The organism is Pseudomonas sp. Pseusp49, assembly GCF_059491875.1.
This window is the reverse complement of sequence record NZ_CP168514.1, coordinates 2,243,903-2,299,341: the sequence shown is the minus strand read 5'-3', so window position 1 is coordinate 2,299,341 and position 55,439 is coordinate 2,243,903. Positions and strand designations below refer to the sequence as shown.

At 57.6% G+C, this 55,439-nt stretch carries 59 protein-coding genes and 1 tRNA gene (1 of these 60 cut by a window edge); 16 read left to right on the top strand and 44 right to left on the bottom strand.

Annotation, left to right across the window (positions count from 1 at the left end):
- Positions 1 to 58: 58 nt before the first annotated feature.
- Positions 59 to 1,450, top strand: coding sequence for an aldehyde dehydrogenase family protein (locus ACEN83_RS10445; RefSeq protein WP_495580208.1), 1,392 nt, complete (start codon positions 59 to 61; stop codon positions 1,448 to 1,450).
- 615 nt (positions 1,451 to 2,065) lie between these two features.
- Here ACEN83_RS10445 and ACEN83_RS10440 read toward each other — a convergent pair.
- The gene (locus ACEN83_RS10440) at positions 2,066 to 2,254 is read right to left on the bottom strand and encodes a hypothetical protein (RefSeq protein ID WP_007980882.1); all 189 of its coding nucleotides are present in this window, start codon (positions 2,252 to 2,254) and stop codon (positions 2,066 to 2,068) included.
- 326 nt (positions 2,255 to 2,580) lie between these two features.
- Positions 2,581 to 3,102, bottom strand: a complete 522-nt coding sequence (locus ACEN83_RS10435; RefSeq protein ID WP_495580207.1) for a DUF3016 domain-containing protein — start codon at positions 3,100 to 3,102, stop codon at positions 2,581 to 2,583.
- A 257-nt stretch (positions 3,103 to 3,359) separates the two neighbouring features.
- Here ACEN83_RS10435 and ACEN83_RS10430 point away from each other — a divergent pair, with 257 nt between their 5' ends.
- The 3 genes from ACEN83_RS10430 (at position 3,360) to ACEN83_RS10420 (ending at position 6,259) form a co-directional block, all read left to right on the top strand.
- Positions 3,360 to 3,701, top strand: coding sequence for a hypothetical protein (locus ACEN83_RS10430; protein ID WP_495580206.1), 342 nt, complete (start codon positions 3,360 to 3,362; stop codon positions 3,699 to 3,701).
- A 423-nt stretch (positions 3,702 to 4,124) separates the two neighbouring features.
- Positions 4,125 to 4,583, top strand: coding sequence for a DUF6130 family protein (locus ACEN83_RS10425; protein ID WP_495580205.1), 459 nt, complete (start codon positions 4,125 to 4,127; stop codon positions 4,581 to 4,583).
- A gap of 197 nt (positions 4,584 to 4,780) precedes the next feature.
- On the top strand, positions 4,781 to 6,259 hold the full coding sequence (locus tag ACEN83_RS10420; RefSeq protein ID WP_495580204.1) for a DUF1254 domain-containing protein: 1,479 nt from the start codon (positions 4,781 to 4,783) through the stop codon (positions 6,257 to 6,259).
- 978 nt (positions 6,260 to 7,237) lie between these two features.
- On the opposite strand, the gene ACEN83_RS10415 is transcribed toward ACEN83_RS10420, so the two are convergent.
- The 15 genes from ACEN83_RS10415 to thrS all read right to left on the bottom strand — a co-directional run bounded on the left by ACEN83_RS10415 (position 7,238) and on the right by thrS (position 24,377).
- Positions 7,238 to 8,230: a restriction endonuclease gene (locus ACEN83_RS10415; protein ID WP_495580203.1), complete on the bottom strand. Its 993-nt coding sequence runs from the start codon at positions 8,228 to 8,230 to the stop codon at positions 7,238 to 7,240.
- 33 nt (positions 8,231 to 8,263) lie between these two features.
- Positions 8,264 to 9,736 carry a class I SAM-dependent DNA methyltransferase gene (locus ACEN83_RS10410; protein WP_495580202.1) on the bottom strand — a complete coding sequence of 491 codons (1,473 nt, stop codon included), beginning with the start codon at positions 9,734 to 9,736 and terminating at the stop codon, positions 8,264 to 8,266.
- Positions 9,733 to 10,521, bottom strand: a complete 789-nt coding sequence (locus ACEN83_RS10405; protein ID WP_495580201.1) for a hypothetical protein — start codon at positions 10,519 to 10,521, stop codon at positions 9,733 to 9,735. Before ACEN83_RS10405 ends, ACEN83_RS10410 begins: the two co-directional genes overlap by 4 nt.
- The gene (locus tag ACEN83_RS10400) at positions 10,518 to 12,209 is read right to left on the bottom strand and encodes an AAA family ATPase (protein WP_495580200.1); all 1,692 of its coding nucleotides are present in this window, start codon (positions 12,207 to 12,209) and stop codon (positions 10,518 to 10,520) included. The genes ACEN83_RS10405 and ACEN83_RS10400 overlap by 4 nt, the downstream gene beginning before the upstream one ends.
- A 2-nt stretch (positions 12,210 to 12,211) precedes the next feature.
- A complete protein-coding gene (locus ACEN83_RS10395; protein WP_495580199.1) occupies positions 12,212 to 13,945 on the bottom strand; it encodes a restriction endonuclease subunit S in 1,734 nt (577 codons plus the stop codon).
- Entirely contained in the window at positions 13,942 to 16,722 is a 2,781-nt protein-coding gene (locus ACEN83_RS10390; protein WP_495580198.1) for a type I restriction endonuclease subunit R, read from the bottom strand. Before ACEN83_RS10390 ends, ACEN83_RS10395 begins: the two co-directional genes overlap by 4 nt.
- 201 nt (positions 16,723 to 16,923) lie before the next feature.
- Positions 16,924 to 17,000 (bottom strand) — tRNA-Pro (locus ACEN83_RS10385).
- Between the two features lie 89 nt (positions 17,001 to 17,089).
- A complete protein-coding gene (locus ACEN83_RS10380; protein ID WP_003179985.1) occupies positions 17,090 to 17,446 on the bottom strand; it encodes a MerR family transcriptional regulator in 357 nt (118 codons plus the stop codon).
- Positions 17,427 to 17,729, bottom strand: a complete 303-nt coding sequence (gene ihfA, locus ACEN83_RS10375; protein ID WP_002553164.1) for an integration host factor subunit alpha — start codon at positions 17,727 to 17,729, stop codon at positions 17,427 to 17,429. The genes ACEN83_RS10380 and ihfA overlap by 20 nt, the downstream gene beginning before the upstream one ends.
- Before the next feature lie 3 nt (positions 17,730 to 17,732).
- Positions 17,733 to 20,111 (bottom strand): phenylalanine--tRNA ligase subunit beta, encoded by a 2,379-nt coding sequence (gene pheT, locus ACEN83_RS10370; protein ID WP_493726296.1) that lies wholly within the window; start codon positions 20,109 to 20,111, stop codon positions 17,733 to 17,735.
- A 26-nt stretch (positions 20,112 to 20,137) separates the two neighbouring features.
- Complete coding sequence (pheS, locus tag ACEN83_RS10365; RefSeq protein ID WP_007975711.1) at positions 20,138 to 21,154, bottom strand: phenylalanine--tRNA ligase subunit alpha; 1,017 nt, start codon at positions 21,152 to 21,154, stop codon at positions 20,138 to 20,140.
- A gap of 109 nt (positions 21,155 to 21,263) precedes the next feature.
- Entirely contained in the window at positions 21,264 to 21,620 is a 357-nt protein-coding gene (rplT, locus tag ACEN83_RS10360) for a 50S ribosomal protein L20 (RefSeq protein ID WP_007905879.1), read from the bottom strand.
- A 28-nt stretch (positions 21,621 to 21,648) separates the two neighbouring features.
- Complete coding sequence (gene rpmI / locus ACEN83_RS10355) at positions 21,649 to 21,843, bottom strand: 50S ribosomal protein L35 (protein ID WP_002553160.1); 195 nt, start codon at positions 21,841 to 21,843, stop codon at positions 21,649 to 21,651.
- A gap of 60 nt (positions 21,844 to 21,903) precedes the next feature.
- A complete protein-coding gene (infC, locus tag ACEN83_RS10350; RefSeq protein WP_172435703.1) occupies positions 21,904 to 22,455 on the bottom strand; it encodes a translation initiation factor IF-3 in 552 nt (183 codons plus the stop codon).
- Positions 22,455 to 24,377 (bottom strand): threonine--tRNA ligase, encoded by a 1,923-nt coding sequence (gene thrS, locus ACEN83_RS10345; RefSeq protein ID WP_007975710.1) that lies wholly within the window; start codon positions 24,375 to 24,377, stop codon positions 22,455 to 22,457. Before thrS ends, infC begins: the two co-directional genes overlap by 1 nt.
- 383 nt (positions 24,378 to 24,760) lie before the next feature.
- Here thrS and ACEN83_RS10340 point away from each other — a divergent pair, with 383 nt between their 5' ends.
- Positions 24,761 to 25,060, top strand: coding sequence for a hypothetical protein (locus ACEN83_RS10340; protein ID WP_007975709.1), 300 nt, complete (start codon positions 24,761 to 24,763; stop codon positions 25,058 to 25,060).
- Between the two features lie 292 nt (positions 25,061 to 25,352).
- Entirely contained in the window at positions 25,353 to 25,565 is a 213-nt protein-coding gene (locus ACEN83_RS10335) for a cold-shock protein (RefSeq protein ID WP_003179963.1), read from the top strand.
- 70 nt (positions 25,566 to 25,635) lie between these two features.
- Here ACEN83_RS10335 and ACEN83_RS10330 read toward each other — a convergent pair whose 3' ends face one another.
- Together ACEN83_RS10330 and ACEN83_RS10325 are read right to left on the bottom strand one after the other, a co-directional pair.
- Entirely contained in the window at positions 25,636 to 25,956 is a 321-nt protein-coding gene (locus tag ACEN83_RS10330) for an I78 family peptidase inhibitor (protein WP_007975707.1), read from the bottom strand.
- A gap of 165 nt (positions 25,957 to 26,121) precedes the next feature.
- Positions 26,122 to 26,427 carry a hypothetical protein gene (locus tag ACEN83_RS10325; RefSeq protein ID WP_007975706.1) on the bottom strand — a complete coding sequence of 102 codons (306 nt, stop codon included), beginning with the start codon at positions 26,425 to 26,427 and terminating at the stop codon, positions 26,122 to 26,124.
- 134 nt (positions 26,428 to 26,561) lie between these two features.
- On the opposite strand from ACEN83_RS10325, the gene ACEN83_RS10320 reads away from it, so the two are divergent.
- Positions 26,562 to 26,774 carry a hypothetical protein gene (locus tag ACEN83_RS10320; protein WP_218481344.1) on the top strand — a complete coding sequence of 71 codons (213 nt, stop codon included), beginning with the start codon at positions 26,562 to 26,564 and terminating at the stop codon, positions 26,772 to 26,774.
- Between the two features lie 33 nt (positions 26,775 to 26,807).
- Here the strand turns inward: ACEN83_RS10320 and ACEN83_RS10315 are convergent, their stop codons facing one another.
- The 8 genes from ACEN83_RS10315 to ACEN83_RS10280 all read right to left on the bottom strand — a co-directional run bounded on the left by ACEN83_RS10315 (position 26,808) and on the right by ACEN83_RS10280 (position 34,487).
- Positions 26,808 to 27,836, bottom strand: coding sequence for a nucleoside hydrolase (locus tag ACEN83_RS10315; protein WP_495580197.1), 1,029 nt, complete (start codon positions 27,834 to 27,836; stop codon positions 26,808 to 26,810).
- Positions 27,837 to 27,879: 43 nt separating this feature from the next.
- On the bottom strand, positions 27,880 to 28,284 hold the full coding sequence (rbsD, locus tag ACEN83_RS10310) for a D-ribose pyranase (protein WP_495580196.1): 405 nt from the start codon (positions 28,282 to 28,284) through the stop codon (positions 27,880 to 27,882).
- Entirely contained in the window at positions 28,281 to 29,198 is a 918-nt protein-coding gene (rbsK, locus tag ACEN83_RS10305) for a ribokinase (protein WP_495580195.1), read from the bottom strand. The genes rbsD and rbsK overlap by 4 nt, the downstream gene beginning before the upstream one ends.
- 57 nt (positions 29,199 to 29,255) lie before the next feature.
- Positions 29,256 to 30,275: a LacI family DNA-binding transcriptional regulator gene (locus ACEN83_RS10300; RefSeq protein ID WP_495580194.1), complete on the bottom strand. Its 1,020-nt coding sequence runs from the start codon at positions 30,273 to 30,275 to the stop codon at positions 29,256 to 29,258.
- A 3-nt stretch (positions 30,276 to 30,278) separates the two neighbouring features.
- Positions 30,279 to 31,256, bottom strand: coding sequence for an ABC transporter permease (locus tag ACEN83_RS10295; RefSeq protein WP_495580193.1), 978 nt, complete (start codon positions 31,254 to 31,256; stop codon positions 30,279 to 30,281).
- Positions 31,253 to 32,806: a sugar ABC transporter ATP-binding protein gene (locus ACEN83_RS10290; protein ID WP_495580192.1), complete on the bottom strand. Its 1,554-nt coding sequence runs from the start codon at positions 32,804 to 32,806 to the stop codon at positions 31,253 to 31,255. Before ACEN83_RS10290 ends, ACEN83_RS10295 begins: the two co-directional genes overlap by 4 nt.
- A gap of 55 nt (positions 32,807 to 32,861) precedes the next feature.
- Positions 32,862 to 33,833 carry a sugar ABC transporter substrate-binding protein gene (locus tag ACEN83_RS10285; protein ID WP_495580191.1) on the bottom strand — a complete coding sequence of 324 codons (972 nt, stop codon included), beginning with the start codon at positions 33,831 to 33,833 and terminating at the stop codon, positions 32,862 to 32,864.
- A 192-nt stretch (positions 33,834 to 34,025) separates the two neighbouring features.
- Positions 34,026 to 34,487, bottom strand: a complete 462-nt coding sequence (locus ACEN83_RS10280) for a hypothetical protein (RefSeq protein ID WP_495580190.1) — start codon at positions 34,485 to 34,487, stop codon at positions 34,026 to 34,028.
- Between the two features lie 365 nt (positions 34,488 to 34,852).
- Between ACEN83_RS10280 and ACEN83_RS10275 the strand changes: the two genes are divergently transcribed.
- The 3 genes from ACEN83_RS10275 to ACEN83_RS10265 all read left to right on the top strand — a co-directional run bounded on the left by ACEN83_RS10275 (position 34,853) and on the right by ACEN83_RS10265 (position 37,084).
- The gene (locus tag ACEN83_RS10275; protein ID WP_007975695.1) at positions 34,853 to 35,941 is read left to right on the top strand and encodes an asparaginase; all 1,089 of its coding nucleotides are present in this window, start codon (positions 34,853 to 34,855) and stop codon (positions 35,939 to 35,941) included.
- 209 nt (positions 35,942 to 36,150) lie between these two features.
- A complete protein-coding gene (locus ACEN83_RS10270; RefSeq protein ID WP_495580189.1) occupies positions 36,151 to 36,390 on the top strand; it encodes a DUF1654 domain-containing protein in 240 nt (79 codons plus the stop codon).
- A 4-nt stretch (positions 36,391 to 36,394) separates the two neighbouring features.
- The gene (locus tag ACEN83_RS10265) at positions 36,395 to 37,084 is read left to right on the top strand and encodes an endonuclease (protein ID WP_495580188.1); all 690 of its coding nucleotides are present in this window, start codon (positions 36,395 to 36,397) and stop codon (positions 37,082 to 37,084) included.
- Between the two features lie 84 nt (positions 37,085 to 37,168).
- Here the strand turns inward: ACEN83_RS10265 and ACEN83_RS10260 are convergent, their stop codons facing one another.
- Complete coding sequence (locus tag ACEN83_RS10260) at positions 37,169 to 37,534, bottom strand: SPOR domain-containing protein (protein ID WP_495580187.1); 366 nt, start codon at positions 37,532 to 37,534, stop codon at positions 37,169 to 37,171.
- 250 nt (positions 37,535 to 37,784) lie between these two features.
- On the opposite strand from ACEN83_RS10260, the gene csrA reads away from it, so the two are divergent.
- Entirely contained in the window at positions 37,785 to 37,976 is a 192-nt protein-coding gene (gene csrA, locus ACEN83_RS10255) for a carbon storage regulator CsrA (RefSeq protein WP_007975691.1), read from the top strand.
- A 178-nt stretch (positions 37,977 to 38,154) separates the two neighbouring features.
- Here the strand turns inward: csrA and ACEN83_RS10250 are convergent, their stop codons facing one another.
- Positions 38,155 to 38,610: a DUF2214 family protein gene (locus ACEN83_RS10250; RefSeq protein ID WP_495580186.1), complete on the bottom strand. Its 456-nt coding sequence runs from the start codon at positions 38,608 to 38,610 to the stop codon at positions 38,155 to 38,157.
- 203 nt (positions 38,611 to 38,813) lie between these two features.
- Here ACEN83_RS10250 and ACEN83_RS10245 point away from each other — a divergent pair, with 203 nt between their 5' ends.
- Positions 38,814 to 39,566 (top strand): carbonic anhydrase, encoded by a 753-nt coding sequence (locus tag ACEN83_RS10245; protein WP_495580185.1) that lies wholly within the window; start codon positions 38,814 to 38,816, stop codon positions 39,564 to 39,566.
- A 91-nt stretch (positions 39,567 to 39,657) separates the two neighbouring features.
- On the opposite strand, the gene ACEN83_RS10240 is transcribed toward ACEN83_RS10245, so the two are convergent.
- A complete protein-coding gene (locus ACEN83_RS10240; RefSeq protein WP_007975687.1) occupies positions 39,658 to 39,852 on the bottom strand; it encodes a hypothetical protein in 195 nt (64 codons plus the stop codon).
- 251 nt (positions 39,853 to 40,103) lie between these two features.
- On the opposite strand from ACEN83_RS10240, the gene ACEN83_RS10235 reads away from it, so the two are divergent.
- From ACEN83_RS10235 to ACEN83_RS10220, 4 genes are all read left to right on the top strand, one after another.
- Positions 40,104 to 40,310 carry a hypothetical protein gene (locus ACEN83_RS10235; protein ID WP_095965321.1) on the top strand — a complete coding sequence of 69 codons (207 nt, stop codon included), beginning with the start codon at positions 40,104 to 40,106 and terminating at the stop codon, positions 40,308 to 40,310.
- Positions 40,311 to 40,597: 287 nt separating this feature from the next.
- Positions 40,598 to 41,668, top strand: coding sequence for an acyltransferase family protein (locus tag ACEN83_RS10230; RefSeq protein WP_495580184.1), 1,071 nt, complete (start codon positions 40,598 to 40,600; stop codon positions 41,666 to 41,668).
- A 371-nt stretch (positions 41,669 to 42,039) separates the two neighbouring features.
- On the top strand, positions 42,040 to 42,219 hold the full coding sequence (locus ACEN83_RS10225; protein ID WP_495580183.1) for a tyrosine-type recombinase/integrase: 180 nt from the start codon (positions 42,040 to 42,042) through the stop codon (positions 42,217 to 42,219).
- A 364-nt stretch (positions 42,220 to 42,583) separates the two neighbouring features.
- Entirely contained in the window at positions 42,584 to 42,793 is a 210-nt protein-coding gene (locus tag ACEN83_RS10220; protein WP_495580182.1) for a hypothetical protein, read from the top strand.
- Positions 42,794 to 42,803: 10 nt separating this feature from the next.
- Here ACEN83_RS10220 and ACEN83_RS10215 read toward each other — a convergent pair whose 3' ends face one another.
- The 14 genes from ACEN83_RS10215 to ACEN83_RS10150 all read right to left on the bottom strand — a co-directional run.
- Positions 42,804 to 43,103, bottom strand: a complete 300-nt coding sequence (locus ACEN83_RS10215; protein WP_495580181.1) for a hypothetical protein — start codon at positions 43,101 to 43,103, stop codon at positions 42,804 to 42,806.
- 52 nt (positions 43,104 to 43,155) lie between these two features.
- The gene (locus ACEN83_RS10210) at positions 43,156 to 43,686 is read right to left on the bottom strand and encodes a DUF2514 family protein (protein ID WP_495580180.1); all 531 of its coding nucleotides are present in this window, start codon (positions 43,684 to 43,686) and stop codon (positions 43,156 to 43,158) included.
- Entirely contained in the window at positions 43,683 to 44,108 is a 426-nt protein-coding gene (locus ACEN83_RS10205) for a cell wall hydrolase (RefSeq protein WP_495580179.1), read from the bottom strand. Before ACEN83_RS10205 ends, ACEN83_RS10210 begins: the two co-directional genes overlap by 4 nt.
- A 59-nt stretch (positions 44,109 to 44,167) precedes the next feature.
- Entirely contained in the window at positions 44,168 to 44,428 is a 261-nt protein-coding gene (locus ACEN83_RS10200) for a hypothetical protein (RefSeq protein WP_495580178.1), read from the bottom strand.
- On the bottom strand, positions 44,425 to 44,715 hold the full coding sequence (locus tag ACEN83_RS10195; protein WP_495580177.1) for a hypothetical protein: 291 nt from the start codon (positions 44,713 to 44,715) through the stop codon (positions 44,425 to 44,427). The genes ACEN83_RS10200 and ACEN83_RS10195 overlap by 4 nt, the downstream gene beginning before the upstream one ends.
- Positions 44,715 to 45,494, bottom strand: coding sequence for a phage tail protein (locus tag ACEN83_RS10190; RefSeq protein WP_495580176.1), 780 nt, complete (start codon positions 45,492 to 45,494; stop codon positions 44,715 to 44,717). Before ACEN83_RS10190 ends, ACEN83_RS10195 begins: the two co-directional genes overlap by 1 nt.
- 9 nt (positions 45,495 to 45,503) lie before the next feature.
- Positions 45,504 to 46,466, bottom strand: coding sequence for a hypothetical protein (locus ACEN83_RS10185; protein WP_495580175.1), 963 nt, complete (start codon positions 46,464 to 46,466; stop codon positions 45,504 to 45,506).
- 226 nt (positions 46,467 to 46,692) lie between these two features.
- On the bottom strand, positions 46,693 to 50,646 hold the full coding sequence (locus ACEN83_RS10180; protein ID WP_495580174.1) for a TipJ family phage tail tip protein: 3,954 nt from the start codon (positions 50,644 to 50,646) through the stop codon (positions 46,693 to 46,695).
- 57 nt (positions 50,647 to 50,703) lie between these two features.
- Entirely contained in the window at positions 50,704 to 51,264 is a 561-nt protein-coding gene (locus ACEN83_RS10175; protein ID WP_495580173.1) for a tail assembly protein, read from the bottom strand.
- A 73-nt stretch (positions 51,265 to 51,337) separates the two neighbouring features.
- On the bottom strand, positions 51,338 to 51,736 hold the full coding sequence (locus tag ACEN83_RS10170) for a hypothetical protein (RefSeq protein WP_495580172.1): 399 nt from the start codon (positions 51,734 to 51,736) through the stop codon (positions 51,338 to 51,340).
- Positions 51,737 to 51,770: 34 nt separating this feature from the next.
- A complete protein-coding gene (locus ACEN83_RS10165; RefSeq protein WP_495580171.1) occupies positions 51,771 to 52,526 on the bottom strand; it encodes a C40 family peptidase in 756 nt (251 codons plus the stop codon).
- Between the two features lie 2 nt (positions 52,527 to 52,528).
- Positions 52,529 to 53,278 (bottom strand): phage minor tail protein L, encoded by a 750-nt coding sequence (locus tag ACEN83_RS10160; RefSeq protein WP_495580170.1) that lies wholly within the window; start codon positions 53,276 to 53,278, stop codon positions 52,529 to 52,531.
- A 9-nt stretch (positions 53,279 to 53,287) separates the two neighbouring features.
- Complete coding sequence (locus ACEN83_RS10155) at positions 53,288 to 53,626, bottom strand: phage tail protein (protein ID WP_495580169.1); 339 nt, start codon at positions 53,624 to 53,626, stop codon at positions 53,288 to 53,290.
- Positions 53,616 to 55,439 carry the 3' portion of a phage tail tape measure protein gene (locus tag ACEN83_RS10150; protein WP_495580168.1) on the bottom strand. The gene runs 1,062 nt beyond the window's last position, so the window shows 1,824 of its 2,886 coding nt (coding positions 1,063-2,886); its start codon lies beyond the right edge, outside the window; the stop codon is at positions 53,616 to 53,618. Before ACEN83_RS10150 ends, ACEN83_RS10155 begins: the two co-directional genes overlap by 11 nt.

Here is a 55,439-nt window from a genome sequence, read left to right as displayed (position 1 = left end):
TTCCATAAAACATATACCCCCATAACCTGAGCACATTCCTACCTAGCAGGACGGTGCCATGACCCACGTATCCAGCCTTACCCATGCCATTTCGATCAACCCGACCACGGGCGAGCAGATCGGCCAGTACCCTTTCGAATCCGATTCGGCATTACAGGCCGCGCTGGCGCGGGCCACTACCGGGTTTCGAGCCTGGCGCAGCAAACCGGTAGAGCAACGCGCGCAGCTGTTGATCAGCCTCGGCCAGGCCTTGCGCAACAATGCAGAGGCCATGGCCAACATGATCACCCTGGAAATGGGCAAGCCGATTACCCAGGCCCGTGGCGAAATTGAAAAATGCGCGCAGCTCTGCGAGTGGTACGCCGAACAGGGGCCCGCCATGCTCAGCGCAGAACCAACCCTGGTCGAAGGCGGCAAGGCACGCATTGAATATCGCCCGCTCGGCCCGATTCTCGCCGTGATGCCGTGGAACTTCCCCATCTGGCAAGTGCTGCGCGGCGCGGTCCCTACCCTGCTCGCCGGCAACACCTACGTGCTCAAGCACGCGCCCAACGTCATGGGTAGCGCCTACCTGCTGCTGGAAGCCTTCAAGCTGGCGGATTTTCCTGAAGGTATCTTCGAGGTCATCAACGTCACCCCGGACGGTGTATCCAAGGCAATCGCCGATCCACGCATCGCGGCTGTCACCCTCACCGGCAGCGTGCGTGCGGGCATGGCCATCGGTGCCCAGGCCGGCGCCGCGCTGAAGAAATGCGTATTGGAGCTGGGCGGCTCCGACCCGTTTATCGTGCTCGACGACGCGGACCTCGATGAGGCGGTCAAAGCCGCCGTGATCGGGCGCTATCAAAACACCGGACAAGTCTGCGCCGCTGCCAAACGCCTGATTGTCGAGCAAGGCATTGCAGAGGAATTTACCCGCAAGTTCGTCGAGGCCACCCAACGACTGGTCATCGGTGATCCACTCGCCTCCACCACTTACATCGGCCCGATGGCGCGCTTCGATCTGCGCGACGAACTGGACCAACAGGTGCGCGACACGCTGGAAGAAGGCGCGACCTTGCTGCTGGGTGGAAAGAAGGTCGAAGGCACCGGCAACTACTACGAACCCACTGTACTGGGCGACGTGACCGACCAGATGACATCCTTCAGACAGGAACTGTTTGGTCCCGTGGCTTCAATCATCACGGCCCGAGACGCCGCCCATGCGCTGGAACTGGCCAATGACAGCGAGTTCGGCCTCACCGCCACTATTTTTACGCGCAATGGCGAACTCGCACGGCAGATGGCTGGCGAACTTGAAACCGGCGGCGTGTTCATCAACGGCTATAGCGCCAGCGATCCGCGTGTCAGTTTTGGTGGCGTGAAGAAGAGTGGCTTTGGCCGGGAACTCTCACACTTCGGAGTGCGCGAATTCTGCAATGCACAGACGGTTTGGCTGGATAGGCGTTAAGGGCAATGCAGTGCTTCGAGCTGGGTCAACTTGCCGCTGGAGCTCAGCCTGCTGATCATTGCCACAAATGCACTGACCACTCGATTCATGACGACAAAGCAGATGCAATGGGCGAATGCAGGAACCGGGACGCTCGATAGCCCCGTCAAGTGTCGCGTCACAACTTGCGAATCAGTAAATCGTGTTGATCCCAATATAAAACCCGGCTTGGCGGCCGGGTTCTGTTTTCACTCCTGCATGGAACAGTCAGCCCGCAGCTCCTGCATGGTGAGCAATCCCAGCTTTCTGGGATTGCCACACATCCAACAGGAGCACACCTTTCCGTGGTTTGCAAAAAGCCCGGCGTTTTTCTCGCTGGTTGACCAGCATTCATAAGCGCTCTGCTTTGAATAAAATCGAGCCTTTATGCGGCGCGTATCGTGTCGTCGTTGAGCTCTAGACATGTATTTCTCCTAAGCCGAATACGACTAAGCCCCGGCAGATTTCTCTGGCGAGGCTTGTTCGGCTGGGTCTAAAACACGTAGAAATGATACCCCATGTCTGACAATTCTCAAGTTTCAATAGTCAAGGCGGACTAACCCCTGTGGATTGAAGTGCCGGCTACAGCGCAAGCAGTCAGCCTGACATCGCGATCCTCAGCGCCACTGCTGCTTCAAGCAGCTTGTTCGCCTGGGTCGAGACAGCTGCAGCCATTTCTTCATCCCTCGCTTCTCTGAGCGTTGCAGCCAGATCGAGCAGCTTCCCCACCTCGGCCTCAATAGTGCGGACGGATTCGCCTATTTGGTATTTAAGTGAATGAGCCATCTCGATCAAACCTCGGACCAGATTAAAGACAAATCCCAGCTGGGCGAATACTCAAGTCATTCAGTGGCGCTTCACCGACCACCATTCGATTGCCCCAAAACCATTGTGGAGTACTGAGCAGAGAGTATCGAAGGTTGTGATGTGGCCCAACGGTTACGCCACGGCATTTCGTATTCAGATGTCACACTTTCGTCACACCTATCTAGCACAATACGGTCAGCCAAAGGGATTTGGCCCATCTACAGAAAGCCCGGCCGAGCGTCGGGCTTTTTACTTTCTGGCTCCGGCTCCCCCAAGCCGAACGCTGATCAAGAGCGCAGGGTGGTTCACTTCAACCCGCTCTGATGCTGCCCCGCGAAGTGTCTCTGGAACCACTCCGAGAGCATCGCCTTCTCGGAGTAGAGCCTGTCACTTCTATTCGCACGCCCCGGACGCTGGAGGTAGAACTGATCCATGACTCTGGCGTCGGCCTGGTTCACGATCTGGCCATTTTGTTTGAGAACGTAATGGAGCTCGATGCTCGGCCAGGTAATGTCGCGCATGAAGCGCACCTGATAGGCATTTATCCTCCAGGGCTCGTAACGACCGGCCAGGTCGATGTTGCGAATTTCAATTTGCAGCTGCTGGTCGGCTGGCAGGTACCGCTCGCCAAGCTTCTGGAGGTAGCTGCATAGCTCTTTCATGACAAAAGGATCGGCCCCCCGTTCATAGCCCGGACTGTCCAGGCTGGCATCGCTGTATTTTTCGGGGTTATTGAAGACGACTTCGACCGAGGGCGCTGCGGTGGCCAGTGGCATCATGAACAGCGCCAGCAATGCGATCGAAGTGCAAGCGGATATTGAGCGCATGGCATCACCTCCGGGTGCAACGCTTTTCAATGCCTGCTGCACCCTGTTCAGTTTACGCCTGAAGCGCATGCCCACTGCGTGTGTTTCCAGCTCCTAATGGTCGATGCGCCTGTCATAGGCCGCGCGCAGGCGATCCTGGCGCGCGCGACCTGACTCAAAGGCAATACGCTCCATGACCTTGGAATGAGCTGAAGATTTCACCCGGAACGCGCCTACACTGAAAGGCACAGCGATTGAGAGGACATGGAGCTCCACGCATGCGCCCTAGCGCCATTGTGCTACTGCTTATCAGCTATGCCGTGCTGATGGTGGTTTTTTTCAAGCTAAATGCTCGAAACAATCGACGCCGCAGAGAAGGTCTTTACGAAGCCTTTGAAACTGCAATGCGACAGCATGGGATCGGGTCTTTCGAGATCATCAAGGAAAGCATTTATATCGGTAACAACTTTCGGCCATCAGAGCTGCACCGGATATTGTTGGACGATACAGGGCACTACTTTCTTTACATGCACGCCAGTAACGCGCAGCCAACTTTAATGCCACTGACCGAAGAGCGAGCGTTACAAGCTGCACAGGGCGAGATGGGAATCCAGGCATAGACCATCACAACCGCCACCAGGGACCATGAAGAAGGGGGGACTGCCCCGCCCTACTCAGCCGACTCAAGCAGAAGGGAGAGTGGTTAACACAACTCGCACCAGAACAGGATCATGCTCGTAGCCAAGCCGCTGGTAACGATCCCGATGCCAAACACGACGCCGAGAAGCAGAGTTTTTGCCCACATGGCTCGAATCTCCGGATACCGCATTCAATGAATGCTTCAGTATCAGCACCCGAGCAAAATCCAAGCCATTTGGCATGAGCAAAGCCGAGCCCAGCGATTGCACTGAAAACGGTCTCTTCGAGTCGTGAAACATTCCCCAACAAGGGGTTCGCTTACCCTACATTCTGGGCTGAAACACCCAATGACTGGGGCTCGGTTTGATCTAGGCTTGAATGAGATCACGCGGGAGATAAACACCATGTCCCTCTCTCTGAGAAATCCATTGGCCTTTGCTTTGGCGGTGTTCTTTTGCACAGGCGCGCACGGCGAAGGAGCAGCAGACACCTATCACCCACCGGCAATACTTCCCCTGGAATCCGAGACGGCGCCCAGACTCATTGCCGAGCCGCCGCTTGCCGAGCCCCTTGCCCGCGGAGTCGTCATTATCCAATACCGCACAGAGCACGCGAGGATCATGCCGGTATTTGGTAAAGCGGCGGCCGATGTATCACCCCGTCTCGGGCACCTTCACGTGACCGTCGACGACTGGAAAGGCACATGGGCGCACACCAGTGAAGACCCGATTATTCTGGTCGGCCTGCCCGCCGGCACTCACCAGGTTCTTCTTGAAGTGGCCGACCCGACTCACAAGATCCTTACCAGTACGACAGTGCGTTTCATCGTTCCGGAAAAGAAACCAGCTGACGCCCCTCATTAGTCGCCACTTCGCTTCAGTTGTCTGCTTGCCGCAATCCAAGAAGTTTGCCCCCAACATTGGCTGTCCCCCAGTCAATAGCGGGGGTTTGCTTCATGACCTACGCTCAGATACGGCAGTCAACCAGCTGGAGTCTCGACGTGTTCAAACGCTGATCAAGACATCCAGGGCAGAGATGATTTGGTCAGGAGCGACAAAGGATGAAACCGGAATATTCAACTTGCATGAAATGGATCGCCATCGCTGCCGCTTCGGTGGCGCTTATATCAGGCTGTGCCAGCAAGAACGACCCCGTGGCCCAGGCCGAGAAAGCCGATGCAGCAAAGGGCATAGCCGCACCCAGCCTCATGGAAACGAAGGCCATCGCCGAGGAAGCCTTCATCTACGGACTGCCGATCGTAATGAACTATGCGGTCATGTATGAGTACGCCGTGGACAAAAGCGGCCCGCAGTTCAAGGCCCCCTTCAACCAGATCAAGAACGAACCCCGTGTCTTCACTTACCAGGATACGGCCATCGTCACGCCCAACAGCGATACCCCCTACTCCTTCCTCTGGCTGGATCTGCGCGCCGAGCCCATGGTGCTCACAGTGCCCGCCGTGGAAAAGAAACGTTATTACTCGGTGCAACTGATCGACGGCAACACCTACAACTACGGCTACATCGGCAGCCGCACCACCGGGAACGGCCCGGGTAACTACATGGTGGTCGGGCCTGACTGGAAGGGTTCCGTGCCGCCCGGCATTGGCAAAGTCTTCTATTCCACAACGCCCTTCACTGTCGCGGGCTACCGAACCCAGCTCTTCAATCCCAAGGACATGCCGAACGTGGTCAAGGTGCAGTCCGGCTACAAAGCCCAGCCGCTGTCGGCGTTTTTGAAGCAACCGGCGGCGCCTGCATCGCCGGTTATCAATTTCCCTCCAAGCACCACTAAGGGGATCAAGGAGAACTTCTTCGAATACCTTGATGCCGCGCTCCAGTATGTACCGCCAACACCGGAAGACCGGGAAATTCGGGCTCGAATCGCGAAAATCGGCATTGGACCGGGCAAGAGCTTCAAGCTCCAGGACCTCTCGCTCGAACACAAGGCCGCTGTCCTGCTGGGCATGAAGGAAGGTGACGAGAAGGTGGACAGGTGGTTGTCCGGCGGACTCAAGAACGTCAATGGCTGGGGCATCGGCTCGTACTTTGGCGACCGCCATTTCTACAATGGCGACTGGTTGAAGCGCGCCGCCGCGGCCAAAGGCGGAATTTACGGCAACGATGCCGTGGAAGCCACTTACCCCATCACCCGCACAACCGCGACCGGCGAGCCACTCGATGGCAGCAAGCATAACTACACACTCACCTTCCCGGCGGGGCAACTACCTCCAGTGAACGCCTTCTGGTCGGTGACGATGTACGACGGCAAGACACAGCTCCTTATCAAGAACCCGATCGACCGCTATCTACTGAACTCGCCCATGCTGCCCGGCATGAAAAAGAATGCCGACGGATCTCTGACCCTCTACATCCAACAGAAGTCGCCCGGCAAGGCGCTGGAAGGCAACTGGCTGCCCGCACCCGACGGCCCGATTTACCTGGTGATGCGCCTCTATTGGCCCAAGGAGACGCCGCCTTCAGTCCTGCCGGCTGGCGAAGGCACCTGGAAGCCAGCAGGCATCGTGGTATCGAAATAGAACCCGCGCCAGCTCGCGCAGCCCCCCGGCATTTGTCGGGGGTTTACCGTTCCAATACAAGCCTGTCTTCGCTGACAGGCAACGGGTGTGGTGCATTTATCCTGCCTTCCAGTCTGCTCACGAATGCCAGGGCTTCGGCATAGCTGCGAAACGTGACGCACCACGCGTTCATCCAGACATTCCAGTCTTGCGGTGTCCGCGCTTTTTCGATTCTTATCAGCATCCTGGCATCCCTTCTTTTTGCGGTTTAACCCAGTCTCGAACCTGGAAAAACCGAAATGCGGCGTGTGAACTTTCGTCTGCGTGTCCCGGTTGAAGGTGTGGGGAGAACAGCCCACAAGGTGAGGAGGAGCAGATTCTGCAGATGCGGATTTGGCGGCGTTTGAAGCTTGCGTCAAAGCGAACCGCAGGACCTGCCTTTGCTTACCTTCCTCGAGGCGAATTTAAAGCGGCTGAAGGGGGGATTAGAAAATCAATAATCATCAAAAAATTATCTATAGGAGGCTTGGCGGGACTTGCAGGGGCAGTCTGGGGGGATGCTGGTTAGTCTGGATGTTGACGCATCCGATCAGTCTGTTTTTTGTCGCTTCGGTGTTGAGACTTCGGTGACCTAGGCCTTACAGGCCGCCGGTGCGGGCTGGCACTGTATCGAGCTGGATGAATGGACCGACGCCTACATCGAAAGCAAGTCGATTGAAAGGCAGCCAGTCAGGACAACAATCGGCCTCGTACGAGAATCCCTTTATTTTTTGCCTTGGAATGGCTAGGCAGCCAGCCGAGTATGCAGGATCGGCAGCAGTTATCGACTATCGACAGGTTTCAGTACCTGCCCAAAGTTGTTTGGCTATCAACACAGCCTCTACTGGGTCAGTTTTCGGTCATTGCAAGCAGGCACTTAGTCGTTAGTGATAACACTTTTATTTTTTACCTAAACCGTAACCTGTATGCCAGTGTAAACAGAAAAGTGCCGTTCACACCTCACGCGGGCCAATGCAACCGCTTCAGTGGAACAATGCGTTTTGTCTCTGCGTCAGTGGAATCGTAGTGCTCAATCAAAGCCCGTACTACGTGATCCAACGTCCACATCGCTAATGGGATGGATGCACGATCAGCCTCATACTGGGCATCTTTGCTGAAGCCTCCCGTGCTAACGTAAAGCCCCCGATCATCCTTGTGCCGCCCACCAAGAAAGCTGCGAATATCCTGACTACCCATCTGCCCCTTACGATGTTTGACCTCCACTACAATACGAGGATGTTCAAAGCCGAAGCCGTCGGGTGAGGCGACAATATCTTTGCCACGATCAGAACCTGGCGGCGAAACCTGAGTTTTGTAGCCCATCGCACGAAGGATACCGGCGACCAGCTGCTGCATCTCATCCCAGTCGAGCTCACTCACTCGGTCCTTTATTCGCTCCAACGCCTGAGACTCAATATCGGCCAACGGATCAGCAATACTTTCTTCAATCTCGTCTTCCATCTGCGGTGCTGGCTTACCCTTCAACGCTGCAATCACTTCGGCTGCGGCACTGGAAGGCACCTCGAACAAAGTTAAAGTCGAGCCCAAGCTGTTCTTGGTGCTCGTACCCAAATTGTCACGCGGTAACTCTTGCTGCTGCCACTGCACCTTGCGCACCAGCGACATGCCTTGTTCAGACCATTCAGAATGGTGCTCAGCCGGTCCCTTGACGTTGCCGACCAGATAGAGACGATTGGCAGGTGAATAAGTAACAACCCAATCACCGTCCTGAATCTCGTTTACGAAGCGCCACACTTGCGAGGCACCCGAAATCACCGTGCCCTGTTTCATCTGAGGCTCAGCGGATTGGTAGAGAGCAATTAACTGTTTGCGCCCAACGCCGGGCTTCGCATGGGCAGCCAACCGGCTCCACCCGATTGCGGCCACTTCGCGCTCCCGAAAAGAGTCGTATAGGCTTCCAGCTTCGCCACGCACCATCCACATCCGAGCCATATTCCCCCCCTTAGTACCGCACCATCATCAGAATCAATCAACCACTTCAGATCGGGGCAAACTCAAAGAAACATCACGAAACGCGAGCAGAGCCGCTTCGAGATGATCAATGATCTCCTGCTGCAACACATCCGGTGGCGGCAGGTCATCCAAGTTGTCGAGGCTATCGTCTTTCAGCCAGAAAATATCCATACTGGCCTTGTCGCGGCTCATCAAGTCTTCGTAGCTAAAGTACCTGAAACGTTCGGTTTCCTGCCGCTCAAAACGGTTTTCCGGGTTGTAGCAGGTGATGAAATCCTGCAGGTGGTCCAGCTTCAGCGTGCGCGTCTTCAGCGTGAAGTGTTTGTTGGTGCGCAGGTCGAAGAACCAAACGCCCTTGGTGTGCACACGCCCATCTTTGGGCGCGCTGTCGAAGAATACGACGTTCGCCTTCACGCCTTGGGCATAAAAAATGCCCGTGGGCAGACGTAACACCGTGTGCACGTCGCAGTTCTCCAAAAGCTTCTTGCGGATCTTTTCTCCCGCACCACCTTCAAAAAGCACGTTATCGGGCAACACCACCGCCGCCTTGCCGTCCACCTTTAGCATATTGACAATGTGCTGCAGGAAGTTGAGTTGCTTGTTCGACGTGGTTTCCCAGAAATCCTGCCGCTCGTAGGTCAGCGCCTCCTTGTCTTCCTCACCCTCTTCATTGGTGATGGTCATGCTGCTCTTCTTGCCGAAGGGCGGGTTGGCTAGCACGTAATCCACTTTCAGTTTGGGCTCAGTGATCAACGCATCCGAACGCGACACTAAGGGCTCACCATCCAGCTCGCCAACGTTGTGCAGAAAAAGGTTCATCAAGCACATGCGGCGCGTGTTTGGCACGATCTCGTTGCCGTGGAAGGTCCTGTCACGCAGGAATTCTTTTTGTGCTTTGTTCAGCGTGGCGCCGTGCCGCGTCAACCAGTTATAAGCGCCCAGGAAGAATCCGCCTGTACCGCAGGCCGGATCCGCAATGGTCTTCATCGGCTCGGGGCGCATACAGACAACAATCGCCTCAATCAGTGCGCGGGGTGTGAAGTATTGGCCAGCGCCGCTCTTGGTGTCTTCGGCGTTCTTCTGCAACAGGCCTTCATACAGGTCGCCCTTGGTGTCAGCACCCAGGCTGATCCAACTTTCGGCATCAATCAGCTGCACCAGACGCGAAAGCTTGGCCGGGTCTTGAATCTTGTTCTGCGCCTTGAAGAAGATAGCGCCCAGCATGCCGGACTCTTGTCCCAGTTTGTGCAGCGTGGCCAGGTAATGCGCCTCCAGCGGTTCGCCCACTTTGGAGGACAGGCTAGCCCAGTCATAGCCCTTGGGGATTTGGGTATCACGGTTGTAGGGCTCCTGCGCATATTCGTGTGCCAGCTTCAGGAACAGCAAGTAGGTGAGCTGTTCCAAGTAGTCGCCATAGCCCACGCCGTCATCGCGCAGGGTGTGGCAAAAATTCCAGACTTTCTGGACGAGGGAGCTTGTGTTCATAAGAGTGCCTCCACCCAAGCCTTGTCTCGATGTGTGCCGATGGCAGATCGAAAGAAGCTCGAATATTCGTGAGCGTTAGATAAATGTTCTTGCAGATGCGTGACGACTGAAGGCTGATTGCCTGCAAGGCGAATTAGATCGTCTAGCAGTCGCCAAGAGTTCTTCTTTGTTTCCGGCGTATTCCATTCATTGAATCCAAGCCGGTCAATCGTGTACCGCGCACGCTGGTGTTCCCAGGTACCAGGTGAGGCCAGTGGCTTGACCTCTCCATCAATTCCATGAGCCAACAATTCGCAGTCGGCTTGAACACAAGGGTCCAAAAGCCTCGGCAACTCAGAGATCAGTGAAGCTGCAGGCTGCGAGCAACGCTGTATCTCATCCTGAATCGGAAATTCATTGGCCTTTCCATGAAGGATATCGACACCGTCCTTTTCTGGACGATTGCACCGCTGACATGAAAGGCGAAAGTTCAACCACTCATATGCTAACCAATAGTACCCGTCATGGCCGACCAACTTGACGCCATCCACCGTGATGCCAAGTTTGGGTCGAAAGTGGTCGACGTCAAAGGGTGCGCGCGTGCTCTTGGCTTCGCAGTACCAGCATTTATGCTCACTGGCATTGGCAAGCCACTTTTTGAGCAAGCCCCAACTACCGTTCTTCTTGATGTACTCAGACCGAAGATCGTGCGTGCCTAGCGCGCCAACCTTTGCGGTTCTTGCGGTATAAATCTTGGGCCAATTCTTGGGTAAACGGGGTGGCAAGGGTATCTGAATTAATATCAAGCCTGCCCCTCCTGTAAACCGCGGAGGAGGCTCTTCACCAAGGCATCAAGGGCTTTTTGTTTATTTTCCGGAGTGACGATGGCGCCATCGACGGCGCCATCTGTGGCCAGATCAAATCTGGCACGCAGATACTCCTGCTCCAGTCGATCTCGCGAAGCGAAGTTGAAGTCCAGGCCTTCGAGCCGCTGACGGATGTCTACCAGCTTCGCTCGATCGACCTCACTGAGTGGCTGCAGCTGGGTGGAGAGTTGGTGCAACGCCAGCAAATCATCATTCGTGGCTTTGTCCAAGCTGGTACCCAAGCCAAACATATCGCTGGTCACGATACCGGCGAAGCCCATGCCTTTGGGGTCGACGGCCGGGTTCTCGGCGCGCACCGTGCGACTGTCTGTTTCGCGGTACAGGATTTGAACCTGCTCCTTGACCAGTTCTGCGATGGCCAAGGGGTTGTGAGTCGTCAACACGATATGGCTGTTGTCCTGGCCATCACTGTTCTGCCCAACAAATGACTTCAGGTAGTTCAAGTAATCCACACACCATCGTGGATTTAGGTGCGTGTCTGGCTCATCCAGCAAGAACAGACTTTCATCCTCCGCGGTAAAGCGCAGCAAGCCCAACACCGTCAGAAGCTGTTGCTCCCCCTCGCTGAGTTCACGGAATGTAACGCTGCCATCGTTTTTCTTGAGGCGCACACGGATACGCACCTCCTCGATCAACTCAGAGACGTAGGTGCTTTCCAGATCGCGGAAGAACTCATTTGCTGGCTGACTACCTACAAGCTCTCTCAGCGACTCCACATCCTTAACGTACATGTACTTGTATTCACGCTCAGACGTGTTCTTGTTCCATATAGACTTCTTCAACTTCCTTTTAACTGTGATCGGTGCCAGCGACACCTTCATCAGGCGATCTAGAAACCGCTGAACCAATCCTCTTGCGTACCAGAATCTAGGATCGCCTTCTTTCGAGTCCCAAGGAGGATCGCGCAATACAAAAAGAACGGATTCGATCCCATTCTCTGGATCAATACCAAGCTCTACCGCCAAAAAATCTTTCACTTTTTGGTCTGGCTGAATCAGAAATGCAAGAAGAACAAACTGACTGTGAACGGGCAAAGCGTAGAAGAGACGCTTTGGCGCTGGGTCGGTCTTCGAATAAAGAAGATCCTTGTAATAGCTTTCTAGGTAGGGACGGAACACCTCGTACATACGCGAACTCTCACCCGAGTAGTAGCTGAACACATAGCGCGGCAAATACTCGGCATCCGCATTCAAAAAGGTCGTGAGTTTGATTGCCTTGCCACGCAGGGCTGATACCTGTTCTTCACCCTCGATTAATGGGAGCAAGGTGAATTCACCACGGGCCTGTGCATCCGTAGCAACGTGAATGGTGAAAGGCTCCTTCTCACGATCAGGGTCGGCATCGATGTAAATGTGACGCAGGTTCTCGCCCGCCCCCATGTGATAGGCCAGCTGAAAAGCAAAGGCCGGTGTGCGCTCCCTGGCGATCAAATCGCGGAAGATGATGGCCAGCGCCTCCAGTACGTTGGACTTACCGGTACCGTTCCAACCGATCACCACCGTGACCCAGTGATCCTGATCGAAGTCGATGGTGACGTTCTTCAGGTTCTTGAACTGGTGGGTTGGGCTGTCTTTGGCGCTACCGATGGTTAGTTTGTCGAGGCGCATGGTCAGCTTTCCAGCAATTTCAGGCGGTCGTGTAGCTTGCGGCCCCGCCCGTCGGTGACCGCTTCCACAACCAGTCGTCCTGCCTTGTCCAAAGCACGCAGTTCCGCATAGAGCGCTTCAATCTGGTCTGTCAGCGCGCCATCGGCCACACCACAAAGGCGGAAAGCTTCTTGCGCCGGCACCCAGTCGCCCGCCTTGGCGAGCACATCAATCAATTTGCTCACCACGGCGTCGATCTCCTTCTGTTGTTTTGTTTTGCGTACCTTGTGCACCTTAGGATGCTTATCGCGTTCCGCCCGCTCGGTGCGGATGCGCTCCAGCAGAACACTTGCGAGTTCGTCGTTCGGATCTTGCGGCACCAGTTGGCCGGAAAAGGCGGCGCGCAGGATGTTCTGGCGTTGGGCGGCGGATTGTTTGAGGCCCCGCTCCACCGCGGTCTGCTGCTGACTGATCTGGTCGAACTGACCGTCAAGCAGTTGCGTGATTTCAGCTTGCTCGGAATGCGGCGGGAGTGGCAAAACAATTGCCTTAACGATTTGAAGATTCAGATTTGGCTGAACTCCGCCAGAAGCCTGCTGGCGCATTCTTTCGTAACTATCAAGCAAGAAGGCCTTGAGATACGCCTTAGATGGTTGGGCTGACGGTTCCAAAACAATTGCAGCGATAGCTTGATTGATCGTTGCTGAAATCAGTAGTTCCGAGCACTTGCCGCGTGTTTTCCCTTCGCCATACATGGCCACCAAAAGTGAGCCAACAGGATATAGCTCAAGCCGACACTCCTTCACAGCGAGATCCGTGACAAGTTCCGTTGCGGACGTTACGGTTTCGCTGTTGAGTGCACCACTGGTCACCCACGGAATAGTGCCTTCGTCGAAATAGGCACTTTTCGATCGAAGGGGCGTAACCCCTGTGCCCACTTGAGCGATTTGATCAATCGTCACCCACACCCACCCCTCCGGTAACTCCGGCAAATCGGTAGTATCCGGCTGCATCGGCTCGGGGTATTTTTTTTGCCAGTCCTTGGGCGGGGTTTTGCCTTGCTTCTTGAACTTGGCGAGCTGCTTGACTTCCCAGCGGGCGCGGCGCTCGGTGAGGATGCGTTGCAACAGCTGCGTGCCGGTCTCGGCGGGCGTGTGCTGTGAGCGCCATTCAGCGGAGAGCGCGCCTTCCACCGAGGCTTTCAGCAGCGACTGGCGGAATTGCTTTAGCTTCGTCTGCGCGGCTTTGAGCTCGGTCACGCCGGCATCGAGATCGGAGAGCAGTTCTTCGAGTTTGGCAACAATGCGGGTTTGCTCAGCGCGGGGCGGAAGATCTATCGCGAACTTTCCCAAGGCATCGAATTTCACTCGCGGTCTATCGCCTTCATATTGACTGCAAGCGAATTCAACAAAGTCGTATGACGATATGCGGTTCAACAGGAAATCGGAATCCAACACCTCCGATTCTGGAAAGATGATGAACTCAGCCGAGGCCAGTCCTGCAAATTTTGGCCTAGCGACTTTATTCAGGTACGGGCGCATACGACCGTACAAAACGTCGCCAACCTCAAAGCTCGCTGAGCTACTTGACATGTTTGACGCAGGTACTGTCCCCAGGATTGCATTAGTATGAGCCTGTACATGCTCCAGCCCAATGTATGGAGCACTTGGACGATCTGCTGGCGAAATGCGCTCACTCCTCGGCTGGATAAGCTCCTCCAGAAGCTCGCGCGTCCAACCCTTCGGCAATTCACTCACGCCACCAACTCCTCATTCATTTCGTTCATCAGTCCATCCAGTTCCTTGCCAAACAGCCCCCAGGCCTTTTGCAAACCACCCTTATCGGCTAGTTCGGCATAGTCAAAATCATCTCGGCTGACGTTACAGCTGCTGGCAATATGATCTTTCATCAGGCGCAGCCATTCAGTTTGTTGAGGCGTGAAGGCTGTGCCGCGCTGTGCGTTGTGGCGGAAAATCCAAGTCTGAAAACGTTTATCCACTTCATCGGCAAAGGGCTTCAACTCAGCGTCTAGCCCGAGTGCAAAACGCACCAGCGAGACCAAATCGGTGAGCTGGCGTTTGCGGTCTGCGCCCTTTACTGCACTCGCCTGTACGCGGGTGTAGGCGCTCCACAGGCGCTCGGTGGTCAACATTAGCGGTGGATTGCTCAAGCGCTCGTGCAGGTCTTCAATCATGTCGAAAGTGAGCACGCGGCGTTGGTAGGGTTGTTGGTAGAAGAAGTCCAGCGCGGCGATTTCGTCCCTGTGCTGCTTCAGGTAGTCAGCAAAGGTTTGAATCAACGCTTTGGCCTGCGCTTCCGCCAGTTCACTGAAACCAGAAAACGTCACCTGATCCAGATTGATATGATCAATGATCTGCTCGCGCTCACGTCGGGCGTTTTCAATCTCGTCTCGCAGTTCCGGTTGGTCAAAAGGGGCACAGGCCGCGGCCACACGCACAGCGCGGGCGGTTTCAATTTCTTCGGGCAGCAAGGTGTCCTCAGAGCGGGTGATGCCCTTGGCCTTGGCGGCGGCCAAAGCCGCTTGCACGATGGCATCAGGGTCCAGCGCGGCGATCAGGCCCTTGCCCAAATCAGCGATTGGGATGCCGCCGCTGGCTTTCTCGATCCGGGCCCGGGCCTTGTCGTCCAGTAACTTGGCCAGCCGCACCAGGCGGTTGGCGAGTGAAAGTACAGTGTCGTCGTCGCGACTTCCCATCGCCACGCCTTGCAGCAGGTCTTTCAGCGCTACGCCGGGTTTCTTCTCCAGCGGGCGACTCTCCGTTTTAAGAGACTTTTCCACGCCCACGGCGTCGATCAGCACAAAGCGGGTTTTGGCACCATCGGCACTATTGCTGACGCGTTTGAGGCTGTCGCCATCGAGGCTGCGCACGCCGCGCCCCTTCATCTGCTCGTAGTAACCTTTGCTACGCACGTCACGCATAAACAGGAGCACTTCAAGTGGCTTCACGTCGGTGCCGGTGGCGATCATGTCCACGGTGACGGCAATGCGCGGATTGTAGTCGTTGCGAAAACTGCTGAGGATGCTGTCGGCATCTTCCTCGGCGCGGTAAGTCACCTTCTTGCAGAAGGCATTCCCCTGTCCATAGACCTCGCGCAGGATATTGATTATGTCGTCGGCGTGGCTGTCAGTCTTGGCGAAGATCAGTGTCTTAGGTGTCTCTTTGCGCGCGGGGAAAATATGCGTTTCCACCGCGATTTTCATCGCTTGGATCACCTGTCGGATCTGACTTGTGTTGACCACAGATTTATCCAGTTCCTTGGCTGAATAGGCCATGTCTTCTTCGGTTTCGCTCCAGCGTTTCTTGCGGGTCTGGCGGTCGCGATGGTCTACCCACTCCTTGGCCTTGAGCTCGGAACCTTTTCGGGTGATATCGGTTTCGATCTCGTACACGTCGTAGCCGACGTTGACACCGTCGGCCACAGATTGCTCGTAGGTGTATTCGGCGACGATGTTCTCGTTGAAAAAGCCGAAGGTGCGCTTGTCAGGCGTAGCGGTGAGTCCGATCAGGCTGGCATCGAAATAGTCGAGCACCTGCTTCCACAGGTTATAGATGCTGCGGTGGCACTCATCAATGATGATGAAGTCGAAGGTTTCCACCGGCACAGCCGGGTTGTAGCGCACGAACTTATCCTGCTTGGCGGTTTGCTGTACTTCGTTGAGCGACAGGTCTTCGGCCGATTCGTCAATCGGTTCGCCGCTCAAGATAGAGTACATGCGCTGGATAGTGCTGATGCATACCTGCGAATGCGGGTCGACGTTGGGTGAGGCCAGCCGCTGCACATTGTAGAGCTCGGTGAATTTGCGGCCGTCGTCCGGTGGCGTGTAAGCCATGAATTCCTGATGGGCCTGTTTACCGAGATTACGGGTATCGACCAAAAACAAAATGCGCTTGGCGCCACCGAACTTGAGCAGGCGATAGACCGAGGTGATAGCCGTGAAGGTCTTGCCGGCTCCGGTGGCCATGTGCACCAGGGCGCGGGGTTTGTTCAGCGCAAGAGACTTCTCCAGCCCGGTTACTGCGCTGATCTGACAATCGCGCAGATCAATTTCGGGCAGGACTGTCATCTGCTCTGCCAGGCGGCGACGCAGGGTATCGGGCTGCGCAAGCCAGGCGGATAACGTTTCCGGTTTAAAGAAATGGAATATCTCGCGCGAACGCGGTATTGGGTCGGCGCCATCGGTGAAGCGGATAATCTGGCCAGTGGCCTCGAATAAGAATCGCAGTGAAGAGTTGTTATTTTGCCATTTAAGAGAGGAACTGGCATATCGCTCAGTCTGGCTTTCAGTGACATTAAGACCCACGCCTGCTGAGTCTTTCTTTGCTTCGATCACACCTACGGGTGCTCGATCTACAAAAAGCATGTAATCCACAGGCCCCGAGCCAGTGGGAAACTCCCGGATAGCCACACCACGCGCCGAGCCCAAATTGAACTGTTTAAAGTCTTGGACGACCCAGCCAGCTTGGTCAAGCTTCTGGTCAATCTGGTGACGAGCTTTAGATTCTGGCGTCATGGTGCTGATCCCTGCCAATTTAGGCTCCGTTGACCTAGAGCTATCGAAAACATGTTGTGATACGCAATCGGAGTCTGGGCAAGAGAATCTCAACTGGCAACCAATTGGCAACCAGAAGGGTAAAAAATAAGCATGCAGTGAAAAAAAACAGACATAAAAAATCCAACCACCGCTAAGTGGTTGGATTTTTCGGGAGTTATATGGTCGGGACGGAGTGATTCGAACACTCGACCCCTAGCACCCCATGCTAGTGCGCTACCGGACTGCGCTACGCCCCGACTAGGCGTGTTACCCGTTCCTCACCTCGAGGAACGCTCAAGAATATATCGCAAGCTTTTGAAAACTGGAAGTATTTAAAAGCAGGAATTTATTTCTTGAGTACTACCAGAACATCTTCGAGCTCGGCGATCATCTGGCGGATCATTTGCTTGTATTGGGTGGTGTCGTCTTTGGCTTCATCACCGGACAAACGCAGGCGCGCTCCGCCGATGGTGAACCCCTGATCATAAAGTAGCGCGCGGATCTGCCGGATCATCAACACGTCCTGGCGCTGATAATACCGGCGGTTTCCGCGGCGTTTGACCGGGTTGAGTTGAGGAAACTCCTGCTCCCAGTAGCGCAGCACGTGTGGTTTTACCGCACACAGCTCGCTGACTTCACCAATGGTGAAGTAGCGTTTGCCCGGGATGACGGGGAGCTCGTCGTTATGACTTGGTTCCAGCATAAGCCTCAACTCGGGCCTTCAACTTCTGCCCTGGACGAAAGGTGACCACACGGCGAGCCGTGATCGGGATTTCTTCCCCCGTTTTCGGATTGCGGCCAGGCCGCTGGCGTTTGTCCCGAAGGTCGAAATTGCCGAAACCGGACAATTTGACTTGTTCGTTGTCTTCGAGAGCGTGCCTGATTTCTTCAAAAAACAGTTCGACCAATTCCTTGGCCTCCCGTTTATTCAGGCCCAGCTCTTCATACAGACGTTCCGCCATCTCAGCTTTCGTCAGAGCCCCCATACGTCACTTCCTTAACGTGGCGTTCAACCTTTGTTCGAGCGAGGTGAGGATGTTTTGCGTTGCGGTATTCACCTCATCGTCATTAAGAGTGCGCGATGGATGCTGCCAGGTCAAGCCGACTGCGAGGCTTTTTCTATCAGGATCAATGCCTTTACCCTGATACACGTCAAATAGCCTGAGGTCTGTCAGCCATTCGCCTGCATTTTCACGGATTACGTCCAGTACAGCCGTGGCTGCAACGTCTTTGTGCGCAATCAGTGCAAGGTCACGACGCACTTCAGGAAAGCGCGATAACTCGTGGAATTTCGGCATTTTGCCCGACGCCACTTCCGCCAGAACCAGCTCGAAGACGAAGACCGGACGGTCGAGACCGAGGGTTTTCGACAATTCGGGGTGGATCGCGCCAATGAAGCCGACCAGACGACCATCTCGTTCGATGCGTGCGGTTTGGCCCGGGTGCAATGCCGGGTGCTTGCCTGGCACGAAAGTGAACGCATCCAGGGCACCGGCGAAGCCCAGCACCGCTTCCACGTCAGCCTTGACGTCAAAGAAGTCAACGGTATCGCGACCCTGCGCCCAGCCTTCCGGCAAGCGACTGCCGCAAACCACACCGGCGAGCATCGGCTCTTGCTTCAAACCTTCGAGCTGACCAACGAAACGCAGGCCGCTTTCGAACAGGCGTACGCGATCCTGCTGACGGTTCAGGTTGTGCTGAAGCGCCTTGACCAGACCCGGCCACAAGGACGAACGCATGGCGGCCATGTCATTGGAGATGGGATTGGCGAGCAGCAACGGCTCAACACCCGGATTAAACAGTTCGAACTGTTTCGGATCGATGAAGCTGTAGGTAATTGCTTCCTGGTATCCACGGGCAACCAGCAGGCGGCGCAGTTCAGGCAGGTCGCTACGGGCTTCGGCCTTGGCTTGCGGCGCCAGACGCGCTTGTGGATAACGAACCGGCAGACGGTTGTAGCCGTACAGGCGTGCCAGTTCTTCGATCAGGTCGACTTCCAGGCTGATATCGAAGCGATGGCTTGGCACTTCTACACGCCACTGCCCTGCCCCGTCGGCAGTAATGGCCAGGCCCAAGGCATTGAGCAGGCGCTCCACTTCAGCCGAATCCATTTCCATACCCAGCATCTGGGTAATGCGCTGGGCACGCAGGGTGACCGGAGCAATTTTTGGCAGGTGCTGTTCGCTGACGGTCTCGATGATCGGACCCGCTTCACCGCCGGTGATTTCCAGCAGCAGGCCAGTCGCGCGCTCCATGGCCTCGCGGGCCAGTTGCCAGTCCACACCACGCTCATAGCGATGGGATGCATCGGTGTGCAGGCCATAGGAACGGGCCTTGCCTGCCACGGCGATCTGGTCGAAGAAGGCACTTTCGAGGAACACATCACGGGTGGTCGCGGACACACCGCTGTGCTCGCCACCCATGACGCCGGCGATTGCCAGTGCGCGGGAGTGGTCGGCGATCACCAGCGTATCGCTACGCAGGCTGACTTCCTGACCGTCGAGCAGCACCAGCTTCTCGCCGTCTTCGGCCATGCGCACACGGATGCCGCCGTTGATTTCGGCGAGATCGAAGGCGTGCAGCGGCTGACCCAGCTCCAGCATCACGTAGTTGGTGATGTCGACGGCAGCATCGATGCTGCGCACGTCGGCACGACGCAGGCGCTCTACCATCCACAGCGGCGTAGGCCTGGACAGATCAACGTTACGGATCACACGACCCAGATAACGCGGGCACGCGGCAGGCGCCAGCACTTCTACCGAACGCACTTCGTCATGCGCGGCAGGCACCGAAGCCACTACCGGACGGCTGACCGGAGCGGCGTACAAAGCACCGACTTCACGGGCCAGGCCGGCCAGGGACAGGCAGTCGCCACGGTTCGGGGTCAGGTCGACCTCGATGCTGGCGTCTTCCAGGTCCAGATAAACGCGGAAATCTTCGCCTACCGGCGCATCGGCCGGCAGTTCCATCAGACCGTCGTTACCTTCACCGACCTGCAGCTCGGATTGCGAGCACAGCATGCCGTTGGATTCAACGCCACGCAGCTTGGCCTTCTTGATCTTGAAGTCACCTGGCAACTCGGCGCCGATCATGGCGAAAGGAATCTTCAGGCCCGGGCGCACGTTGGGCGCACCGCAAACCACCTGGAAGGTTTCCGAGCCGTTGCTGACCTGGCAAACGCGCAGCTTGTCGGCGTCCGGGTGCTGCTCGGTGCTCAGCACCTCGCCAACCACCACGCCACTGAAAACACCGGCGGCCGGCGTAACGCTATCGACCTCAAGACCGGCCATCGACAGACGAGCAACCAGCTCGTCGCGACTTACCTGCGGGCTAACCCAGCCACGCAGCCATTGTTCACTGAATTTCATCCTGCTCTCCTAAGAATTCGTTACGACTAGCGAAATTGCGCGAGGAACCGCAAGTCGTTGTCGAAGAACAGACGCAAGTCGTTCACGCCGTAACGCAGCATGGCCAGACGCTCAACGCCCATGCCGAAGGCAAAGCCCGAGAACTCTTCCGGGTCGATACCGGACATGCGCAGCACGTTCGGGTGAACCATGCCGCAGCCCATCACTTCCAGCCAGCCGGTCTGCTTGCAGACGCGGCAGCCTTTACCGCTGCACATCACGCATTCCATGTCGACTTCAGCGGATGGCTCGGTGAACGGGAAGTAGGAAGGACGGAAACGCACCGCCAGTTCCTTTTCGAAGAACACCCGCAGGAACTCTTCGATGGTGCCCTTGAGGTCGGCGAAATTGATGTCGCGATCGATCAGCAGGCCTTCGACCTGGTGGAACATCGGCGAGTGGGTGATATCGGAGTCGCTGCGGTATACACGGCCTGGGCAGACGATGCGGATCGGCGGCTGCTTGGACTCCATGGTGCGGACCTGTACCGGCGAGGTATGGGTGCGCAACAGCATGTTCGCATTGAAATAGAAGGTGTCATGCATCGACCGGGCCGGGTGATGGCCTGGGATGTTGAGCGCTTCGAAGTTGTGATAGTCGTCTTCGACCTCAGGGCCTTCGGCGATGCCGTAGCCGATACGGGTGAAGAACTGTTCGACGCGTTCCAGAGTGCGGGTAACCGGATGCAGACCACCGGAGGTCTGACCGCGGCCAGGCAGGGTCACGTCAATGGACTCGGCGGAGAGTTTGGCAGCCAGATCGGCTTCTTCAAACAATGCCTTGCGCGCATTAAGGACCTCTGTGACACGCTCCTTGGCAACGTTGATCAGCGCACCGACCTGCGGACGCTCTTCTGCCGGCAAATTCCCCAGGGTCTTCATCACCTGAGTCAATTCACCCTTCTTGCCAAGGTAGTGAACCCGGATTTGCTCCAGGGCATTGATATCTTCAGCGCTTTGCACAGCCTCTAGTGCTTGAGAGACGAGCGCATCCAGGTTTTCCATGTACAGACTCCAGATACAAAATAGGGGAAGAGCTTGAAGGCTCTTCCCCTATTTATGACGTTTAACACCTGACCCCACAGATGCGAGGCCGGGTGACTGTCGGGGGTACTTAAGCCAAGGTGGCTTTAGCTTTCTCGACAATCGCAGCAAACGCCGCTTTTTCGTTCACTGCCAGATCAGCCAGAACCTTACGGTCGATCTCGATGGACGCTTTTTTCAGGCCGGCGATGAAACGGCTGTAGGACAGACCGTTGATACGAGCACCAGCATTGATACGAGCGATCCACAGAGCGCGGAACTGACGTTTTTTCTGACGACGGTCACGGTAGGCGTATTGGCCTGCCTTGATTACCGCTTGCTTGGCAACACGGAATACGCGGGAGCGTGCGCCGTAGTAGCCTTTAGCAAGTTTCAGAATTTTTTTGTGACGCTTACGGGCAATGACGCCACGCTTTACACGAGCCATGAGTTACTTCCTCTATTCTTGACTAAAATTAACGAAGGCGCAGCATGCGCTCGACTTTTGCCACGTCAGACGGATGCAGCAAGCTGCTACCGCGCAGTTGACGCTTACGCTTGGTCGACATTTTGGTCAGGATGTGGCTCTTGAAAGCGTGCTTGTGCTTGATACCGTTAGCAGTTTTCAGAAACCGCTTAGCAGCACCACTTTTGGTCTTCATTTTTGGCATGTTCGGATACTCCGCATTCAGTTGATAAACATAATCAGAAGGCCTGCCGTGCCCTGTTGATTACTTCTTCTTTTTCGGGGCGATGACCATGATCAGCTGGCGTCCTTCCATCTTAGGATGCTGTTCGACCGAACCGTACTCGAGCAAGTCACCTTCAACTCGCTTGAGGAGTTCCATCCCCAGCTCCTGGTGGGCCATCTCACGGCCGCGGAATCGCAAGGATACCTTGGCCCTGTCCCCGTCACTCAGGAAACGTACCAGGTTGCGCAGTTTTACCTGGTAATCCCCTTCCTCCGTCCCTGGACGAAACTTGATTTCTTTAACCTGAATCTGCTTCTGGTTTTTCTTGGCCGCAGCAATCTGCTTCTTCTTTTCGAAGATCGATTTGCCGTAGTCCATCAGTTTGCAAACAGGTGGTACTGCATCGGCGGAAATCTCCACCAGATCCAGCTTGGCCTCTTCAGCCTTAAGAAGCGCGTCTTCGATTGACACAATCCCGAGCTGTTCACCTTCAGCCCCAATTAACCGAACCTCGCGTGCCGAGATATTCTCGTTGATCGGGGCTTTCGGTGCAGTTCGTTTATCTTGTCTCATTTCACGCTTAATAATAATTACTCCGAATCTTGGCGACCACGCCGGGAAACCGCTTGGGCGAGGAACTCAGCGAACTGGGCGACGGGCATCGAGCCCAGGTCAGCACCTTCACGAGTACGCACAGCGACAGTCTGCATCTCGACTTCCCGATCTCCGATAACCAAGAGATAAGGAACCTTGAGCAAAGTATGCTCGCGGATTTTAAAGCCGATCTTTTCATTTCTCAAGTCAGACTTGGCACGAAACCCGCTTTCGTTGAGAGTTTTTTCCACTTCGGCGGCAAAATCAGCCTGTTTATCAGTGATATTCATCACCACTGCCTGGGTCGGAGCCAGCCACGCAGGGAACGCGCCCTCGTAATGCTCGATCAGGATTCCGACGAACCGCTCGAAGGACCCCAGGATCGCCCGGTGCAACATCACCGGGTGCTTGCGGCTGTTGTCTTCGGAGACGTATTCGGCTCCCAGACGCACAGGCAGGTTAAAATCGAGCTGCAGGGTACCACATTGCCAGACGCGACCGAGGCAATCTTTCAGCGAGAACTCGATCTTCGGACCGTAGAACGCACCCTCGCCCGGCTGCAGATCGTACGGCAGGCCCGCGCTGTCAAGGGCTGCGGCCAGTGCAGCTTCGGCGCGATCCCAAAGCTCGTCGGAACCGACGCGTTTTTCCGGACGAGTGGACAGCTTCATCTCGACATCTTTAAAGCCGAAATCGGCGTAGACATCCATGGTCAGCTTGATGAACGCGGCGGACTCGGCCTGCATCTGCTCTTCGGTGCAGAAGATGTGGGCGTCGTCCTGGGTGAATGCGCGCACACGCATGATGCCGTGCAAGGCGCCCGATGGCTCGTTACGGTGGCATGCACCGAACTCGGCCAGGCGCATCGGCAGCTCGCGGTAGCTCTTCAGGCCCTGGTTGAACACCTGCACGTGGCAAGGGCAGTTCATTGGCTTGATCGCGTAGTCGCGGTTTTCCGACTGGGTGGTGAACATGTTGTCGGCGTAGTTGGCCCAGTGCCCGGATTTCTCCCACAGGCTGCGGTCAACCACTTGCGGCGTCTTGATTTCGAGATAGCCGTTGTCGCGCTGAACCTTGCGCATGTACTGCTCGAGCACCTGGTACAGAGTCCAGCCGTTCGGGTGCCAGAACACCATGCCCGGCGACTCTTCCTGGGTGTGGAACAGGCCCAGGCGCTTGCCGATCTTGCGATGGTCGCGTTTTTCGGCTTCTTCGATGCGCTGGATGTAAGCCGCCAGTTGCTTCTTGTCCGCCCATGCGGTGCCGTAGACGCGCTGCAATTGCTCGTTCTTGGCATCGCCACGCCAGTAGGCGCCGGACAGCTTGGTCAGCTTGAAGGATTTCAGGAAGCGGGTGTTCGGCACGTGCGGACCGCGGCACATGTCGACGTATTCTTCGTGATAGTACAGGCCCATGGCCTGTTCGTTCGGCATGTCCTCGACCAGGCGCAACTTGTAGTCTTCGCCACGGGCCTTGAACACTTCGATCACTTCGGCGCGCGGAGTGACCTTCTTGATCACGTCGTAATCTTTCTCGATCAGCTGCTGCATGCGCTGCTCGATGGCGGCCAGGTCGTCCGGGGTGAAAGGACGTTCGAAGGCGATGTCGTAATAGAAACCTTCGTCGATGACCGGACCGATGACCATTTTGGCGGTCGGGTACAACTGCTTGACCGCGTGGCCAACCAGGTGGGCGCAAGAGTGGCGAATGATCTCCAGCCCCTCTTCATCCTTTGGCGTGATGATTTGCAGCGACGCGTCGCTGTCGATGATGTCACTGGCGTCGACCAGCTTGCCATCGACCTTGCCCGCAACGGTGGCCTTGGCCAGGCCTGCACCGATGGAGGCGGCGACCTCGGCTACGGAAACCGGGTGATCGAATGAACGTTGACTGCCGTCGGGAAGAGTAATAGTTGGCATGGCGCCTCCTCTCCTAGTGGTGACCCCTACCAAAGGTCACGTGGGTTGGGATGAGCCAGTACAAGATCCGGTCCAGGCCATTCAATGACGAACGCCTGCCTTACAGCGGCAGGAGCCTTGCGGCCAACCGGAAAACCGAACCAGAGTGACTGGGATTCAAATCAGGGTTAATCGCGCATCTGCCGCCACCGGGACTGAAGGTCCATCGGAGCCTGCAAACGCCCGAGCGGGGCATGCTAGCACAGATGAACGGTTATCGGCCTGCACGCAATCAGACGGTGAAAATTTCCTCACTTTCTTGGCGCAAAGTGAACTTGAGATATACGAGATGCCTCAAACTGACTGAGAATCGCCACAGATATCGACCCCAAGGAGTTCCTGTCATGCGCCTTATCCGTCTTTTTGCCTTTGCCGCCCCGCTTGCCCTGTTGCTGCCACTGAGCGCACACGCTGCCTGGCCAAATGGTGTGAAAGCCCAGTACATGAGCGATTGCACAAAAGCTGCCAGCCAAACTGTCAACCCGGCCGAAGCGAAGAAGCACTGCTCGTGCGGCGCCGACGTTCTCGAGAAGAAATTCACCACCCAGGAGATCGCGCAGTTGATGGACAAGAACAACCCAGCCGGCCCTGAATTGAGCCAGCGCGCACTGAAAGAAATCTCGGTGTGCCGAGTCCAGAAATAGCGTTGCACACGACGTTTTTTGAGTGATCCGGGGGCCCAAAACAGCCAAATATCGGCTGATTCACATAATTTACGCAGCTTTTACGGGTTTTTTTACTCCCCTGTTTTGCAGCGCAAACCCCCTGAAACCGGGGCTCACAGCCATTCCTGGTGGTGAAAGACGTGCAATATGAAAGCAAACAGCGCGTCTGGGGGGGTCCCAAACCGAACATTTCGACTATGATACCCGGGTGTGCCCAGTTGGCCTGAGCAGCACAGTACTACTGAAAATATATGTTTCTTGGAGATACACCATGTCTAATCGCCAAACCGGCACCGTTAAATGGTTCAACGATGAAAAAGGCTTCGGCTTCATCACTCCTCAAGGTGGCGGTGACGACCTGTTCGTACACTTCAAAGCTATCGAAAGCGACGGTTTCAAAAGCCTGAAAGAAGGCCAGACTGTTTCCTTCGTGGCTGAGAAAGGCCAAAAGGGTATGCAAGCTGCTCAAGTTCGCCCAGAGTAATTTCCAGGCGCACTAAAAAAACCCCGTCCATGTGACGGGGTTTTTTATGGGTGAAACAAAAGCCTGGGGATCAGCCGCAGTTGACCCGGGTGACCACCCTGGCGGCATCGGTGTTCAGGTTAAGGCGATCGGAACGGTACTCCAGCGTCACCATATCGGTCGGCAGCAGGAACCGCGCGCTTTGCGCCCCTGCGCGGGTACGTGCCTGCTCAAGCAGTTGCGGCGATGCCTGTTTGCCAATGGTGAACTCGGCAGCCTTCGCTTCACAGCGGCTGTGACCGGTGTCAGTCGTCGCCACATCCGTGTTTGCCGACTCCGTAGAGGCAGTGCTGCAACCCGCCAGCGTGGCAACGGCCAGCAAAGTACCCAATGACGCGAGCTTCCAAGGCATGAAGCCTCCTTATTCAATGATTAAGCTGAGATCGTGCGACAACCGGACTGGCGTTTGGTTTCACAGGCAGTGCCAGCACCCTGCCCGCAATCGGCACGAGCCGCGATTCTGCCTGAGCGCCGCCCTGCCCTTAATCACTGAATCGTGACTGAATATGAATAACGCTCAATAGACGTCGATGTAGTCGTAAGGCGGGTTGGGCCAGTTCTCTTTCAAGGCATTGAAGATTTGCATGACCCAGACTTCATCGCTGGCTGCGACCCGGCCGACATAACCGGAGCCCTTGGCCCAGGTTTCGAGCCGGAACAACAACCCGTCGATATCGGTTCCGCCCACGACACCCGAGGAGATGTAGGCAATGCCTCCCTTGGTGACGCGCAACTGGGTGTGCTCATCGTCACTGGCGCCGGCCAGCAACTGACGCACCGCTTCGAGGGTCAGGCCATCCGGGGAGTTCAAATCGATCTGCACAGCGTGCTCCTTGAAAATTCGACAGAGACCAAGTGTCGCACAGCCCTCTTTTCATGCCTAAGTCGACGTGTCAAAAGCCCCGCAAAATGGTTAACTCGGCACTCAGACTTCCCCCCGACTTCACGAGTGCCATCATGACCACCGTAAGCATCGACGCCGACATCAAGGCCAAGTGGCAGGACGGCCACAGCTCATACAGTCCAAGCAGCACGGAAGAGCTTGCCATTATCGGTATCGACCTGCTGGTCAGGGACCTGGGAACCGAAGCCGCCCAATCGTTCATCGAGCAGATTTTCGAGAAGCACCTGTCGGACCAGAAGGCCGAAGCTGCCAGCGCGAGGGAGTGAGACCCGCAGGCAGGCACCTGCGGGAGATGACACTTACTTCAGACGGGCCAGACGCTCGGTCAGCAGATCGAAGAAGCCCTGGGCATCGCCGCTCTCAACCCAGAACGCATTCTTCGGCGCTTTCAAACCGTCATACCAGTCAACGATGGTTTGCCCGAATGTCGGTCCCTCACGACTGTCGACCACCACGTTGACCGAGCGGCCGCTGAACAATTGCGGTTTGAGCAGGTAAGCGACCACCGTGGCGTCATGCACCGGGCCACCTGAAATGCCGTAGTGTTCCATGTCGCCTTTGATGTATTCATTGAGAATGTCGCCCACCAAACGGCCGGCATTGTTGTTCAGCGCAGCTATCTGTTGCAGACGCGCTTCGCTGGTCAGGATCTTGTGGGTCACATCCAGCGGCAGGTAGGTCAGCTTCACGCCACTCTTGAGCACCACTTCGGCGGCTTGCGGATCGGCGAACAGGTTGAATTCAGCCACCGGCGTGATGTTGCCGCCGTTGAAGTGCGCACCACCCATGACCACCACTTCCTTGATGCCCTGGACGATACCCGGTTCCTGGATCAACGCCAGGGCCAGGTTGGTCTGCGGGCCAAGCATGGCGATGGTAATACTGTGGGGCTCGGCGGATTTCAGGGTGTCGATCAGATAAGCGATGGCACTGCCCTTGGCCAGTCCTTGCTTGGGTTCATGCACGGCAATGCCGGACAACCCTTCCTTGCCATGAATGTCCTCGGCATAGATGGGTGTGCGCATCAGGGGCTTCGGCGCGCCCGCATAGACCGGCACCTCTTCGCGCCCCGCCCACTCCCGGGCCAGTCGCGCATTGCGCGAGGTCTTGTCGAGGCGAACATTGCCCGCAACGGTGGTCAGTGCCCGGACATTCAGCTCGTCCGGCGACGCCAGGGCGAACAACAGGGCAACGACATCGTCAGCCCCCGGATCGGTGTCGATGATCAAGTCGATTTTTTGTGCCGCCTGGGCGTTCGTTGCGGTAATCAGGGACAAAAGCAGCAGACTCCGGAGCAGTTGGTGCAGTTTCTGGGCATAGCGATACATGGTGCACTCCTTGTGCATGGGAAATCCAAAGGCAGGCAGTCCGTCAAAACGTAACCCCGGCGAACAGCACGATGTTGCAGTACGGCTGGCACTCGCCTGTACGAACAATCGCCCTCGCCTGCCGGCTCAGGACCTTGAATTGTTCATGGCTGAGCACCTCACGTCGCCCCAGTGCGCCTTCGCCGTTCAGTTCATCCAGCGCGATCAGGACCGACGGTTTCTTATCGAAAATCTCCTGAGCCAGCACATGGCTTTCGACCTGCATCTCACTGAGCGCCACCTTCAATGTGCTGACAAAATCCGGTACGCCCTGGGTCAAGGCCAGGTCGATCAATTCGACGCCCGGTGGAACCGGCAAACCGGCGTCGCCGATGACGACCATGTCGCCATGCCCCAATGAGGCGATCAGCCGTGACAAAGCGATGTTGAGCAAGGGTGTCTTTTTCATGGAATTTTAAACGCCTGTACATCGCTCAAGGCTGGAATCGACGGTTGCGCGCCGGCACGGGTGACCGACAGCGCCGCAGCCACCTGTCCGAAGCGGATCGCCTGCGCCTCATCCTGACCCGCTGCCAACGCCGCAGCGAAACCACCGACGAACGTATCGCCCGCCGCCGTGGTGTCGACAGCCTTTACGACCGGCGCAGGGTAATGCTCGAAGCGCTGGCCATCGGCAAACAGCGAACCTTGCGCGCCGAGGGTGATGATCACCTTGCCGGCGCCCAGGGCAATCAGCCGGGTCGCCGCGGCTTGCGCGGTCTCCAGGGAGTCCACAGACACTCCGCTCAAGGCCGACGCTTCGCTCTCGTTGGGAATCAGGTAATCGATAGACCCGTACCAGTGCGATGGCAACGGACGGCTGGCCGGCGCCGGGTTGAGGATGACCGTCTTGCCCAGCTCGCGGCCGCGCTTGAGCGCATGGCCAACAGAGGCATCGGGGACTTCCAGCTGGCAGATGAGCACGTCCGCCGCCTGTATCACCGAATCAAAACGGTCGATGGCCTCAGCGGTCAATGCGCCGTTGGCACCGGGGACGATCACGATGGTGTTCTGACTGCTGTCGTCGACCACGATCAACGCCACGCCGCTGGAACCGTCAATGGTGCTCACTGCCTGGCAATCGATCTGCTCGGCCAACAGCGCCCCGCGCAGTGCGTCGCCATAGGCGTCATTGCCCACGCAGCCGATCATCGACACCTGGGCCCCGAGCCTCGCCGCCGCCACGGCCTGATTGGCGCCCTTGCCGCCGGAGACGGTGGCAAACGACTGACCAATCAGCGTTTCACCGCCCTTGGGCAAACGCGGCGCGCGGGTCACCAGGTCCATGTTCAAACTGCCTATTACCACTACTTTTGCTGACATACATTGCTACTCATCGATTCTGTTTCGGCGGCGCTGTCGGTTCAGCGGCTTTCTGTTTCAACGGCACTGGTCAAACACGCCGGCCAACGGCGCCGTTGATTCACGGATGACAATACTCGGCGTCACGATCCGCTGATCGGTCGCCAGACCCGGCGTGGCGATTCGCCGTAACAGCACTTCGGCAGCCATTTCACCGAGTTGCAGGATCGATTGCCCCACCGTGGTCAACGACGGGTAGACATACCGACTCATCTGGATATCGTCGAAACCGATCACCGACAACTCGCTCGGTACGCGAATATTGCGCTCGGCGGCGGCCCGCAACACGCCGATGCCGATCATGTCGTTGGCGGCAAAAATGGCGGTAGGCGGATGGCTTTCCAGCAACATCGCGGCAGCGCTGTAACCGCCGGTGCTGGTGAAATCGCTTGCCAGCATGCGCTCGGGAGAGACTTCGACGCCCGCCTCTTTCAAGGCCCTGCGATAACCCGCCAGGCGCATCTGCGCCACACTGGTGTTTTCCGGCCCGCTGATCGTGGCGATGTCCCGGTGGCCCAACTCCAACAGATGGCGGGTCGCCAAGTACGCGCCGTATTCATGGTCGATGCGCACCAGGTCGGCATCGACACCGTCCAGTCCGCGGTCGACGATCACCATGGGCGTGCGCACGCCCTTCAGACCCTGTACCAGGCCACTGTCGCCACCGGCCGAGGCGACGATCAGGCCGTCGATGCGTTTTTCCAGCAGCACACGCAGGTAGCTGCGCTGCTTGTCCGGATTGTCGTCGGAGTTGCACAGGATCACGCAGTAACCGTTTCGCTCACAGTAATCCTCGATCCCCCTGGCCAGCTCGGCGAAGTACGGGTTGAGGCTGTTGGGGACCAGCAGGCCGATGGTCGCCGTGGTCTTGGCCTTGAGTGAACGGGCCACGGCGCTGGGGACGTAGTCGAGGGTCTTGATCGCGGCCTCGACCTTGATCCGGACTTCTTCACTGACCGGGCGGGTCTTGTTCACCACATGGGAAACCGTGGTGTAGGAAATGCCGGCAAGGGCTGCCACATCTTTGATAGTCGCCATGACTCAGGTCCGCCGGCTTGCGCGTTGACTGCGATAAGTGTCCAGCACCACCGCCACCACGATCACCGCGCCGGTAATGATGCGTTTGGTCGGCTCGGTTGCCCCGATCTGCGCCAGCCCCGCGGCCAGCACGGAAATGATCAGGACGCCAAAAAACGTGCTGATCACCGAGCCGCGCCCGCCCATCAGGCTGGTCCCGCCGATCACCACGGCGGCGATCACCTGCAACTCAAGACCGGAGCCGGCATTCGGGTCGGCGGCTTCCAGGCGAGAAATCTGGAACAGCGCAGCAATGCCGGCCAGCAATCCCATCAGGCTGAACACCAGGATTTTGTAGGGCTTCGGATTGATCCCTGCCAGCCGCACAGCCTCTTCGTTGGTGCCGATTCCGATCAGGTAGCGACCGAACACCGTGCGGGTCAACACGGCCTGGGCGACGAATATGATCAGCAACGCAATGATGAACGAGGGTGAAATGCCGAAGGCGATCGGATTGGACAACCAGGCGAATGCGTCGCCGATGTAGGCCGTACGCGAACCCGTCATCTGGTACGCCACCCCGCGCGCCATTTCCAGCACGCCCAGGGACACGATGAACGATGGTATCCGCCACGCCACCGTGATCGAACCGGTGAGGGTGCCGGCGAGCGCCGCGACAACCATGCCGAGCAACGCTGCGGGCAGAACGCTCCAGCCCCAGCCCAGTATCGCCACGCTCACGGTCGAGGCCGCCAGTGCCAGCACCGAGCCTACCGACAGGTCGATGCCCCCGATGATCAACACAAAGGTCATGCCGACCGCCAGCACCATCAGGTCGGGAATCTGGTTGGCCAGTGTGCTGAACGTATCGTAGGACAGGAAGTGACTGCTCAGCACCGAGAACAGCACGATCATCGCCAACAAGGCACCCGCCAGGCCCAGATAGGTGCCCAGGCCATAGAAGTTGCCACTGCGTGTGCCGGCGATAGAAGCGGTTTTCATGGAAGATTCCTAGGCGCGGCGTCGAAGCGCTGCGCATCACGTTTTTGGTAGCCGGCAAAAGCAGCGGCGAGCAATTCATCCTGGGTCCAGCTGTCGCGATCGAACGTATCGATCAGGCGCCCTGCCGACAGCACACCGATCCGGTCGCAGATCAGCATCAGCTCGCGCAAGTCGCTGGAAACCACCACCAGCGCCTTGCCCTTGCGGGTCAATTCACCGAGCAGGTTGTAGATATCGAACTTGGCGCCGACGTCGATGCCCCGGGTCGGCTCGTCGAACAGCAGCACCGAGCAATCGCGCTCCAGCCAGCGACCGATGACGACTTTCTGCTGGTTACCGCCGGACAGCTCGGACACCAACTGTGCCGGACCGGAGCTGCGAATGCGCATGGCATCGATCTGCCGCTGGGCCAGGGCGTTTTCGCCATCGTTGTCGACAAGGCCGGCGCTGGAGATGCCGGGCATGTTGCCCAAGGCGATATTGGCACCGATCGACTGCGTCAACAAAAGGCCTTCGCCCTTGCGATCTTCAGTGATCAGCGCGATGCCATGCCCGACCGCATCCACCGGCGAACGCACAGTGATGAGCTGCGCCGGCGAGCCCAGGGCAATCGTGCCGCTGTCGGCGATATCGGCACCGAAGATCAGTCGCAACAACTCGGTGCGCCCCGCGCCGATCAAACCGGAAATGCCGAAAATCTCGCCGGCACGCACTTCGAACGACACGTCGCGAACCTTGTCGGCACGGGTCAGGCCCTTGACCGTCAATACCGGGGCGCCGATCTTGCGCGCCCCCATATCAATGTGTTCGCCGAGCTCGCGGCCAACCATCAGGGTGACCAGTTGCTCGCTGTTGTAGTTGGCCATCGGCGCGACACAGACCAGATTCCCGTCGCGCAGCACGGCAATGCGCTGCGCGACCTGCGCCAGCTCTTCGAGGCGATGAGAGATATAGATGATCGATACGCCGCGAGCCTGCAGGCGGGTGATCTGCTCGAACAGCATTTCGACTTCGCGTGCCGTGAGCATCGCGGTGGGCTCATCGAGAATCAGCACATGACAATCGCCGATCAGGTTGCGGGCGATCTCTACCATTTGCTGATGACCGATGCCCAGTTCGCCGACCAGGGTATCCGGGTCAATGGCATCGAGCCCGACCTGAGCCATGGCCTCGAGGGCAGCCTTGCGCAATTGCTTGCGACTGATCCAGCCACCACTGTTGGGCAGATTGTGAAGAAACAGGTTTTCCGCCACCGACAGGGTCGGCAGCAGATTGAGTTCCTGCATGACCATGCGGATGCCGAGGCCTTCTGCCTGGCTCCGGCTGCCCGGACGATAGGCCTGCCCCTGAAACTGCATCTGGCCGGTGGTCGGCTCGACCAGCCCGCCAATGATTTTCGACAGCGTGCTTTTGCCTGCGCCGTTCTCGCCGGTCAGCGCCAGCACTTCACCGCGCATGAGCGTCAGGTCGATGCCGGCCAGGACCGGTTGGGCGTAGGTCTTGCCGATACCGCTGACCGAGAGGACAGCGTTCGTAGCGCAAGCGGACATAAAAACTCTCCACGCGCCCGTCCGGCTGGACGAGCGCCGTTGCGTCGCCAGAAGGTTACTGTGTGACCTGCTCTTTGGTGACCAACTCTACCGGCGTTTCGATCACGCCATTGGCGCCGCCGTCGACCTTCTCGCCCTTGAGAATTTTCAACGCCGTCTCGATGCCGAACACCGCCTGCCTGGCTGCAAACTGGTCGGCAGTGGCGAGCACTCGGCCATCCTTGAGCATCGGCTGGATGGCGTTGATGTTGTCGTAGCCGACCACTTGCACCTTGCCGGCCTTGCCCGCAGCGCGCACGGCAGACACCGCGCCGACCGCCATGCTGTCGTTGCCGGCCAACAGGGCCTTGGTTTGCGGGTATTCGCTGAGAATCGAGGCGGCCACCTTGTTGCCTTTGTCGATTTCCCAGTCACCGGATTGCAACGACACGACCTTGATCTGCGCCGCCTCCATCGCATCCTTGAAGCCTGCGGTGCGCTGCTGGGCATTGGTGGTGGTGGACACACCTTCGATGATGCCGACTTCGTCACCGGCCTTCAGCTGTTTGGCCAGGTAATCGCCAACCAGGCGTGCGCCCTTGCGGTTGTCCGGGCCTACGAATGGAACACTGATGTTTTTGCTTTTGACCACGGCGGGGTCCAGCTGGTTGTCGATGTTGATCACGGTGATACCGGCATCGATGGCCTTCTTGATCACCGGCACCATGGCCTTGGAGTCTGCCGGCGCAATCACCAGCGCATTGACCTTGGCCAGGATCATCTGCTCGACGATACGCGTCTGGCCGGCGGTGTCGGTTTCATCCTTGATGCCGTTGGAGATCAACTCGAATTCGCCGGAGTGATCTTTCTGATAGGCCTTGGCGCCGTCTTCCATGGTCAGGAAAAACTCGTTGGCCAGGGATTTCATGACCAGTGCGACTTTCGGTTTTTCTGTGGTTTCAGCGAAGGCAGCGGAGACAGGCAGTGCAGCGGATGCGGCAGCCAGCACAGCGACAGCGAGAAGACGTCCAGCAAATGGCAGCTTCATGGGTTCACTCCGATCTTATGATTATTGTGAGCAACGCTTGCGCCGGCGTAAGCTTCACGCCCCACTGCGATGGAAAACCATTACAGGGAGCGCGCAAACGTTTGCGTGACCCAGACTATGCGAATCCTGCCGGTATTTGTCAACGACCTGAAAAGTGCCTTCAGAGCGGATTGGCGAAAAACGGGACTCAGTTCATGCCGTAGTGTTTACCACCGATCCCGTGCCGGAACCCTTGGTCAACTCTTCGACCAGACTCGCACTCACCTCCAGGATGGCGCCGTTGGTTGCGGCAACCTGGGCCTGAAGGGCCGCTACCGCGGTGGTCTTGGCTTCCGGTGTCGGATAGGAAGCCGCCTGGGCCTGGGCCAATTGCTGCTGTTGCTCACGCAATTGCTGCTGCAACTCCTTCAGGCGCTTGAGCAGGACCTTCACCGCAAAACTGGTGTTATCGCTGGTTTCCGATTCGGCCTGTGCGCCGGCACTTTGCCCCAGACCTGTCGGACCGGTTTTAACCTGGGTGCCGTCGCCTTCCTTTAACCCCAGCGCCTGGGCCCCTGCATCCTCTGTCGCATCGCCCGAGGCACGGATGGTCGCCGCAGGCTTCCCCCCGATGGTGATGTTTGCGGCATTCGGGAAGCCAATGGATAACGACATGTGAACTCCTGCAGAAATAGATCCCTTGAAGGAGCATCGACCGACGCGCGCTTTTCTTTAGTCGTTAACGACGATTTCACGCCCTTGAATTTTAAACAGGGGTCTTGAACAGGACTGCCATCCGTTTCGGAGAGCCGAACGCAAAAGTTAAACATGTTCGGCAATCCGGACGCCCGGCCCCGGAACTGTCTCCTGACACAAACCGCAATACCGTTACAAATCATTAAGTTACGCGTGTTTTTCGATTCAGGGTGTTACTGGTACAGATCCTGCTCTTCTCCACTCACCTCCGGCGTTCAGATTCGCCCGGGGCGTATCTAGATGAACCTGCATCTGCACCGTCTCACAACTAGAAGAGAAAAATAATGACATCTGCACTCAAGACCTTTGTTCCGGGCGCCTTGGCCCTGCTGCTGCTTCTGCCGACCGCCCTTCAGGCCAAAGAAGCCGAAACCCAACAGAAACTGGCCAACGTGGTGATCCTGGCCACCGGCGGCACCATTGCTGGCGCCGGCGCCAGCGCCGCCAACAGCGCGACCTATCAAGCGGCGAAAGTCGGCATTGAACAACTGATCGCTGGCGTCCCGGAACTGAGCCAGGTGGCCAACGTTCGCGGCGAACAGGTCATGCAAATCGCCTCCGAAAGCATCACCAACGAAAACCTGCTGCAACTGGGCCGCCGCGTAGCCGAACTGGCCGACAGCAAAGACGTCGATGGCATTGTGATCACCCACGGCACCGACACCCTGGAAGAAACCGCGTACTTCCTCAACCTGGTGGAAAAAACCGACAAGCCGATCATTGTCGTGGGCTCCATGCGCCCGGGCACCGCGATGTCCGCCGATGGCATGCTCAACCTGTACAACGCAGTGGCCGTGGCCAGCAGCAAGGATGCACGAGGCAAAGGCGTACTGGTGACCATGAACGATGAAATCCAGTCGGGTCGCGACGTCAGCAAAATGATCAACATCAAGACCGAAGCGTTCAAAAGCCCCTGGGGTCCGCTGGGCATGGTGGTAGAAGGCAAATCCTACTGGTTCCGCTTGCCAGCCAAGCGCCACACCATGGATTCCGAATTCGACATCAAGACCATCAAGAGCCTGCCTGACGTCGAGATCGCCTATTCCTACGGCAATGTCAGCGACACCGCCTACAAGGCCCTCGCCCAATCAGGCGCCAAGGCCATCATCCACGCCGGCACCGGCAATGGCTCGGTATCATCTCGTGTGGTCCCTGCCCTGCAAGCCCTGCGCAAGGACGGCGTGCAAATCATTCGCTCCTCCCATGTCAACGCCGGCGGCTTCGTATTGCGCAACGCCGAACAGCCTGACGACAAATACGACTGGGTCGTGGCCCACGACCTGAACCCGCAAAAGGCCCGGATCCTGGCGATGGTTGCGTTGACCAAGACCAATGACAGCAAAGAGCTGCAGCGGATGTTCTGGGAATACTGATTCGCCCTCGCCCGACCGATCCGGTCGGGCACCCTGCGCGCCATTCTCCAGCCCTGGCGATTGGCGCCGCTCGATCTGACAAAAAACTCCCTGCGCCTTACACCAAATGGAACAAACCGCTGTCAGAGGATTTTCTTGATTTTTAAGCAGTTGCGAAATTGCCTACAGTTAAATACTGTATGCACGTACAGCTTAATAAGGATAATCCCATGGACACTACCTCTGCCTCTCCCGACACCTATGTACGCATGGGCCTGCGCGTTCAGAAAATCATCAACTCCCCCACCGCACAAAAGGCCAGGGCAGCACTGATCTTCCGCCTGCCTGACGAGCCGATGGATGAATGGGAACGCTTGCTGGAAGAAATCGACGAGAACGACAACGTCACCCTCGCCTATCGCGACGATGGTGGCGTGCAGATTTTCTGGGTTGTGCCGAAGGAAGATTGAGTCGATGAGAGGCCGCTGGTTTGTTTTGTTGTGTGTGTTTTTTGCCATGGCTGCGCAAGCCGATGCGCCGCGCACCTTCACCGAAGCGAAAAAGGTCGCGTGGAAGCTCTACGCGCCCCAATCCACCGAGTTTTACTGTGGCTGCAAGTACACCGGCAACCGGGTGAACCTTGCCGCCTGCGGTTATGTGCCGCGTAAAAATGCCAAGCGCGCCTCCCGAATCGAATGGGAACATATCGTTCCGGCCTGGCAGATCGGCCATCAACGCCAGTGCTGGCAAGAAGGCGGTCGCAAGAACTGTACGCGCTACGATCCGGTTTACCAGAAGGCCGAAGCTGACTTGCACAACCTGGTGCCCAGCATTGGCGAGGTCAATGGCGATCGCAGCAACTTCAGTTTCGGCTGGCTGCCCGAACAGTCGGGACAGTATGGTTCATGCCTGACCCAGATCGACTTCAAGGCCAGGAAAGTCATGCCCCGCCCGTCCATCCGCGGCATGATCGCCCGGACCTACTTCTACATGAGCAAGCAGTATGGCTTGCGCCTGTCGAAACAGGATCGGCAACTGTACGAAGCCTGGGACAAAACCTATCCCGTACAGCCCTGGGAGCGTCAACGCAACCAGAGCGTGGGGTGCGTCATGGGACGCGGCAACGAGTTCGTCGGCCCGGTGGACATGAAGGCCTGCGGCTGAATCCAGGCGACACCTGAAACCAAAAAGGCCTCGAGGCTAAACCCCGAGGCCTTTTTGTTTGCCCAACATCTTCGCTGCCGAATGTTATTGAGCGGCCGGACGCTCAAGCACCAGCAATTCGATGTTCTGCTTCTTCGAGCGAGTGAGCGCCGCACGGACTTCATCCTGCTTGGCTTCGGCCTCGGCTTTCGAACTGAACGGGCCCATCAGGATTCGCGTATTGCCATTTTCCTTGACGACGCTGGACATGAAACTGTGCTCGATCAGCCAGCCACTCAAATCGCTGACCGCCTGAGGGGTTTCACCTCGCACCTCAAGATCCCATTGCGGGCCGGACACTGCCGCGGGTACGGCAGCCATGGCCGGTTTTGGCTTCGGCGCATCCACACTGCCGCCCTCTCCACATCCCGCCAGTGCCAACATCGCGAGTACCAAGACCATTTTGTGCACGGCGTTTCCCTCTAAATGCTTAAAGCGGGGATTTTAACATCCATGAATACTTCACGAGTGCCGTAAAATGGGCTCAAAACAACGAGAATCATGGTGGCGGCCTCTGTATAGTTACGCCTTGGGAATTAATGCCACATCTGCGCGTCAGAAAGAGGCACCCAAACTGTCAGACTTCGCACTAATCTATACATACCACCGACCTCTGCACTGTCCGAATCAGGTGCCCCACGAAGCAATCAAGGAGAAGACCATGCTGATACTCACCCGCAAAGTCGGTGAAAGCATTAATATCGGTGATGACATTACGATCACCATCCTGGGCGTAAGCGGCCAGCAAGTCAGGATCGGCATCAACGCCCCGAAGGACGTTGCAGTGCACCGTGAAGAAATTTATCAGCGCATTCAGGCCGGCCTGACCGCCCCGGAAAAGCCGCAGTCCTGAATTCTGTTGCAGTCAGTAGCCAGCCCGTTGAATGCGCAACCACGGCTGGCTAAAGATTCAGCATCGCATCGCTTCCGCCTGCTTTCCCATGCAAGCTTTCGATACTAGCGACAAGCTCAAGGCCCTGGCTGTCAGACTTTTCTTGTTTATCCTGGGGAAGGACGCGTTCGCTGCGTGATCAACCGAACATCACCCCGCGCGCCATGCCAGTCGCCGCCACCACTATCAACAGCACCAGCAGTGCCTCGACATGACTGATCCGTGCAAACAGCTTCGCACGGCCAGTATCGAAGGCGACTTTACGGCCCAACGCTATCCGCCATTTGATCAACGTCACCATGGGCGCAATCTCCAGCAGCAAGATCAGCACGAACAGCGTCATCTTCAGATGAAACAGCGGCTGATGCAGGTAATAGTCCGTGCCTTTCTCGTACCCGCCAAAGGCTCGCATCCCCCCGCTGATCAGCAGCACGACAGCCGAAATACCCCAGATATTGTCCGCTATCAGGACACTGCGCACCTCTCCTGCCCCGTCGGCCAGACGCCGAAAAGCCGTGCCTCGAACCAGCACCGCCCAGAATCCCGAGGCAACCGCCAAAAGATGAACCGCCGCCAGAAACCAATGAGTCAGCATCGAGAAACTCCTGCCAGGTAGAAGCTGTATGAGCCTGACAGTAGTAGCCCATGAAATGGCTGCTTGCACGGCATCCGCAGACCAGACCCGGTACACAATATGACAGACCAACTAGACTCCACTGCGCTGGCATTGAGCTACCGTGGCAGTTCCAGCCCCAACAGCAACTCACTCTCACCGCATTGAACTGAGTAAACAAAATCATGTGTGAATCATGTGATTCAAGCTCTGCTTCAAACACAACAGGCCGTCGTCGTTTTCTTCAATTTGCCGGATTGAGCGCAGGCGCCCTGCTGCTGACCGGCACACTGCCCGGCAAGATCATCCAGGCAGCCGAGAAAGCGTCAGCCCCACCCAAACCACAAAACGTGATCAGTCCCGACATGGCGCTGAAAAGACTGATGGAGGGCAATGAACGATATGTAAACGGTACATCCACGACTCATGATTTCAAGGCTGAGCGAGAGGCCCTGGTGTCGGGCCAAAATCCGTTCGTGGCCGTGCTGAGCTGCTCTGACTCGCGCATCGCCCCGGAGTATGCGTTTGACACTGCGCGCGGCGACCTTTTTTCCATCCGCGTCGCGGGCAACTTTGTCACCCCGGAAGGCCTGGCCAGTCTTGAATACGGGGTCGCCGTACTGGGTGCCCCGCTGATCCTGGTACTCGGCCATGAGAGCTGCGGCGCCATCGAGGCCGGTATCAAGGCCGTCAAGGACCAGACGGTGTTCCCCGGCCACATCCCGAAACTGACCGACGCACTCAAGTCGGCCATCGAGGCCGTGCTCAAGCAACCCGGGAGCCTGATGGAAAACGCCACCGCGCAGAACGTCAAAAATTCGGTGAACAGCCTGAAACAGGCTTCGCCCTTGCTGACCGATGCGCAGAGTAAAGGCATGCTGAAGATCGTGGGAGGTGTCTATCGCCTGGCGAGCGGCAAGGTAGAGCTAATCGCCTGACCCACAACGCGCACATCGCCAGCATCGGCGCATAGCTCCGCATGCAAAGAGCGCCGCACGCAAAGAGCCCAGCGCGATGGCTGGGCTCTGGTTACTTCCGGTTTTCCATCATTTTGTCGGCCAGGGTTTTAGCCCTCTCGATCAACAGGTTCTGCCTGTCTTCGTGCGTAGCCCCGCCCACAACCGGGGCAGTCAGATTGCTTTCGGCAATCAACGCAGCGCAGAAGTATTGATCCCAAACGGCTTTGTCTACGGGTGCCTGTTTGCTGATTTGATCGACGTTCATAGGCGGCTCCTTTCAGTGAGGCAGCCCCACTAGTTTACGCCTGAATGACAAAGAATCCGGACCAACATCCACCGCCGCCCGCCATTCGTCGCCTGCGAAAACACGACGATGAATTCAACCGCATCCGTGGCTTGAGGATTGCACAGATCGCGCGTAGCAGCGCGGGAACGACATAATTCTGACGCAGCAGCCATTCAATCAACGCTTAAGGACTCCAGCGATACGCTTGGTCAGTCACCGGGAGATGTAACGTGTCAACGCTCAACGAAATCGCAATGAACCACGCGAGAATGGCTAAGGAAAAGGCAGCAGAGTCGACCGAACTGAGCGAGCGACACCTCCAGATTGTAGGGAGCTTCGAGGTACCGTCCATCGATGTACAACAGAACGTCCCGATGCACCTGATCGCTGGAGCGCAAGAGGTGCATCTGGTTCATGCGACGGGTTTCGCGCTCTGAGCTTTTATGAGGCAGGCGACACACTGATTGATTTACCCGGCAACAGGTAAGTGGATTCAGCACTGGCAATGGAAAATGCCATCTGGATGCAATCACCTGTTGCCTGGCTCCTACGCGCCCCTCGCATCACAATCCCCCAAATAAATCCCGCAGGCGTAACGCAGTGGGTGAGACTCATGGCCAAGCGGCGACGGACCTGGCTTCGCTTTCGCCGGGTCTGAAGGTAGGATGTGCGTCTAACTACAAGAAACTCACCCCACTCCAGGGTCATCCAATTGGCTGTAACCATGACTAAAGACCGCATAAACGAAATCGATTTACTTCGGTTTATCGCGGCAATTGCCGTCCTGTGCTTTCACTACTCTTTTCGGGGGCATGCTTACGACGATCTGTCTCTCATGTCTTACCCCTGGATTATTCCAGCTGCAAAGTACGGATATCTGGGGGTTCAGCTGTTTTTCATGATCAGCGGCTTCGTGATATTCATGACGGCTACAAATGCGAATCTCAAGTCATTCGCCATTTCCAGGATCGTTCGGCTCTACCCCGCATTCTGGGCATGTTGCACCATTACATTCATTGCAATCCTGTTGATGGGCAATGGACGCTTTTCGGCTACGTTTACTCAATACCTCGCCAACATGACAATGCTCAGCGAGTTTATGAACGTACCGTCTATCGATGGCGCCTACTGGTCGATCTTCATCGAAATCCGTTTTTACCTTTTGATCGCCATCCTCTTGGCATTTAAACAAATGCGCAATGCAGAATACTTCATGATTGCCTGGCTGGCCTATACAGCGAAGGTTGCTCTGAAGGGGACGGATCAGATATCTGTTTATCTGATTTCCGAATATGCGGCATTCTTCATTGCGGGCGCCTCGATGTTCATGGTCTGGAAAAACGGATTTTCCGTTATTCGCGTCATGACCATTACACTCTCTTTTGCTCTGGCGATATATCAAACCTTGAAGCAGGCAACCGTACTGACCGGTGTCTTCAAGCTGGAAGTGGATTCGGTAATAGTCATTTCGATCGTGACAAGCTTCTTCGCTGCAATGCTGCTTTCAGCTACGCGCAACACAGGAATTATCGGTCGGACAAACTGGACAACGGTAGGGGCACTCACCTATCCGCTCTACCTGCTTCACCAGTTCATAGGCTTCATGACGTTCAACCTGTTCTACGACAAGGTGAATATCCACTTGCTCTTCTGGGGTGTCATCGTGCTGGTTTTGGCCGCGGCATATGCGGTGAATCAGTTCGTCGAAAAACCCATGTCCGTGCGCCTGCGTGCCTTGCTCCAGCGCCTGCCTGGCGGGAGGGTAACGACGGAGTCCGTCACGAAAGCCGACTAATGACCAGGCGGCGAGGCAGAGGATATGTACGGCCTTTGCTGCAGCTAAAACAGTGATGGCAATTGAGTGCTCAACAGGGCCTTTGACCCCCCGCCTCACCTTCCCCGTCTTCGCCGCGACGACCGTCACCTGCCAATGAGCAGCGGGCGAGGAATTCGCATCATTGAAGCCATGACAGCAGCGCCAGGCGGTACGTGAGGTGGTGCTGGAGTGCATGAGATCGCCAGTCGTCTGCCCGTACCTGATCCACTACTCGCTAAGCCCGCAAGAGGACCCAACTGGACGCCAAGCTACACTGGAACGCAGTAACAGCAGACTATCTGACCAAGTCTTTCGCCCAGGTTCGAGACGATTCCAAGGCTTACGAGGAAGTGCCGGCGGGTGAGCGCCCTACCTTCCACGAGATTCGCACACTCGGTGCCTGGCTGTATGAGCAACAGGGTTTCAAGCTGGGATACATTCAGGGTTTGATGGGTCACGCTGACGCGAAGATAACCGAACACTATCAGACAGGGCACGGTGATGATGAGGTGGTTTATATGAAGGTGTAAGCCGACCTGAAGGTGTAGCGCGGTGGTCGCTTGCCCAAACACCAGACAACAAAAAAGGGCCCACCTTTCGGTGAGCCCTTCCAGACCGCCCAGCAGAGCGGATTTTGTTTGGTAGGCGCGATTGGACTCGAACCAACGACCCCCACCATGTCAAGGTGACCCCGAAAACAGTTCAAGCTATTGATTCTAAAGGAAAAACAGGTGGTTTTGACGAGGTACAAAATCAGCATTTCACCCTATAAGAATCAATAACTTAGCGTTGTATATTCCTACAGTAGTGTCATCCCTCCCCGGCGTTCTGCCGACCTGAACCCAAGCCAATAGCTCACCCCTGCTACGCTGAAAACTCCACGGAGGATTCGCGATGCCAAACTCTGATCTGCTCCCTTCCCTGCTCTTCAAAATTAACGAAAACCAACTCGCCCTCGAAGCCGCGATCCTGGAGCTTTCCAACTGGGTCGAGCAGCGCGGATCGGCCGACATCGCCGACAACGTGCGCGGAGCCCTGGAAACCATCGACAAGAATGAAGAATTCATCAAGATGACGCTCGCCGTGATGATGACGCCGGAGTGACGCTTCGGTGTCATACCTCCCTGCACCACCACGACTGCGCATACAGGCAGCCGTCGATTTCCTCCAGGCCGCTCAGCGTAAAAGCGTTGGTCGCCATCCCTGAGATTCGCGCATCCAGTAGCGGCGGAAGTGGTACCGCATCGAGCGGCATGCCTGCCGGACGGATCTCAGCGATGTCGCTGGTCCGGTTCAATTGCTCGCACATCTGATTCCTGATGTTGATATCGGCACGAATCCCTGGCGTTTGCCGGATTGCCTTCCACTCCCGGGCGACGCCCTTCTCTCTCATGCGCGTAATCAGGAAATACATGGACTTCTCGATACTGGATAAATAACCAGTATCGTAATCGAACGCCGGTCTTTCAATGAAGAGCTGACGATCGGATCAACCCGTCATACGCCTGCTCGCAGGTCAGTCCCCGGGCTCGGGCTTGGTCAGCAATTGCAGCCAGGTCGCCCGCTCGCTGGTCAGCGCGCTTGAGCACGTCGGCAAGCACAGCGGCGGCGCGGGTAGCTGCCTTGCTTGCGGCGGCAGTAGAGGAATGGCCGCGGGCTTCACTCGCTGCGAGGCGACGGGCAAGTTCGTCGGCTGCCCTGCGCACGCCGTCAGCAGAAGCGCGAGCGGCAGCAGCATCAGCCGTTGCTTGATTGATAATGCGTTGGCCATCTTGACCCGCCTTGTTGATTGACTGTTGGTAGGCTTGCTCTTTGGTGCGTTCGACGGCTTCATTGAGCGCCCTCGCCTCTGCGTCCCGGGCGTCACGGGCATTCCAATCGGACTGCCATTTTTCATCCGTGACCGTCACGCCGTGGTAGTAGGCGCCAAACAGCGCCCCTGCTACCAAGGCCAGCGCAGCGATGTACGGAAGGACCCGCTGCCAGACCGGTTTCATGGCACATCCTTGAAGAAGACATGCCCGCCCAGCTTGAGGGTCTGCTTTGCCTTCGCCGCCCAGGCCGGAGGAGTCTTCATGGCGATCGCGTAATAGTGCGTGGCACCACCGGTGGGATCCGGCACCTTGCCGTCGATCACCTGGTCAGCGGCGATCCGTGCCTGCGCCAGCTCACGGAAAGGAATCTGCTTGGCGCCACTCAGGTAGGCGAAGTTCGGGTCGTTCCGGTTCCAGCAGCTGAACTGGTAGGGCTTCTGGCACACGCCGGCATAGCCCTCCCCCCACCAGGACTTGTCCTTGCCGTCGTTCACTCGGTTGCGGATGGTCCAGGCCACGGCGATCTGGCCGGCCAGGGATTCGCCGCGGGCCTCGCCCCACAACGTGCGGGCGAGGATGTCGCGGTCTTTCTCGAATACGGGCATCACTTTTCTCCGGGCAAAAAAAATCCCGCTCGATGGCGGGCCTGTATTGCGCTAAGCGCTTAGGCTTCGTTGATCTCAGACGCTGAGGCACTCACCGGCAACGGGTACCGGGCTTTGATGGCAGCCACTGAGGCAAGCCAATTGGAGTAGTCGGGCTCCAGGCCCTGGGAGAGCGCGTCGTAGTCAGCCTCCAACCGCAGCGGATCTGACTCGGCAAGGTAGGCGGCCCGGCGCGCATTGAGCACAGCCTCAAGCTGTGCATTCTTGCGCTCTTCCAATTGCTGCTCGGCAGTGACCATTTGGCTAAAGTCGATGTTCATTCTGGAAGCCTCACATCACCATCGGGGGGGTTAACAATGTCGCTGGGGAAGCGAACCGCCAAACTTGAATCCGCGTCGCAGGGAATCCCCAGGGCGATAATGAGGTCACCGTTGCGACGGGTCACATCACCCACCACATGCTGACAGTGAACCGCCGACCAGGGCAGAACCGCCCCCTCCGGCAGCTGCCGAAAGTCGAACGACTCGCCGTTGATGATTAGCACATCGCCGTTTTTTTGAACCGAAAGCGGCGCACGGCCGCCCTGCGGTGAAAGCTTGATGATCATCAGAACCACCTTCCTATTGCTAAATACCGGCCACCGGAGATTGTTTGAGCGGTCGGACCATTGCGGTAAACCGCCTTGGCAGACCAGTTGGCCCTTGAGTTATCTGTGGTGTAGCCATACACATCAAGACTTGATTGAGGTGTGCCAAAGGCCTGAAAGGTGTACGCGGTGTCGACAAACAGAACCGGGAACACGCCCAGCGGCGAAACAGTTGCAACGGCGCCGGCGGCAACCGCGAAGTCAGCAATTGGCCCAGTGCAAATCAGCCGGCCGTCTGCAAATTTCGTGGCCTCGCCGTTCGCGTTCACCACCTTTTCAAAAATGGCGCCGGAAGGTACGCCGCCGCCTTGCGAGACGGTTCCGAGAATGGCCGCAACAGCAGCGGCGCCGAGACCCAAGCCGGCACGGGCCAAAGCCTGGGTACTGCCCCCCGTCCCGCCTTTTGCCACGGGCACCACGTTTTCGACAGAGACCGTCCCGAGCCCGGCCAACGTCGCGCCCCATTGATCCACCAACTGCCGTAGGCGGTCGGCGGAATCTTTGACATAACCCTGCATCGGCGCCAAGGCATACACCCCGCCAGAGGCGGTAGCACCTTGATACGCGGGGAGAATCGAAAGCACCGTCGTGCTGGCAATGTTCGAGACTTCGTACCAGCGCCCATCCGGGCCTTGAAAGGCATCGCCCACGCGAGCGTTGGCGGCAAAGGCTGTACCGGTGCCGGTCACTGTAGTGCCGCCGCTGGTGACGGCGACTGTTCCTGATCTGTACCAGGGCATAGTTGTTCCTTATCCGAAGGGGAATGGGAGGTTGGTGGTGGTGATGTAAAGCGCTACCGGATAGCGGTCTGTTGCGATGTTGAAAAAGGAGGCATACAGCGACCACCCTTGGTTGCTAGGAGATGACTGAGTAGTTGACGCTGACGCCCCCATCATGAAAGAGATTCCGCCCACCCTGCCGTAAGCGCCTTCAAGAACGGAATAAACCAAGAAGTTACTGATACCACCCGACATGAAGTCGCCAATACCACCACCACGGGACCACGGCAGGTAAACTGCGTATTCAACTCCCGCCGTGAGCGGGATATCGATATACGAGTCCACCTGACCAACGTAAGTGATGCCCCCGCTGTTATAGAAGGCTTGGCGTACCCTGTTAGAGCCACCTGCGTAACAAGTCCCGTACCTTCCGTACTGGTCCAAGTTACCCGGTACGGGTGCCTGGTATGACCCTGCAATATTCAAGGGCGGTTGCAGTGAATTGAACGTGATCCTGCCCGCTGAATTGAAGGTCTTCAGGTAGGGGGAACCGGCAATGTTGTCAGACATCAAGTCAAAGCAGTAATACTTAGTATTCAAGCTCGCATTCGAGTAGAAGAAGGTGATTGAACTACCGGAAACTGACGACCCGTTTAATGTACCCGACCCCACAATGAACACGATGGGTGAAATGGCGTTAGTTACCGTGAATCCCCACAGTCCGTCCGCAAAGCTCAGTGACGTTTGGATATTTGACGGAAACCAGTTGGCCCCATCCGAGGGGTCTAGCTGTGCTGACCTCAAGGTTCTACGAGTCCAGGCCTGCTGATACGTCATGTACCCGCTTTTAACCAACCCATATGTGATGTTGTTTGTGTCAAACAATAAACTGCCATCTACCTTATTAACCTGCGGCATCAATAATACCCATAGTAGATACGTGCATTGGCCGAGAAAAAACCCCACCCATTTGTTGGGTAAACGTATGCCCATGTCAGCGTGCTGCCCGACTGAGTGACGCCCGGCAACTTTCCGGTGCTCCCGACATTCACAAGGGGTACGACTATTAAGAATCTAGTTTTACCAGCCGGCAGGGCTGGAATGGTAATTCCACCATTCGTAGCCCCCGTATCGACTGAGCCCTGGGTTTGGCTAATAAACATGGTCATATCAACCAATACTTGATTGGCCGCGTTTTTGAGTGTAATCCCCGTCATTGCTATAGGCTCAAGTCAATACCCAGCACACCATTAGGGTGGTAAAACTTTAAGGCAGTTGGTGTAAGTTGCATCCTGCCGTTAGCGTTTGCGCCGTTCATTTCAAAGCCACCATTCTTGTTGATCGCCCAACCCTTCACACCAATCTGGTAGTCATCAGATTGAATGATTGAACCGATCTTGGCGTTGGTGATGGAACCGTCCTGAAGGAATGCCGACCGCATGAACACTTGCCCGCCGGTAACAGCAAACGGAGAGGACGGCGTGCCGTCGATGCCGTTAACCACGGCAAAAAGATCAGCGCTCACCAGGAACTTGCTCTGCAATCCCGCCGGGCCGTTCTCAATGCCCAGCCCGATGCCCGCCGCAACGTACTGACCTTGGCTGTTCAGCTGCATTTTGACCGACCACATCGTGCTGGCCTTGCCGTCGAGCGCTACCACCGCCTGACTGACTGTCTGCACGGCTGCGTTCGTGCTGCCGATAGACACTTCCAGCTGTTCCGAGCGCCGCGCCTGGGCCGTGTCACCGTCAGCCCTGACGCGGGTTTCCTCGGCAAACTTCGCCGTAGATCCCCACGCCTGCAACGCTCCAGCCAAAGCGCCCTCCGCGTCGTCATCCCGCCCGGCCGGGTAAATGGCCTCGACGGTTGTCCGCATCGAAGCTATCGCCGCGTCGGTTGTTACCTGAGCGTCCTGCACGTCCTGGATCTTCGCCGTGTTGTCATCGACCGCTAATTCAATCGTGCCGACCCTTCGCCCCAGCGCCTCATCACCTCCCACGCGAGCCTCGGATTCAGTACCGATGTCTGCGGTATTCTTGCCGACCGATGCGCTCAACAAATCCAGGCGGCTCGCTGTTGCATAGCGGTCGGTGGCCAGCACCGTCTCCAGGGTGCGGATTCCGGCCTGGTTGCCCGCAACCTGCGCATCGAGCGTGGTCAGGCGGATGACCGTTGCCTCGCTTTCCGTAGCGCGGGTTCGCACTTCCTCCGCAAACTTCGCGGCGCTATCCCACTCATTCAGGGCTCCGGCCAAGTCCCCTTCCCCATCATCAGCGCGGTACGACGCCTGCAGTGATTGCAGGGAAGTCGAAGCAGCCGTGACCTTGCCGTCTACCGTGGTGATGTCGGTTGTGTTTTGGCTGATCTGCACCGCCTGGGCGTTGACCGTCGATACGATGCCGCCGATGTCGAGCCAGTAGGTCAGATTAGGCGGCCCATTGGCCCCGCCGGCGTTAGCGGGCACGGCCTGAATGGCGGTGTACAGGCGCTGCCCTTTGCGCACGTTGTCGTTCTTCAGGTAGCTTTTCGCCGGAACGTATTCTAGGGCGTCTGTGATTTGGTCGATCCGGTCGTTAAGCGCATCCTTGGCCGCTTCAATACGACCATTTACAGACTCGGGTCCATCGCCGGAGATCTTGTCGATTTCGCCCAGCAGATGCTCGCCAAGCTCGGACTCACCAATCTGGCCGGCGATCATGTCCAGGATCGGGCCAGCTTCAGAACTGGCCTGCCCCATCACGCCGCTTACCACTGGATAGAACGGACCGATGTTGCCGATCCGGTCTACCAGGCGCGCCCAGAAGAAGAATGTGGAGCCTGCCAGCAGGCTCTGCATCGAGTAATCGCTTTGCGGATACGCCAAGTCTGCCAGCTTGGTTGCAGCTCCCAGGTTATTGGCCGGCCCATACCAGAGCTCCGTGCGTTGAGTGTCTTCGGCGCCAGCCGGGAAACCCCACTTTAGACGGATGCCAAATAGCAGCGCTGTCGCGGTCAGGGATGACACCGCCGGTGGCAAACCCGCTTTCCCCTTGAGGTTGGTCAGGATCGAGTTGCGCCAAATCGACGAGATGTCGAAAGCACTCACCGCGCGGACGCGGGCCACATAGGCGCCAGCATAGATACTGGTAACGTCGACGCTGGTCAGCCCGGTGCGTTGCACTTTGATCCAGTTGCCGCTGTCCTTGCGCCACTCCACGTCATAGCCGACCGCGCCGGGCACCGCCGGCCAGGTGATCGTCATGGTGGCGACGGCAATGCCCTGGGAGATTACTGAGCTTGCGGCCAGGGTGACGCTCGCCGGCGCCGGTACCACCGTGATCGGAATCACACTGATCGGCCGCTCTTCGAGGCGAGCACCGGTGTCGATGAAGGCGAACTTGCTGGGTTCGTACTGCAGCGCTCTGATCTCGAAGTCGCCTTCGGCCGTGCGCTTGGACCGCAGCACACGGTACAGCGGGATCGCCAGGTCATCGGCATCCAGCGCCCATTGCAGTTGCGGCAACGGTGGCTCGCTGTAGCTGGTGGTCACGGTCACCGCGCGGCCGGCAACGCTCTGTACGGTACGGCCTTCGGCACGGCCACCGGGCAGGTTGATGATCAGTCGGTCACCGGCCTTGGCTTGGGTGTCGCGGTCGAGCGTCACCACGCGGCCGGCCACTGCCGAGATGCGACCGCCCACTTCGCGCCCCGCCAACAGCGAGTCAGCCACCGGGATGATGTGGCCAGGCAGCGGGAGCACGCCCTCCATGCCGGTCTTGAACGACACGGTGCGGTCCTGGTTGTTGCTGAGGATTGCCCACTTGCCGCGGCGCTGGGCTTCAGACGCACGCGTGCAACCGATGGCACTCAGTTCGGTTGGTCGGTCGCCGTACCGCCGTTGCAGATCTAGGTCAGCAAACGGAATGACGTCGGTGTCGTAGTTGTTCGCCGGGTTGTCGTAGCTGACCAGTGCCCGGGTGTACCGGGTCTTCGCCGACGCGCTGCCATAGGAAAACTTGCCGTCAATGACGTTGGCCCGGGTGAAGACGTAGTCGAAGTCCTGCGCGCGCGGCATATCGGCCTGCATCACCAACTGCCCCTGCGCCCAGTAGGTCATGCCGCGGTAAATCGCCGAGATATCGCGCAGCAGTGACCAGGCATCGGCCTTGCCCTGCAGGTTCATGTCACATAGAAAGCGCGGCTCGGTACCGCCCAACCCGTTCGGCACCAGTTGGTCGCAATACTGGGCGATCCGGTACAGCTCCCATTTGTCGACCATGAATGGCTTGATGCGCTTGCCCAGGCCAAAGCGGTCCTCGGTGCAAACGCCGTAAGTGATCCATGCCGCGTTGTTGGTCCAGGCCGACTTCATGCTGCCGTCCCAGGTGCCGGCGTAGGTGCGGGCGACCGGGTCGTAGTTGCTCGGCACCATCCAGCGCCGCGCCTTGCACTTCACGGTCACGGCTGGAATGTTGGTGAACTGCTCGGCATCGAACTCGATGTAGAGCAGCGCGGTATTCGGGTAGCGCAGCTTGGCGTCGATCACCTCGGTGTAGCCGCCGATCAACATGGTGTCGGCGATTTTGTTGCTGTTCTGGTTCGCGGTCAGGCGGCGCACGCGGATCTGCCAGCCGGTGGTGGCGTGCGGCAGATCGATCCGGCGCGAGCGTTCGTAACGGGTGGTGGTCTTTCCGTCCACGGCATCCACCAGTACCTGCTGATAGGCGCCGCCGTCGGTGGCCACGTCAATGGCGTACTCGATGCGATACCCACCCACGTTGCCCTGGTCATCCTGGCGCTGCAGGGCCGGCCACGCAAAACGCAGGCGCACTGCCGACAGTTGAATATTGGTAATCGAACGCACCCACGACGCATCGCTGCGCAACTCAACGTTCAGCGAGGTTTCGTTCTCCACGGACGGAATGCCCGGGATATAGGTCTGATCCACCGAGCCCGGCCGCCAGTCCCACTTCACGTTGGGGAAGTTGTAGTTGCCGCTGGCATCGCGGATTGGCGTGTTGTCCAGGTAGATGTCGTAATCGGTCGGAGTACCGTCGAACTCGCCCTCGCCTACGGCGATCAGCAGCTTGGCCAGGTTGGTCGAGCGCAGGCTGTCACTGGCTTCGGTCGGCGATTTCGGCTTGCTGCTGCCGCCCTTCTCGCCATGGATCTCGATCTGTGCTGCTGCGCCCATGCTTTCCTCCAGGCATAAAAAAACCGCCTCTTGGGCGGTCTGTGTGCTGTGTCCTAATTACGTCTTGTCTTCAGCGTTGATCGAGGCAGAAATGATCATGCCGCCCCACCGGCGTTCGCCGATGCAGATCGGCACCGGGTTGCCGCTGGCCGTAGTGTTCTTGGCGCTGCCGAAGGCATAGGACGGGGCATTTTCTGGGGATGAGCTCTGCTTCAGGCCGGACGCTTGCGGGCTGAGCATTTGCACGACACCGCCTACAGTAAGCGCCACACCCGTCTGCACAAGCCACGTCTGCCCCGTGTAAAACCCAACTGCGATAAGGACCGCGCCGATAACAGTTTGGAGCACCCCGCCGCGCTTACTGCCAGTAATTACAGGAACAATTCTGATCTCTTGGGTGCCGCCTAAAGCAAAATCCTTTTCAGGCACATTCTTTCGGTTACGAAAAATCGCGAACCGCATGCCCTTCATTTCCAACTTTTTAATGGCAGCCTCGAAGCCTTCAAGCGTGCATTTCAAAGCCTTAAAGGCTTCAGCAACGGATTTGCTGCCGAGCTCACGATGGTGAGTTCTACCGAAAAGCCTGATTAGGGGGCCTGACAGTAAGATCGTGGTCATGGCCTGACTTGCTGTAGATGTCGATGCCAAGGCTTTCTCCAGTCGAAAAAAAACCGCCCGGAGGCGGCTAGCTTCAAAATGTTGTTGGTGATAGATCCAAACTCATAGCGGAATCGATGGATATCCTGAATTTTTTTGTGCTGCCTGCTTTGATACTTGCTTCCCGCTCCTTCAGCCCGCTCCCACATGAAGAAGCTCCAACGATATGATCGCCAGCAGGGACAAAGAAGCGCGCTGTTTCACCCGGACCAATCTCTGCAGATTTTTCCCCATCAATACTGACTGAGGTGTTACATGCGCTTCCCATAAAGCCCTTGTCGCGTGTAACGATCAGTACCGCGTCGCCAGTGCCGGACTTTTGATAACCGAACAGTCGAGAGCTCGGGACTGGGTCGGCTTCGCCGGATGGCGTTGGTGAAGTCGCACACCCGGCCAACAGCGCAACCGCCAACGCTCCTACCATCAATTTCATGCACGTCACTCCTGTGGAAAAGGCCATAACCTTATCACTGAGCAGCGCGATGACGCAGCACCAGGCGCGTCCGGTCGAGCCAAGGGCCACCGAACACAATAACCTCCGACGGCCTGCCGTACAGATGGTGCAACAGAAACGGCCCTGGGCCGAAGGTCGCTGCGTCTTCACCGGGCAGCACAGGATCTGATCCAAGAAATATCCCAGCGTGGTTCGGGTGAACCGTACGTCCCACCTCCATCACGATCATGTCGCCACGCTGGGGCTGGTCGACCCGGTAGAAGCCGGCGGCCTCGTAGTTCGCCTCGTACAGGCTGGCGTTGTCCTTGCTCTCCCACCAGCCATCGGCCCGCTTGAAAGCTTCGAACTCCAGCCCCCACTCCCGCTTGTACCAGTCAGCGCAGACCTGCCAGCAATCCCAAGCCCCGTGCACGAACGGACGCTTGAGCAGCGGTATCTCTCCGGATGGCATCACCGTTCGCAGGTCGCCCTCGGGCCAGCTCAGGATGTGCCAAGGCAGCGCCGTAGCCTCGCACATGGCCAGGTCGCGCGCTGACGGGCGGCTGGTGGCGTCCGGGTGCGAATGAACCACACCGATCACCTCGCCGATATCCTCGGCCGCGGCGTACTCCTCCGGATCGATCCGAAACTCTTCGTTCGGCTCGGTGGAGACGTTGCGGCACGGGTAGTACTGCTGCTTGCGACCGATGCCCAGCAGCAGGCCGCAGCACTCTTTCGGGTACTCAGCAGCTGCATGCGCCTGGATCGCGCTCAAGATGTACTTTCGCATGGTCAGCTCCGGGCAATCAGGGATACAGCAGGGAAGCCACCATGGCTGAGAGGGTTCCCCTTCCCGAACCGGCATTCGCACCCAGTCGTAAGGAGCCCATTGCACTGATCCTTTTCGGGGTCACCCGTAGGATTTCCGTCCATGTCGAAATAAGGGCCGGTGTATTGGCAATTCGGACCTCTATAGCCGTCCGTCAGCGCCCAGTGGCATAAGGTTGTCGCCGGCCTGCCAACTGACTCGCCTCCAACATCGCCCGGGCTGGCCAACTCCCAACTGACTGTCTCGCCGTCCTCGTTGGTCTTCTGGTCGATGTACCAGACTTCGATCGTCTCCTGAGTCGGGTCTGCCGTGGGGTTACCGGCCGGGAAGTTCTGCTCATCCAGATACGTGCCCAGCGTGTGGCGCATCGTCAGCTTAAAATCCGCAAGGTCTTGGAACGCCAGGCAAAGCGCGGTGATGCGCCCGTTGACGTTGCCGACGGACAACGTCGGCCGCACGGCTGTGCCGTCGCCATTCGCCTCGATGCCGTCGATCTGCATTGGCCAGGCACCGTACTCGTTCCCCTGCCACCAGATAGCTTTCGCAGGCAGTTGATCGGCATCGGCGCCCGCGGCGATCAGCTCGGCCGGCGTGTGCGGGATCGCGTGCCCATGGAAACGCAAAACGTCTGCCCCATAGTCCGTGCCGTCCAACTCAAAGAGCAGCACTTCGCTGCCAGGCTCAAGAACCTGGATGTCACTGATCAGCGGCATGATTGCCCCTCATGGAAGAAACGATTGGGTAAATGTCGTTGTCAGGGTGTACCAGCCAGCACCCTTCGGAGTGATCGCTGGTGCAGTGCCGCGGTAGAACGAGAGCTCGCCCAGCGGCGGCGTCCAGAAGAACGATTTATGTCCGCCGTGACGATCCAGAAACGCCTTGATTTCCAGCGCTACCGCCTCCCTCACAACGAACGTCAGCGGCCAGGAATCGACCCGATTGTTCGGGCCGTCCCCGACCACCTGTTCGTAGCCATTTCCGAATTTCGAAGATCGATTCCGGTATTCCGGCGTGCTGGTGGCTTCGATCATCGGGCACCAGTCAAAGGTCTCAACGGCCATTCACAAGCCTCCAGATCTGTCCGCCCGGTTGGGTTTCCTTGGCGATTTCCTGCTGGGCGCCGCGCCTTGCGACATCCGCATAGGCTTGGCCCAGGGCCTGCGACTCTTGCGGCGAGGTGCCGGCCCCGGTGCTCTGTACCTGGAACGACTGGTTGATGACGACTTGCCCAGTGGCTGCCGGTGCGGCCGATGAACCGCCGGACAGCCCGACATAACCACCGTCCGCGTACCCGTGCTTGTTCAGGCGCTCCAGGTACCCACGCATACCCGGCTGCTTAACCACTTCCTTGCGGATCACTACCTCGCCGCCGTGCACGATGCCTTTCGGCTCGTACTTACCGCCGTCGCCGGTGTAACCACCATCAGACAGGCCCGGCCATTTCGACAGGACATCAGCCGAGTACCCGGCGGCAGTGCTACCAGCCGACGTCGGCGCCCCACCACCTAACGCTGCGCCCAGGGCGCTGCCGGCGATGCTGGAGAACACATTCGACGCCGCCGACTGCAGGGCCATTTTGCCGACCATGCGGGCAAAGCTCTTGGCCACATCACCGAATGTCTTATCAGCACCAAACGCCCAATCCACTGCGGCGTCGGTCAGTCCGTCATACAACGAGGTAAAGGCCGATTTGGCCTGTCCGGCAACATCCTTCGCCTGGTCGACGTAGTTTTGGAAAGCTGAGGATGCCCCCAGCGTCCAGTCGCTCCTGGCCTGATCCTCGTCCTCATAGAACCTGGTTTGCATGGCCAGACGCTTGTCGAGTGCGGCCCGCAGTGCTGCGGTTTCCTTGTCGTAGAGCTCGGTACTGAACTGATCCTTGTTGCTCTTGTTGTAGTCGGAGGTCAGCTTGTCCATTTGCGACTGATACGACTGCTGAATACTGCGCTGCTCCTGCAAGCGTTTGCGCTGCTCGTCGCCAAGGCCAATCCCAGCTAGGTTGTTGTCCAGGCCCTGCTGTGCACTGGCGAGCTGGCTTTTCAGGTTCTCATCGAATGCCGCCAACTTGCGGCGGGTTTCCAGCCCTTTCTCGCGCAGTGTGTTCTCGGTTTCGAGCGCCGCGTTGCGCTTGAGCTGAGCGGTGATCAGTTCCTGGTTCGCCAGCAGTGATTGCTGTTCGGCGGTGAGGGTTTTCTTGCCCTTGATGTCGGCGAGTTGCTGCTCCCACTCGACCAGCTTTTTCGCATTCGTGCCAAGGTTCTGGCTGGCCGCGTTCTGGTCACCGATGAGCGCCGCCTGCTGCTGTAGAACGGCGTACTGCTGTTTCGCCTGATCGAGCGCCTTGATACCCGCGTCCTCGCGGTACTGCGGCGTCTTGGCGGTTTTGGGATCCTTGTACTTGTTGTTGATCGCGGCGATGTCTTTCGCCTGCTGCTCGGCGGAAATCAGCAGTGACTTATCGCCAGAGGCTTTCGACTGAGTGACGCGCCGTTCAACGAGCAAGCGGTAATCCGCCAGCTCGCGCTCACGCTTGGCCGAGTTGCCCTCGGTTTCCTTGCGCAATTTGTCCAGGCGGACCTGGTCTTCCAGCGCCTGCTGCTGTTGTTGCTGTGCAAAACCCTTTGCCGCCGCCCGGCGATCCTGCTCGGACTTGAGCAAAAGCTTGTCGGTTTTCTCCCGCTCGAGCGCTTCCTTGCGGAAGCTGTCGTCGGGCGTCAGGTTGCTGAATGGATCAGCGGGCTTGCCCCGGGCATTACGCTTGTTCCGCAGCGCGGCGTTGTCCGCGATAGCGTTGAGCTGCTCGTCTAGCTTGGCGATCTGCTGGTCGAGCGTTTCCTCGCGCCCAACGTTGAGCGCAGCGTCCCATGCGCCCTT

Excerpts from the sequence above, each read along its gene's own strand:
- ACEN83_RS10240 (WP_007975687.1), bottom strand. The coding sequence starts at position 39,852 with ATGAACGTCGATCAAATCAGCAAACAGGCACCCGTAGACAAAGCCGTT.
- ACEN83_RS10160 (WP_495580170.1), bottom strand. The coding sequence starts at position 53,278 with ATGCCGCTGATCAGTGACATCCAGGTTCTTGAGCCTGGCAGCGAAGTG.
- ACEN83_RS10230 (WP_495580184.1), top strand. The coding sequence starts at position 40,598 with ATGACTAAAGACCGCATAAACGAAATCGATTTACTTCGGTTTATCGCG.
- ACEN83_RS10420 (WP_495580204.1), top strand. The coding sequence starts at position 4,781 with ATGAAACCGGAATATTCAACTTGCATGAAATGGATCGCCATCGCTGCC.
- ACEN83_RS10335 (WP_003179963.1), top strand. The coding sequence starts at position 25,353 with ATGTCTAATCGCCAAACCGGCACCGTTAAATGGTTCAACGATGAAAAA.
- ACEN83_RS10445 (WP_495580208.1), top strand. The coding sequence starts at position 59 with ATGACCCACGTATCCAGCCTTACCCATGCCATTTCGATCAACCCGACC.
- ACEN83_RS10220 (WP_495580182.1), top strand. The coding sequence starts at position 42,584 with ATGCCAAACTCTGATCTGCTCCCTTCCCTGCTCTTCAAAATTAACGAA.
- rplT (WP_007905879.1), bottom strand. The coding sequence starts at position 21,620 with ATGGCTCGTGTAAAGCGTGGCGTCATTGCCCGTAAGCGTCACAAAAAA.
- ACEN83_RS10435 (WP_495580207.1), bottom strand. The coding sequence starts at position 3,102 with ATGCGCTCAATATCCGCTTGCACTTCGATCGCATTGCTGGCGCTGTTC.
- ACEN83_RS10195 (WP_495580177.1), bottom strand. The coding sequence starts at position 44,715 with ATGATCATCAAGCTTTCACCGCAGGGCGGCCGTGCGCCGCTTTCGGTT.
- ACEN83_RS10190 (WP_495580176.1), bottom strand. The coding sequence starts at position 45,494 with ATGCCCTGGTACAGATCAGGAACAGTCGCCGTCACCAGCGGCGGCACT.
- ACEN83_RS10315 (WP_495580197.1), bottom strand. The coding sequence starts at position 27,836 with ATGTATCGCTATGCCCAGAAACTGCACCAACTGCTCCGGAGTCTGCTG.
- ACEN83_RS10340 (WP_007975709.1), top strand. The coding sequence starts at position 24,761 with ATGCGCCTTATCCGTCTTTTTGCCTTTGCCGCCCCGCTTGCCCTGTTG.
- ACEN83_RS10170 (WP_495580172.1), bottom strand. The coding sequence starts at position 51,736 with ATGAAATTGATGGTAGGAGCGTTGGCGGTTGCGCTGTTGGCCGGGTGT.
- ACEN83_RS10180 (WP_495580174.1), bottom strand. The coding sequence starts at position 50,646 with ATGGGCGCAGCAGCACAGATCGAGATCCATGGCGAGAAGGGCGGCAGC.
- csrA (WP_007975691.1), top strand. The coding sequence starts at position 37,785 with ATGCTGATACTCACCCGCAAAGTCGGTGAAAGCATTAATATCGGTGAT.
- ACEN83_RS10440 (WP_007980882.1), bottom strand. The coding sequence starts at position 2,254 with ATGGCTCATTCACTTAAATACCAAATAGGCGAATCCGTCCGCACTATT.
- ACEN83_RS10275 (WP_007975695.1), top strand. The coding sequence starts at position 34,853 with ATGACATCTGCACTCAAGACCTTTGTTCCGGGCGCCTTGGCCCTGCTG.
- ACEN83_RS10400 (WP_495580200.1), bottom strand. The coding sequence starts at position 12,209 with ATGCGCCTCGACAAACTAACCATCGGTAGCGCCAAAGACAGCCCAACC.
- ACEN83_RS10215 (WP_495580181.1), bottom strand. The coding sequence starts at position 43,103 with ATGTATTTCCTGATTACGCGCATGAGAGAGAAGGGCGTCGCCCGGGAG.
- ACEN83_RS10265 (WP_495580188.1), top strand. The coding sequence starts at position 36,395 with ATGAGAGGCCGCTGGTTTGTTTTGTTGTGTGTGTTTTTTGCCATGGCT.
- ACEN83_RS10380 (WP_003179985.1), bottom strand. The coding sequence starts at position 17,446 with ATGCTGGAACCAAGTCATAACGACGAGCTCCCCGTCATCCCGGGCAAA.
- ihfA (WP_002553164.1), bottom strand. The coding sequence starts at position 17,729 with ATGGGGGCTCTGACGAAAGCTGAGATGGCGGAACGTCTGTATGAAGAG.
- ACEN83_RS10330 (WP_007975707.1), bottom strand. The coding sequence starts at position 25,956 with ATGCCTTGGAAGCTCGCGTCATTGGGTACTTTGCTGGCCGTTGCCACG.
- ACEN83_RS10280 (WP_495580190.1), bottom strand. The coding sequence starts at position 34,487 with ATGTCGTTATCCATTGGCTTCCCGAATGCCGCAAACATCACCATCGGG.
- ACEN83_RS10165 (WP_495580171.1), bottom strand. The coding sequence starts at position 52,526 with ATGCGAAAGTACATCTTGAGCGCGATCCAGGCGCATGCAGCTGCTGAG.
- ACEN83_RS10415 (WP_495580203.1), bottom strand. The coding sequence starts at position 8,230 with ATGGCTCGGATGTGGATGGTGCGTGGCGAAGCTGGAAGCCTATACGAC.
- ACEN83_RS10175 (WP_495580173.1), bottom strand. The coding sequence starts at position 51,264 with ATGACCACGATCTTACTGTCAGGCCCCCTAATCAGGCTTTTCGGTAGA.
- pheT (WP_493726296.1), bottom strand. The coding sequence starts at position 20,111 with ATGAAATTCAGTGAACAATGGCTGCGTGGCTGGGTTAGCCCGCAGGTA.
- ACEN83_RS10290 (WP_495580192.1), bottom strand. The coding sequence starts at position 32,806 with ATGTCCGCTTGCGCTACGAACGCTGTCCTCTCGGTCAGCGGTATCGGC.
- ACEN83_RS10430 (WP_495580206.1), top strand. The coding sequence starts at position 3,360 with ATGCGCCCTAGCGCCATTGTGCTACTGCTTATCAGCTATGCCGTGCTG.
- ACEN83_RS10185 (WP_495580175.1), bottom strand. The coding sequence starts at position 46,466 with ATGGGCATACGTTTACCCAACAAATGGGTGGGGTTTTTTCTCGGCCAA.
- ACEN83_RS10210 (WP_495580180.1), bottom strand. The coding sequence starts at position 43,686 with ATGAAACCGGTCTGGCAGCGGGTCCTTCCGTACATCGCTGCGCTGGCC.
- ACEN83_RS10425 (WP_495580205.1), top strand. The coding sequence starts at position 4,125 with ATGTCCCTCTCTCTGAGAAATCCATTGGCCTTTGCTTTGGCGGTGTTC.
- ACEN83_RS10320 (WP_218481344.1), top strand. The coding sequence starts at position 26,562 with ATGACCACCGTAAGCATCGACGCCGACATCAAGGCCAAGTGGCAGGAC.
- ACEN83_RS10155 (WP_495580169.1), bottom strand. The coding sequence starts at position 53,626 with ATGGCCGTTGAGACCTTTGACTGGTGCCCGATGATCGAAGCCACCAGC.
- pheS (WP_007975711.1), bottom strand. The coding sequence starts at position 21,154 with ATGGAAAACCTGGATGCGCTCGTCTCTCAAGCACTAGAGGCTGTGCAA.
- ACEN83_RS10205 (WP_495580179.1), bottom strand. The coding sequence starts at position 44,108 with ATGCCCGTATTCGAGAAAGACCGCGACATCCTCGCCCGCACGTTGTGG.
- rpmI (WP_002553160.1), bottom strand. The coding sequence starts at position 21,843 with ATGCCAAAAATGAAGACCAAAAGTGGTGCTGCTAAGCGGTTTCTGAAA.
- thrS (WP_007975710.1), bottom strand. The coding sequence starts at position 24,377 with ATGCCAACTATTACTCTTCCCGACGGCAGTCAACGTTCATTCGATCAC.
- rbsD (WP_495580196.1), bottom strand. The coding sequence starts at position 28,284 with ATGAAAAAGACACCCTTGCTCAACATCGCTTTGTCACGGCTGATCGCC.
- ACEN83_RS10270 (WP_495580189.1), top strand. The coding sequence starts at position 36,151 with ATGGACACTACCTCTGCCTCTCCCGACACCTATGTACGCATGGGCCTG.
- ACEN83_RS10245 (WP_495580185.1), top strand. The coding sequence starts at position 38,814 with ATGTGTGAATCATGTGATTCAAGCTCTGCTTCAAACACAACAGGCCGT.
- ACEN83_RS10200 (WP_495580178.1), bottom strand. The coding sequence starts at position 44,428 with ATGAACATCGACTTTAGCCAAATGGTCACTGCCGAGCAGCAATTGGAA.
- ACEN83_RS10410 (WP_495580202.1), bottom strand. The coding sequence starts at position 9,736 with ATGAACACAAGCTCCCTCGTCCAGAAAGTCTGGAATTTTTGCCACACC.
- ACEN83_RS10295 (WP_495580193.1), bottom strand. The coding sequence starts at position 31,256 with ATGAAAACCGCTTCTATCGCCGGCACACGCAGTGGCAACTTCTATGGC.
- rbsK (WP_495580195.1), bottom strand. The coding sequence starts at position 29,198 with ATGTCAGCAAAAGTAGTGGTAATAGGCAGTTTGAACATGGACCTGGTG.
- ACEN83_RS10285 (WP_495580191.1), bottom strand. The coding sequence starts at position 33,833 with ATGAAGCTGCCATTTGCTGGACGTCTTCTCGCTGTCGCTGTGCTGGCT.
- ACEN83_RS10300 (WP_495580194.1), bottom strand. The coding sequence starts at position 30,275 with ATGGCGACTATCAAAGATGTGGCAGCCCTTGCCGGCATTTCCTACACC.
- ACEN83_RS10250 (WP_495580186.1), bottom strand. The coding sequence starts at position 38,610 with ATGCTGACTCATTGGTTTCTGGCGGCGGTTCATCTTTTGGCGGTTGCC.
- ACEN83_RS10390 (WP_495580198.1), bottom strand. The coding sequence starts at position 16,722 with ATGACGCCAGAATCTAAAGCTCGTCACCAGATTGACCAGAAGCTTGAC.